Source organism: Microbacterium sp. CCNWLW41, from assembly GCF_037083505.1.
Genome location: NZ_JBAOJP010000006.1, coordinates 1 through 56634, shown reverse-complemented (window position 1 = coordinate 56634; position 56634 = coordinate 1). Strand labels below are relative to the sequence as shown.

Annotated in this window: 51 protein-coding genes and 2 tRNA genes (1 of these 53 only partly in view); 24 read left to right on the top strand and 29 right to left on the bottom strand. The window is 72.3% G+C overall.

The annotated features are described in order from the left end of the window. A protein-coding gene (locus tag V6R91_RS20740; RefSeq protein WP_336396821.1) for a response regulator transcription factor crosses the window boundary here: on the top strand, positions 1–349 show its 3' portion. The gene continues 257 nt to the left of window position 1, outside the view; the window shows 349 of its 606 coding nt (coding positions 258–606); its start codon lies beyond the left edge, outside the window; it ends in the stop codon at positions 347–349. 18 nt (positions 350–367) lie between these two features. Here V6R91_RS20740 and V6R91_RS20735 read toward each other — a convergent pair whose 3' ends face one another. From V6R91_RS20735 to V6R91_RS20705, 7 genes are read right to left on the bottom strand one after another with little or no spacing between them, the layout of a single operon-like run. After that, positions 368–820 (bottom strand): pilus assembly protein TadG-related protein, encoded by a 453-nt coding sequence (locus V6R91_RS20735; RefSeq protein ID WP_336396820.1) that lies wholly within the window; start codon positions 818–820, stop codon positions 368–370. Next, entirely contained in the window at positions 817–1272 is a 456-nt protein-coding gene (locus V6R91_RS20730) for a TadE family protein (protein ID WP_336396819.1), read from the bottom strand. The genes V6R91_RS20735 and V6R91_RS20730 overlap by 4 nt, the downstream gene beginning before the upstream one ends. Continuing rightward, positions 1247–1681 carry a TadE/TadG family type IV pilus assembly protein gene (locus V6R91_RS20725; protein ID WP_336396818.1) on the bottom strand — a complete coding sequence of 145 codons (435 nt, stop codon included), beginning with the start codon at positions 1679–1681 and terminating at the stop codon, positions 1247–1249. Before V6R91_RS20725 ends, V6R91_RS20730 begins: the two co-directional genes overlap by 26 nt. A gap of 4 nt (positions 1682–1685) precedes the next feature. Further along, positions 1686–1874: a hypothetical protein gene (locus V6R91_RS20720; RefSeq protein ID WP_336397125.1), complete on the bottom strand. Its 189-nt coding sequence runs from the start codon at positions 1872–1874 to the stop codon at positions 1686–1688. Between the two features lie 30 nt (positions 1875–1904). Continuing rightward, complete coding sequence (locus V6R91_RS20715; protein WP_336396817.1) at positions 1905–2831, bottom strand: type II secretion system F family protein; 927 nt, start codon at positions 2829–2831, stop codon at positions 1905–1907. Beyond that, entirely contained in the window at positions 2828–3688 is an 861-nt protein-coding gene (locus V6R91_RS20710; RefSeq protein WP_336396816.1) for a type II secretion system F family protein, read from the bottom strand. The genes V6R91_RS20715 and V6R91_RS20710 overlap by 4 nt, the downstream gene beginning before the upstream one ends. After that, positions 3685–4833, bottom strand: coding sequence for a CpaF family protein (locus tag V6R91_RS20705; protein WP_336396815.1), 1149 nt, complete (start codon positions 4831–4833; stop codon positions 3685–3687). The genes V6R91_RS20710 and V6R91_RS20705 overlap by 4 nt, the downstream gene beginning before the upstream one ends. Before the next feature lie 113 nt (positions 4834–4946). Here V6R91_RS20705 and V6R91_RS20700 point away from each other — a divergent pair, with 113 nt between their 5' ends. From V6R91_RS20700 to V6R91_RS20690, 3 genes are all read left to right on the top strand, one after another. Then, positions 4947–5150, top strand: coding sequence for a PLDc N-terminal domain-containing protein (locus V6R91_RS20700; RefSeq protein WP_336396814.1), 204 nt, complete (start codon positions 4947–4949; stop codon positions 5148–5150). A 68-nt stretch (positions 5151–5218) separates the two neighbouring features. After that, a tRNA-Leu gene (locus V6R91_RS20695) sits at positions 5219–5300 on the top strand. A 47-nt stretch (positions 5301–5347) separates the two neighbouring features. After that, entirely contained in the window at positions 5348–6127 is a 780-nt protein-coding gene (locus V6R91_RS20690) for a DedA family protein (RefSeq protein ID WP_336396813.1), read from the top strand. Positions 6128–6130: 3 nt separating this feature from the next. Here V6R91_RS20690 and ku read toward each other — a convergent pair whose 3' ends face one another. Then, on the bottom strand, positions 6131–7054 hold the full coding sequence (gene ku / locus V6R91_RS20685) for a non-homologous end joining protein Ku (RefSeq protein ID WP_336396812.1): 924 nt from the start codon (positions 7052–7054) through the stop codon (positions 6131–6133). Between the two features lie 77 nt (positions 7055–7131). On the opposite strand from ku, the gene V6R91_RS20680 reads away from it, so the two are divergent. Beyond that, positions 7132–9588, top strand: a complete 2457-nt coding sequence (locus tag V6R91_RS20680) for an ATP-dependent DNA ligase (protein WP_336396811.1) — start codon at positions 7132–7134, stop codon at positions 9586–9588. Positions 9589–9594: 6 nt separating this feature from the next. On the opposite strand, the gene V6R91_RS20675 is transcribed toward V6R91_RS20680, so the two are convergent. The 4 genes from V6R91_RS20675 to murI all read right to left on the bottom strand — a co-directional run bounded on the left by V6R91_RS20675 (position 9595) and on the right by murI (position 12869). Beyond that, positions 9595–10506 carry a cation diffusion facilitator family transporter gene (locus V6R91_RS20675; RefSeq protein ID WP_336396810.1) on the bottom strand — a complete coding sequence of 304 codons (912 nt, stop codon included), beginning with the start codon at positions 10504–10506 and terminating at the stop codon, positions 9595–9597. Positions 10507–10592: 86 nt separating this feature from the next. Further along, the gene (gene rdgB, locus V6R91_RS20670) at positions 10593–11249 is read right to left on the bottom strand and encodes an RdgB/HAM1 family non-canonical purine NTP pyrophosphatase (RefSeq protein ID WP_336397124.1); all 657 of its coding nucleotides are present in this window, start codon (positions 11247–11249) and stop codon (positions 10593–10595) included. Positions 11250–11266: 17 nt separating this feature from the next. Next, positions 11267–12013, bottom strand: a complete 747-nt coding sequence (rph, locus tag V6R91_RS20665) for a ribonuclease PH (RefSeq protein ID WP_336396809.1) — start codon at positions 12011–12013, stop codon at positions 11267–11269. Between the two features lie 28 nt (positions 12014–12041). After that, on the bottom strand, positions 12042–12869 hold the full coding sequence (gene murI, locus V6R91_RS20660) for a glutamate racemase (protein WP_336396808.1): 828 nt from the start codon (positions 12867–12869) through the stop codon (positions 12042–12044). 41 nt (positions 12870–12910) lie between these two features. Here murI and V6R91_RS20655 point away from each other — a divergent pair, with 41 nt between their 5' ends. Then, positions 12911–14236, top strand: coding sequence for a nicotinate phosphoribosyltransferase (locus V6R91_RS20655; protein ID WP_336396806.1), 1326 nt, complete (start codon positions 12911–12913; stop codon positions 14234–14236). Between the two features lie 29 nt (positions 14237–14265). Here V6R91_RS20655 and V6R91_RS20650 read toward each other — a convergent pair whose 3' ends face one another. Genes V6R91_RS20650 through V6R91_RS20640 form a run of 3 tightly spaced genes read right to left on the bottom strand, consistent with a single transcriptional unit; the run spans position 14266 to position 17227 of the window. After that, positions 14266–14532 carry a DUF3039 domain-containing protein gene (locus V6R91_RS20650; protein ID WP_109210754.1) on the bottom strand — a complete coding sequence of 89 codons (267 nt, stop codon included), beginning with the start codon at positions 14530–14532 and terminating at the stop codon, positions 14266–14268. A 50-nt stretch (positions 14533–14582) separates the two neighbouring features. Then, positions 14583–16148 (bottom strand): hypothetical protein, encoded by a 1566-nt coding sequence (locus tag V6R91_RS20645; protein WP_336396805.1) that lies wholly within the window; start codon positions 16146–16148, stop codon positions 14583–14585. Continuing rightward, positions 16124–17227 (bottom strand): ABC transporter ATP-binding protein, encoded by a 1104-nt coding sequence (locus V6R91_RS20640; RefSeq protein ID WP_336396804.1) that lies wholly within the window; start codon positions 17225–17227, stop codon positions 16124–16126. The genes V6R91_RS20645 and V6R91_RS20640 overlap by 25 nt, the downstream gene beginning before the upstream one ends. Positions 17228–17421: 194 nt before the next feature. Here V6R91_RS20640 and V6R91_RS20635 point away from each other — a divergent pair, with 194 nt between their 5' ends. The 3 genes from V6R91_RS20635 (at position 17422) to V6R91_RS20625 (ending at position 20585) form a co-directional block, all read left to right on the top strand. Next, complete coding sequence (locus tag V6R91_RS20635; RefSeq protein ID WP_336396803.1) at positions 17422–18114, top strand: phosphocholine cytidylyltransferase family protein; 693 nt, start codon at positions 17422–17424, stop codon at positions 18112–18114. Between the two features lie 64 nt (positions 18115–18178). Beyond that, positions 18179–19090 carry a hypothetical protein gene (locus tag V6R91_RS20630; RefSeq protein ID WP_336396802.1) on the top strand — a complete coding sequence of 304 codons (912 nt, stop codon included), beginning with the start codon at positions 18179–18181 and terminating at the stop codon, positions 19088–19090. Positions 19091–19181: 91 nt separating this feature from the next. Next, positions 19182–20585, top strand: coding sequence for a maltokinase N-terminal cap-like domain-containing protein (locus V6R91_RS20625; protein WP_336396801.1), 1404 nt, complete (start codon positions 19182–19184; stop codon positions 20583–20585). Positions 20586–20596: 11 nt separating this feature from the next. Here V6R91_RS20625 and V6R91_RS20620 read toward each other — a convergent pair whose 3' ends face one another. After that, entirely contained in the window at positions 20597–21874 is a 1278-nt protein-coding gene (locus V6R91_RS20620) for a CDP-glycerol glycerophosphotransferase family protein (protein ID WP_336396800.1), read from the bottom strand. A gap of 109 nt (positions 21875–21983) precedes the next feature. Between V6R91_RS20620 and V6R91_RS20615 the strand changes: the two genes are divergently transcribed. Beyond that, complete coding sequence (locus V6R91_RS20615; RefSeq protein WP_336397123.1) at positions 21984–23009, top strand: glycosyltransferase family 2 protein; 1026 nt, start codon at positions 21984–21986, stop codon at positions 23007–23009. Between the two features lie 7 nt (positions 23010–23016). Here the strand turns inward: V6R91_RS20615 and V6R91_RS20610 are convergent, their stop codons facing one another. Genes V6R91_RS20610 through V6R91_RS20600 form a run of 3 tightly spaced genes read right to left on the bottom strand, consistent with a single transcriptional unit; the run spans position 23017 to position 27361 of the window. Then, a complete protein-coding gene (locus V6R91_RS20610; RefSeq protein ID WP_336396799.1) occupies positions 23017–24468 on the bottom strand; it encodes a CDP-glycerol glycerophosphotransferase family protein in 1452 nt (483 codons plus the stop codon). Next, the gene (locus V6R91_RS20605; RefSeq protein ID WP_336396798.1) at positions 24465–25742 is read right to left on the bottom strand and encodes a CDP-glycerol glycerophosphotransferase family protein; all 1278 of its coding nucleotides are present in this window, start codon (positions 25740–25742) and stop codon (positions 24465–24467) included. Before V6R91_RS20605 ends, V6R91_RS20610 begins: the two co-directional genes overlap by 4 nt. 47 nt (positions 25743–25789) lie before the next feature. Continuing rightward, positions 25790–27361 carry a S1C family serine protease gene (locus tag V6R91_RS20600; protein ID WP_336396797.1) on the bottom strand — a complete coding sequence of 524 codons (1572 nt, stop codon included), beginning with the start codon at positions 27359–27361 and terminating at the stop codon, positions 25790–25792. A 115-nt stretch (positions 27362–27476) separates the two neighbouring features. Here V6R91_RS20600 and V6R91_RS20595 point away from each other — a divergent pair, with 115 nt between their 5' ends. After that, the gene (locus V6R91_RS20595; protein WP_336396796.1) at positions 27477–28697 is read left to right on the top strand and encodes an aminotransferase class I/II-fold pyridoxal phosphate-dependent enzyme; all 1221 of its coding nucleotides are present in this window, start codon (positions 27477–27479) and stop codon (positions 28695–28697) included. Here the strand turns inward: V6R91_RS20595 and V6R91_RS20590 are convergent. Together V6R91_RS20590 and V6R91_RS20585 are read right to left on the bottom strand one after the other, a co-directional pair. Continuing rightward, positions 28684–29487 (bottom strand): carbon-nitrogen hydrolase family protein, encoded by an 804-nt coding sequence (locus V6R91_RS20590; protein WP_336396795.1) that lies wholly within the window; start codon positions 29485–29487, stop codon positions 28684–28686. The genes V6R91_RS20595 and V6R91_RS20590 overlap by 14 nt on opposite strands. Then, positions 29484–30002 (bottom strand): DUF6328 family protein, encoded by a 519-nt coding sequence (locus tag V6R91_RS20585; protein WP_336396794.1) that lies wholly within the window; start codon positions 30000–30002, stop codon positions 29484–29486. Before V6R91_RS20585 ends, V6R91_RS20590 begins: the two co-directional genes overlap by 4 nt. Positions 30003–30094: 92 nt before the next feature. Between V6R91_RS20585 and V6R91_RS20580 the strand changes: the two genes are divergently transcribed. Further along, a tRNA-Met gene (locus V6R91_RS20580) sits at positions 30095–30168 on the top strand. Between the two features lie 41 nt (positions 30169–30209). Here the strand turns inward: V6R91_RS20580 and V6R91_RS20575 are convergent. After that, positions 30210–30629 (bottom strand): MarR family winged helix-turn-helix transcriptional regulator, encoded by a 420-nt coding sequence (locus V6R91_RS20575; protein WP_336396792.1) that lies wholly within the window; start codon positions 30627–30629, stop codon positions 30210–30212. A gap of 152 nt (positions 30630–30781) precedes the next feature. Between V6R91_RS20575 and idi the strand changes: the two genes are divergently transcribed. The 7 genes from idi to V6R91_RS20540 are packed head-to-tail and all read left to right on the top strand — an operon-like array spanning position 30782 to position 36391. Further along, on the top strand, positions 30782–31333 hold the full coding sequence (gene idi, locus V6R91_RS20570) for an isopentenyl-diphosphate Delta-isomerase (protein WP_336396791.1): 552 nt from the start codon (positions 30782–30784) through the stop codon (positions 31331–31333). Further along, complete coding sequence (locus tag V6R91_RS20565; RefSeq protein WP_336396790.1) at positions 31330–32385, top strand: polyprenyl synthetase family protein; 1056 nt, start codon at positions 31330–31332, stop codon at positions 32383–32385. The genes idi and V6R91_RS20565 overlap by 4 nt, the downstream gene beginning before the upstream one ends. Next, complete coding sequence (locus V6R91_RS20560; protein WP_336396789.1) at positions 32382–33263, top strand: phytoene/squalene synthase family protein; 882 nt, start codon at positions 32382–32384, stop codon at positions 33261–33263. The genes V6R91_RS20565 and V6R91_RS20560 overlap by 4 nt, the downstream gene beginning before the upstream one ends. After that, positions 33260–34825, top strand: a complete 1566-nt coding sequence (gene crtI / locus V6R91_RS20555; protein ID WP_336396788.1) for a phytoene desaturase family protein — start codon at positions 33260–33262, stop codon at positions 34823–34825. The genes V6R91_RS20560 and crtI overlap by 4 nt, the downstream gene beginning before the upstream one ends. A 2-nt stretch (positions 34826–34827) precedes the next feature. Further along, positions 34828–35181: a lycopene cyclase domain-containing protein gene (locus V6R91_RS20550; protein ID WP_336396787.1), complete on the top strand. Its 354-nt coding sequence runs from the start codon at positions 34828–34830 to the stop codon at positions 35179–35181. Continuing rightward, positions 35178–35501 (top strand): lycopene cyclase domain-containing protein, encoded by a 324-nt coding sequence (locus tag V6R91_RS20545; protein ID WP_336396786.1) that lies wholly within the window; start codon positions 35178–35180, stop codon positions 35499–35501. The genes V6R91_RS20550 and V6R91_RS20545 overlap by 4 nt, the downstream gene beginning before the upstream one ends. After that, positions 35498–36391, top strand: coding sequence for a prenyltransferase (locus V6R91_RS20540; protein ID WP_336396785.1), 894 nt, complete (start codon positions 35498–35500; stop codon positions 36389–36391). Before V6R91_RS20545 ends, V6R91_RS20540 begins: the two co-directional genes overlap by 4 nt. 42 nt (positions 36392–36433) lie before the next feature. Here the strand turns inward: V6R91_RS20540 and V6R91_RS20535 are convergent, their stop codons facing one another. Both V6R91_RS20535 and V6R91_RS20530 read right to left on the bottom strand, forming a co-directional pair. Beyond that, positions 36434–39352, bottom strand: a complete 2919-nt coding sequence (locus V6R91_RS20535) for a UPF0182 family membrane protein (protein WP_336396784.1) — start codon at positions 39350–39352, stop codon at positions 36434–36436. A gap of 95 nt (positions 39353–39447) precedes the next feature. Next, a complete protein-coding gene (locus V6R91_RS20530) occupies positions 39448–40572 on the bottom strand; it encodes a YlbL family protein (protein ID WP_336396783.1) in 1125 nt (374 codons plus the stop codon). A 144-nt stretch (positions 40573–40716) separates the two neighbouring features. Between V6R91_RS20530 and V6R91_RS20525 the strand changes: the two genes are divergently transcribed. Next, complete coding sequence (locus tag V6R91_RS20525) at positions 40717–42117, top strand: zinc-dependent metalloprotease (protein ID WP_336396782.1); 1401 nt, start codon at positions 40717–40719, stop codon at positions 42115–42117. Between the two features lie 769 nt (positions 42118–42886). On the opposite strand, the gene V6R91_RS20520 is transcribed toward V6R91_RS20525, so the two are convergent. Together V6R91_RS20520 and nudC are read right to left on the bottom strand one after the other, a co-directional pair. Continuing rightward, on the bottom strand, positions 42887–44665 hold the full coding sequence (locus tag V6R91_RS20520) for an ATP-dependent helicase (RefSeq protein WP_336396781.1): 1779 nt from the start codon (positions 44663–44665) through the stop codon (positions 42887–42889). Continuing rightward, positions 44662–45576, bottom strand: a complete 915-nt coding sequence (gene nudC, locus V6R91_RS20515; RefSeq protein WP_336396780.1) for an NAD(+) diphosphatase — start codon at positions 45574–45576, stop codon at positions 44662–44664. Before nudC ends, V6R91_RS20520 begins: the two co-directional genes overlap by 4 nt. Before the next feature lie 77 nt (positions 45577–45653). On the opposite strand from nudC, the gene V6R91_RS20510 reads away from it, so the two are divergent. Beyond that, positions 45654–46907, top strand: coding sequence for a phosphotransferase (locus tag V6R91_RS20510; protein WP_336396779.1), 1254 nt, complete (start codon positions 45654–45656; stop codon positions 46905–46907). 33 nt (positions 46908–46940) lie between these two features. Here V6R91_RS20510 and V6R91_RS20505 read toward each other — a convergent pair whose 3' ends face one another. Together V6R91_RS20505 and V6R91_RS20500 are read right to left on the bottom strand one after the other, a co-directional pair. After that, positions 46941–50297: a UvrD-helicase domain-containing protein gene (locus V6R91_RS20505; protein WP_442928168.1), complete on the bottom strand. Its 3357-nt coding sequence runs from the start codon at positions 50295–50297 to the stop codon at positions 46941–46943. 2 nt (positions 50298–50299) lie between these two features. Then, complete coding sequence (locus tag V6R91_RS20500) at positions 50300–53488, bottom strand: ATP-dependent helicase (RefSeq protein WP_336396778.1); 3189 nt, start codon at positions 53486–53488, stop codon at positions 50300–50302. Between the two features lie 157 nt (positions 53489–53645). Here V6R91_RS20500 and V6R91_RS20495 point away from each other — a divergent pair, with 157 nt between their 5' ends. Both V6R91_RS20495 and V6R91_RS20490 read left to right on the top strand, forming a co-directional pair. Beyond that, positions 53646–53870 (top strand): DUF3107 domain-containing protein, encoded by a 225-nt coding sequence (locus tag V6R91_RS20495; RefSeq protein WP_045296833.1) that lies wholly within the window; start codon positions 53646–53648, stop codon positions 53868–53870. Between the two features lie 13 nt (positions 53871–53883). Then, a complete protein-coding gene (locus V6R91_RS20490) occupies positions 53884–54174 on the top strand; it encodes a hypothetical protein (RefSeq protein WP_336396777.1) in 291 nt (96 codons plus the stop codon). 26 nt (positions 54175–54200) lie between these two features. Here V6R91_RS20490 and V6R91_RS20485 read toward each other — a convergent pair whose 3' ends face one another. Beyond that, positions 54201–54914, bottom strand: coding sequence for a ferritin-like fold-containing protein (locus tag V6R91_RS20485; protein WP_336396776.1), 714 nt, complete (start codon positions 54912–54914; stop codon positions 54201–54203). 218 nt (positions 54915–55132) lie between these two features. On the opposite strand from V6R91_RS20485, the gene V6R91_RS20480 reads away from it, so the two are divergent. Then, positions 55133–56634 (top strand): DEAD/DEAH box helicase (locus V6R91_RS20480; protein WP_336396775.1); only part of this gene is annotated, 1502 nt, incomplete at its 3' end.

Genomic DNA, 56634 nt, shown 5'->3' with positions numbered 1-56634 from the left:
GCCGGCCGACGTCGTGGCAGGGCTCCTGGTCGGCGCCGACGACTACGCCGCGGAGTCGATGGACGCCGAGGAGTTTCTGGCGCGCGTCCGCCGGCTGATCGAGCGCACGAAACCCGCGCGCAACGCCACCGCCGACCTCCGCCGTCTGTCGGCTCTGAGCCGTCGAGAGCGCGAAGTGCTCACCCTCACCACCGAAGGATTGAGTCAGAAGCAGGTCGCTGCCGCGATGGGCATCAGCATCAAGACCGTCGGCGCGCACATGCAGAACCTCCTGGCCAAGCTGGGGGTCCACTCCCGAGTGGAGGCCGTCGCGCTGGCCGCGCGTGCCGGCGCGACCGCCGACGAGTGAGGCCCCGGGGTCGCCGCGTCAGCGGAGCGCCGTGCGGCTGGTCGCCGTGGCCTCCAGCCCGAGGCCGTCCGGCACGAACGGGGCGATGAGGGGCGGATGCCACACCCCGGCCACGGTGACCCGCGCGGACACGCCGTCCGGGGTCGACGCCGACACCAGCCGCGCACTCCCGCCGATCTGATCCACCGTCAGCTGGGCCTCGCGACGCACGCCGTCGTCGTCGAGCAGCGCGACGGGTTCACCATCGACCACCGACAGCTCGAAGCCGTCCGCAGCGGCGAGGACCGCGGCATCCGCCACCGCATCCAGCTGCTTCTGCGCGAGATACAGGCTGGTGGCGGCCGTGCACACGAGGATCACCGCGATGGCGAGCACGCCGTAGCCCAGCGTCAGCAGGAGCACGCTGCCCTCGTCGTCGGGGTCGCCGACCCGACGGCGTATCGCGAGGGCCGCCCGCCACCGGCCGGTCATCCTCCGCTCCAGAAACGCGAGACCTTGTGGGCGGCCGACGCCTCGACGGGAACCGCGGCGATGCGATCCAGGCCGAGCACCGGCGGCACCAGAGGGAGTGAGACGGTGGTGCGGACCGTCACACGCAGCATCGCCCCGGCACGGGGACAGGATGCGCCCTCCGGCGCGCACGCGATCGCGAGATCGACCTCGGCGAGGTCGTACTCGTCCGAGACCGCGGCGACGACGGCATCCGCCCGCTGCCGGGCGTCGGCGGCATCCGCCGCCGTCGACACCGCCCGCGCCACGTGCCGCGCGGCCGCCTCGGCACCGAGGCTCTGACCCTGGATCATCCCCAGCGCGACCACGAGGTAGACGAGCGGAACGAGCATGAGCAGGCCGACGAGGATGAACTCGAGCGCGGCCGACCCGCGCTCCCCGTCGTCATCAGTCGAAGGATTCGACCGGCGCATGCGCCGTCACCTCCAGGGCACGCGGGGCTCCGAGCAGGCCGAGGAGCGGCAGCGTCGCAGCGACCCGGACCTCGACGGCGTCATGGCCGAGATCGGCGGTCTCTCGCACGGCGACGTCGCTCGCGTACCCGGTGCCGACCGTGCGGGAGACGATCTCCCGGGTGCGCTCCGCGCCGTCCTCGAGCGTCGTGTCGGCGAGTGCCGCATGGTACGCACCCTCCACCGCAGCATCGTGGATGACGTTACGCACGTACACCGCCAGGCCGAACTGCAGCACACCGAGGGTGAGCACGGTCAGCAGCGTCCCCACCAGCACGAACTCGACCGGGCTGGCACCGGCGTCGTCGCGGAGTTCCGCGGCCAGCCGGGCACGCAGGCCCGCCGTCGCGCGGGCGGCCACGAGACGCACCGGCTCACAGACCGGAGACGCGGCTGATCGCCTGCTCGAAGAGATCGGCGAGCGCGGGACCGGCCATCGCCCAGATCACCACCACCAGGCCCGCTGTCATAAGCGTGATCAGGACCCACCCGGGGACGTCACCGCGGTCGTCGACGGCGAGGTCGTGCATCGCCGCGCGCACCCGCGTGGTCAGCCGCTGCATCCGTGCTTTCATCATTTCTCCTTCCGGCGGTCAGCCGAGTCCGAGTCGAAGCATGAAGATCCCCGGGAACACCGCGAACAGGACGCTCAGGGGAAGGATCAGGAACACGAGCGGGAAGAGCATGTAGATCTCCTTCCGCCCCGCGCGCTCGATGAGGGCCCGCTTGGCGTCCTCACGCGCATCGATCGCCTGCGCCTGCAGGACGTTCGCGAGCGGGGCACCACGCTCGAGGGCTGCGACGAGCTGGTCGACGGCGCGGGCGAGCGCCGGGATCTCGAGCCCGCCGGCCAGGCGCGACAGCGACTCGGACAGCGGCGACCCGGTGCCCACGGCGACCACGACGCCGCGGAGCTCCGCGGTGAGCTCGCCGGCCCCGACCTCGCTCACCCTCCGCAGCGAGTCGAGGATGCCCTCGCCCGCCGAGAGGCACAGTGCCAGGAACTCGAGCACCGTGGGAAGCTCCTCCTCGATGCGCGCGGCGCGCGAGCGCGCCGCGCGGCCCAGCCACGCGTCGTATCCGAGTGCGGCGGCGACCGCGGCCACCGGCGGAAGCAGCCCGAGAGCCGGCGATCCGCGCCCCAGCAACACGAGCACAACGACGAGCGCGCCGCCCCCGCCGAGGCCGACGACCGCCCACGCGAGCTGACGCCCACGGAACGTCGCCGGGTCGATCGTCCACCCGGCGCGATGCAGCCGGCGTGCCAGGACGGCGTCGCCGCCGGCGAGACGCGCGAGCCGGCGCTGCGCGAACGCGGAGCATGCGAAAGCGGACCCGCCGCCGGGAGACACGTCGAGGCCGCGCGCATCGGTGACGTCGCGGACGTACGGGGCGATCCGACGCGCGAGACTCGGCGCACCCCAGCGGGGCGCCAGCGAGAAGAGCAGGCACGCACCCACGCCCAGCGCGGTGCCCAGCACCACGGCGTACGCCATGTCGCTCAGCACGAGACCGCTCACCCGAACCACCGCCGGGGCTCCGGCAGGCGACCCAGCCGCAGCATGAGCCGGTACGCGACGACCGACACGGCGGCGCCCGTCACGATGAGCGCGATGCCCGTCGGGCTGCTGTAGGCGCCGGCGCCCTCGGGTCGCATCGCGAGGAGCGCGAGGATGACCCAGGGTGCGACCACGCCCAGCACGGCCGCGCCGCGGATCCACGACTGACGCGACTCGACCTCCGCCCGCAGGGCGGCGTCCGCGCGCACCGAGGCGGCGAGCGCGCGCAGCACCGGCGTCAGTTCCGTTCCGCCCACCTGGCGCGCCATCCGCAGCGTCTCGACGATGCGATCGGCCACCGGATCGGCCAGAGCCGTCTTCAGTCGCTGGATGCTCGACTCGAAGTGGCCCGAGGCCGAGATGTCTCGGGCGAAACCCGCGAAGGCGGGACGGAGTTCGGCCGGCGCCGAATCGGCGAGACCGGCCACGGCGTCGGGCAGCGACATGCCGGCACGCACCGAGGCGATGAGGAGATCGCAGACGTCCGGCCACAGGCCCCGGCGCGCACGCAGGAGCTTCGAGCGCCGCGCTCGCAGCCACGCGAACGGCGCGGCCGCCCCGGCCGCCGCCGCGACGAGCGCGAGCGCGGCCACGGGCGCGATCAGCCATGCGACCGCGGCGGCCACGACGGCGCAGACTCCGGCGACCACGACCGTCGCCGCAGCCGATACCCGCGGCATGCCGGCGTCCTCGAGCAGGCGCGACAGGCGTCCGCGCCGCGGGGTATCCGGCCTCGGCCGGGTGCCTGCCGGCCACACCCACGGGGACAGCATCAGCAGCAGACCGGCCGCCAGCACGGCACCCCAGACGAACGTCATGAAGGACCCGCCCGGTAGAGCGTGCGCGCCGTGATGACACCGTCCTCCACGCCGGTGGGCTCGACGATCTCCACCACCCGTCGCCCGCCGGTCGATTCGCGCTCGCAGTGCGCCACCAGCTGGACGGACGACGCCACGGCCGGCAGCACGAAGCCCGAGTCGATGTTCCGCCCGGCCAGCAGAGGCAGCGCGGCGAGCTTGCTCAGCGCCTCGCGCGCCGAGTTGGCGTGGATCGTCGCCATGCCCGGCACACCGGTGTTCAGTGCCAGGAGCAGGTCGAGCGCCTCGGCGTCGCGGACCTCGCCCACCACGAGCCGGTCGGGCCGCATGCGCAGCGCCTCTTTGACCAGGCGGCGCAGCGTCACCTCGCCGGTCCCCTCGAGGCTCGGCTGGCGGCCCTGGAGTGCGACGAGGTCGGGGGCGGCGACCGCCAGCTCGAACGTCTCCTCCACCGTGACGATCCGGTGGTCCACAGGGCAGGCGGCGATGAGCGCGCCGAGCAGCGTCGTCTTGCCCGCGTGGGTCGCCCCCGACACGAGGACCGACCGCCCCGCGACGACCGCGTCGCGCAGCATCGTGGCCGCCTCCGGCGCGAGGGATCCTGCGGCCACCAGTCGCCCGAGATCGCGGTAGGCCGGCAGGAACTTCCGGATGTTGACGGCCCAGTGCCGACGCGTGATGTCGGGGATGACGACGTGCAGGCGGCTGCCGTCGGGAAGCGATGCGTCGACGAACGGCTGGCTCAGGTCGACGCGACGGCCGCTGGACTGCAGCATCCGCTCGACGAGGTCCCGCACCGCGGTGTCGGTGAGCATGAGCGGGGTGCGCTCGGGCACACCGCCGCGCGCGACGAAGATCCGGTCCGGCGCGTTGATCCACACCTCCTCGACGGTCGGATCGTCGAGATACGCCTGCAACGGCCCGAACCCGGCGACGGCCGCGAGCACCTCCCGCACGCACGCCGTCTCGTCGTCGACCGGTGCGAGGCCACGCGCCAGCGCGAAGTCGTTGTGCCGGCGGACCTCGGCCCGCGCGATCTGCGCGGCGAACTCGGGATCGCGGGTGGGATCCGACCGCTCCGCGCGCAGCCTCTCGCGGACCCGCTCGGCCACGAGGGTCGCGACGGGAGCGGCGGGAGAAGTCACCCCAGCATCCTGGCAATTCGGCACCGAGCCAGCCGAAAGTTATCCACAGATGCGGCGGACGCCCGAGCGGGGCAGGATGGGAGTCGGCGACGAAAGGGACGACGATGACCACGATGAAGAGAGAACTGACGCCGGGGGCGAAGGCCGGGCTCGGCGTCCTGGGCCTCCTGCAGGCCGCCTTCGCATTCCTCGCCTTCTGGGATCTCGCTCACCGCCGAGCCGAAGAGGTGCGCGGACCCAAGCCGGTGTGGATCCCGGCGATCCTCGTCAACTGGATCGGCCCGGCGAGCTACTTCCTGTTCGGCATTCGCCGCTGAACCCGCCCGCGATCCGGGGGTCAGCCCGACAGCCGATCGGCGGTCCCGTCAGTAGACTGATCCCACTCGCGGGAGTGGTGGAATTGGCAGACACGCAGGATTTAGGTTCCTGTGCCTTCGGGCGTGTGGGTTCAAGTCCCACCTTCCGCACGCGAGCGCTCGCATCCTCCGCCGACTGACGACGGGAAACCCTCATCGTGCATGCTGTTCCCACCGCCCTGATCCCGTGGCTCGACCCGGCCGCCATCATCGGATGGGCGGGCCCCTGGGCGCTCGTCGTCGTCTGCTTCATCGTGTTCGCCGAGACCGGCCTGCTGGTCGGCTTCCTGCTGCCGGGCGACACGCTGCTGGTGATCGCCGGGCTCCTGTCCCACCCCCAGCCGTACGCGCCGCACGGAGTCTTCGGGCTGAGCGTGTGGTGGGTCGCCCTCCTCATCGGACTGTCGGCGTTCATCGGCGGTGAAGTCGGTTACTACATCGGCCACAAGGGGGGTCCGGCGGTCTTCGAGAAGAAGGAGTCCGGCCTCTTCAGCGTCAAGAACGTCCAGCGCACCAACGCGTTCTTCGAGCGCTTCGGCGGGCTCACGATCATCCTCGCCCGCTTCGTGCCGATCGTCCGCACGTTCGCACCCGTCGCCGCCGGCGTGGGCCATATGAACAAGTGGAAGTACACGCTCTACAACTTCATCGGCGCGGTGATCTGGGGCTTCGGCCTGACGATGTTCGGCTACCTCATCGGCTTCATCCCGCCGGTGGCGGACTTCGTCGAGAACTACATCGACCTCATCCTGCTCGCCGCCGTCGGCGGCACCGCGGTCGTGACGCTGTGGCACTACCTCCGCGAGCGCAGCAAGGCCAAGAAGGCGGCCGCGGCGGGCGAGGACGTCGTCACCGACCACGACGAGGCCGAGGCGCTCGTGCTCGACCAGGACGTCTTCGACCGCGGCCCCGAGCACGACGAGGCGCCCAAGGGCTGATCCTCAGGAGGCCTTCTTCTTCGCCGCGGGCTTCTTGGCCGTCGTCTTCGTCGAGGATTTCTTCGCGGATGCCTTGGCCGCCGGCTTCTCGTCGGCGTCGGCGTCGGCGCCCTTGCCCGCCCCCTTCGAGCCGCCCTCGCGCGCCGCCCGGGACTTCTCCACGCTCGCACGCAGCGCCGCCATCAGGTCGATGACCTCGCCGCCGGTCTCCTCCTCCTGCTCGCCGAAGGTCTCGGTGGTGTCCAGCGCGTCGCCCTTCTCGAGCTTCGCCTCGATGAGGGTCCGCAGCTCCTGCTGGTACTCGTCGGTGAACTCCTCCGGGTCGAAGTCGCTCGCGAAGCTCTCGACGAGGGATGCCGACAGCTCCAGCTCCTTCGCCGAGATCCGCACCGGCTCGTCCAGTGCGGGGAAGGCCGCCTCGCGCACCTCGTCGGCCCATAGCAGCGTCTGCAGCACCAGAACGTCGCCGCGCACCCGCAGCGCCGCCAGGCGCGTCTTCTGGCGCAGCGAGAAGCGCACGATGGCCGTGCGATCGGTCTGCTCGAGCGTCTTACGCAGCAGCACGTATGCCTTCGGCGACGCCGAATCCGGCTCGAGGTAGTAGGCGCGGTCGAGCGTGAGCAGGTCGATCTGCTCGCTGGGCACGAACTCGACGACGTCGATCTCACGGCTGCGCTCGGCCGGCAGCGCGTCGAGATCGTCCTTGGTCAGCACGACGGTCCGCTCGCCGTCGTCGTACGCCTTGTCGATGTCCTGGTACGCGACGACCTCGCCGCACACCTCGCACTTGCGTTGATAGCGGATGCGACCGCCGTCCTTGTTGTGCACCTGGTGCAGCGACACGTCGTGATCCTCGGTCGCGGCATAGACCTTGACCGGGACGTTCACGAGCCCGAACGTCAGCGCACCCTTCCAGATCGCCCTCACCACACCAGTAGACACCCGTCACACCGCCCGCGGCTAGCCCTGCGCACCGGGCTTGCACGACAGGGCAGGATGGGCCTATGGCGGGCGACGAGCAGCTGGTGCGCATCGGCGGCCGTCGTCTGCGCATCACCAACCTCGCCAAGGTGCTGTATCCCGAGACCGGCACCACCAAGGGCGAGGTCATCGACTACTACTCGCGCGTCGCAGAGGTCCTCATCCCTCACGTGATCGGGCGCCCGGTGACCCGCAAGCGCTGGCCCGACGGCGTCGGCACCGAGGACGACCCGGGCATGGTGTTCTTCGCGAAGGACCTCGAGCGGGGTGCGCCCTCGTGGGTGAGACGGATGCCGATCCCCCACTCGTCGGGAACCAAGGACTATCCGCTGGTGGGCGACGTGCCGACCCTCGTCTACCTCGCGCAGGTCGCCAGCCTCGAGCTGCACGTGCCGCAGTGGCGGTTCACGCCGGCCGGCGAACGCGGCCCCGCCGACCGTCTCGTGCTCGACCTCGACCCCGGTCCGGGCGTGGGGCTGGCCGAATGCGCGGTGGTCGCCGGCTGGGCGCGCACCATCCTCGTCGACATGGGACTCGAGCCGTACCCGGTCACGAGCGGAAGCAAAGGCATCCATCTCTATACGGCCCTGCCGCCCGGCCAGACGACCGAGCGGGCGTCGGCGCTCGCGAACGAGCTCGCCCGGGCGATCGAGGCCGACCATCGCGACCTGGTCGTCAGCAGCATGAAGAAGTCCGAGCGGCACGGGAAGGTGCTCATCGACTGGAGCCAGAACAACGGCTCGAAGACGACCATCGCCCCGTACTCGCTGCGCGGCCGCGCGCATCCGACGGTCGCCGCACCGCGCACCTGGAGCGAGCTCGACGAGCCGGGTCTCGGTCATCTCGATTTCACCGAGGTGCTCGAGCGGATCGAGACCATCGGGGATCCGATGGCGGCGCTGGGCTTCCAGGCGGGCGGACGGGAGGCGGAGGCAGGACCGCTGTCGACGTACATCTCCAAGCGCAGCGCCGACCGCACGCCCGAGCCGGTGCCCGCCAACCCGCTCGGCACCACCCCGAGCGGCGAGCGCCCGCGCTTCGTGATCCAGGAGCATCACGCCACCGCGCTGCACTGGGACTTCCGGCTCGAGCACGACGGCGTGCTGGTCAGCTGGGCGGTGCCGCGCGGCGTCCCGCACTCGTACAAGCGCAACAACCTCGCGATCATGACCGAGGACCACCCGATGGAGTACGCGACGTTCGAGGGCACCATCCCCGCCGGCGAGTACGGCGGGGGCACCGTGACCATCTGGGACGACGGACGCTACGACCTGGAGAAGTGGCGCGACGACGAGATCATCGCGACGCTCGAGGGGCGGCCGGGCGGCCCGCTGGGGCGCGTCCGCCTGGCGCTCATCCGCACGCAGGGCGAGGGCGAGAAGTCGAGCTGGCTCCTGCATCGGATGAAGACGGATGCCGACGGCCGGCCGCAGCCGGAAGGCATCGTCGTCGAGCCCACACCGCAGGCGGACGAGCCCTCGTCCGCGGGGACCGCCGATCTGCGCCCGATGCTCGCCTCGAGTGCGACGCCCGTCCAGGCGCGGACGGCGGCCCGGGGATGGGCGCAGCGGGACGGGGGCGACACCGCGTGGGTCGAGATGAAGTGGGACGGCATCCGCGCCGTGGGCGCGTGGGATGGCCGGCGCCTCCGGCTGTTCGCGCGGAGCGGCAACGAGGTGACCCACCGCTACCCCGAGCTGACGGCTCTCGACGCGGGCTTGGGCGGGGCGCCCTGCGTCGTCGACGGCGAGCTCGTCGCCCTCGAGCCGGACGGGCGGCCCAGCTTCCCGCTCCTGCAGACGCGGATGAACCTCGAGCGCGCGGGCGACATCGCCCGCGAGGCGCGCCGTACCCCGGTGCGCTACTACCTCTTCGATGTGCTCGCCCACGACGGCGACGACCTCGCCGACCTCCCGCTGCGTGAGCGCCGCGACGTGCTGGAAGCGGTGGCTGCGGCATCCGTCGATCCCATCGCCGTCCCGCCGGTGTTCGACGACGTGGACGCGGCGCTCCAGACCAGCGAGCAGCTGCGCTTGGAGGGGATCGTGGTGAAGGATCCCGCCTCGCGATATCTGCGTGGCAGACGATCGGATGCCTGGCTCAAGGTGAAGCTCACGCGCACGCAGGAGGTTGTGATCGCGGGCATCCGACCGGGGAAGGGCGGCCGCAGCACGACGTTCGGCTCGCTGCTGCTCGGCATTCCCGACGAGGATGGCCTGCGGTATGCGGGCCGCGTGGGCTCGGGCTTCAGCGACTCCACCCTGAAGGCGCTGATGACGACGCTCCTGCCGCTGCGCACCGACGACAACCCGCTCGTGGGCGTGCCGCCGCTCGACGCGCGCGACGCGCTGTGGGTGCGGCCGGAGCTGGTCGGCGAGGTGGAGTACGGGGAGTTCACGCCCGGCGGCATCCTCCGCCACCCGCGGTGGCGCGGCCTGCGGCCCGACAAGCTCCCCGCCGAGGTGCGCCGGGAGGAGTGAGCGCCGTCAGGCGTGGGCCTCGTGCTCCACGTGCCCGGCAGGCTCGAGCTGGAAGGTCGAGTGCTCGACGTCGAAATGCTCGGCGAGGCAGGTCTGCAGCCTGCTCAGGATGCGGCTCGACCGGCCGTCGGCGAAGGCCGCGTCGTCCACGACGACGTGCGCCGTGAACACCGGCGCCCCGCGGGTGAGCTGCCAGACGTGGACGTCATGGACGTCGACCACTCCGGGGGTCGAGAGGATGTGCTCGCGGATCTCCTTCACGTGCGTGCCCTGCGGCGCCGACTCCGTGAGCACCGACACGACCTCGCGCAGCAGGCCGACCGCGCGCGGCACGATCATGGCCGCGATGAGCAGCGAGGCGATGGCATCCGCCTGCAGCCAGCCCGTGGTGACGATGACGACGGCCGCGAGGATCACCGCGGCGGATCCGATGAGGTCGCCCAGCACCTCGAGGTAGGCGCCGCGGACGTTGATGCTGTGCCGCTGCGCGGCACTCAGCAGCCACAGCGCCACCGCGTTCGCCACGAGCCCGACGATCGCGACGACCAGCATCAGCCCGCCCGCGAGCTCCGTCTCGCCGGGGTGCATCAGTCGCGTGACGCCCTCGACCGCCACCCACACCGACAGCACGATCAGGATGACGGCATTGATCAGGGCGCCGAAGACCTCCGCACGCTGGTAGCCGAAGGTCCGGCGGTCGTTCGCCGGTCGCGCGGCGACGACGCTGGCGATGAGGGCGATCACGAGGGCTGCGGCATCCGTGAACATGTGCACCGCGTCGGCGAACAGCGCGAGCGAGCCCGACAGCACCGCGCCGACGACCTGCACGACCATCACCGTCGCCGTGATGGCGAGCGAGATCGCGAGGAGCCGGCGGTTGCCGGTCCCCCGGATGCCCGAGGGCGCGTGGTCGTGCATGAGCCCAGGCTAAGCCCGGGCGCGCCGCCCGACGACGCGTGCGGCGCAGTCGGGAACGATGCTGATTCTCAGTCGCGGCCGGCGCGTCACAGCTCGGCGAGGAGGGGCGCCAGCGCCTCGAAGGCACGGGCACGGTGCGACGACGCGTTCTTCTGCAGCGACGTCCACTCGCCGACGGTGCGCTCCTCGCCTTCCGGCTGCCCGTCGGGGATGAACACGGGGTCGTAGCCGAACCCCCCGTCGCCCGCCGGCGCGGTCGCGAGGCGGCCCGGCCACACTCCCTCGACGACGCCCTCACGCGACCCGTCGCCCGGCACCACCAGGGCGATCGTCGAGACGAACTGCGCGGTGCGGTGGGGGTCGCGGATGTCCGAGAGCTGGTCCAGCAGCAGGCTCAGGTTCGCCGCGGCGTCCTTCGCGTGGCCGGCCCAGTACGCCGAGAAGACGCCGGGGGCGCCGCCCAGCACGTCCACGCAGATGCCCGAGTCGTCGGCGAGCGCGGGAAGACCGGTGTGCTCTGCCGCCGCGCGCGCCTTGATCAGCGCGTTCTCGGCGAACGTGACGCCGTCCTCCACGGGCTCCGGGCCGTCGTAGGCCACGACCAGCAGATCGGGCCGCGTCGCCGCGACGATGGCCTGGAACTCCTCGACCTTGTGCGGATTGTGCGTCGCGAGCACGATCTTGCTCAGCGCCTCCTCGCCACCGGCCGTTTCGGCCAGGGCCTGGGCAATGACCTCGGCCATGTGGTCGGGCTGCGCGGTCACCCGGCACTCCCGCCGCCGAGCGCGGCCAGCTGGTGCTCGCGGAGCTCGGCGCAGCCGTTGACGCCGAGTTCGAGCAGCGCGTCGAGCTCCCGCTTGTCGAACGGGGCGCCCTCGGCCGTGCCCTGCACCTCCACGAACAGCCCCCGACCGGTGACGACGACGTTCATGTCGGTCTCGGCGCGCACGTCCTCGACGTAGGCGAGGTCGAGCATCGGCTCACCGTCGATGATGCCGACCGACACGGCCGACACCGAGTCGAACAGCACGTTCGCCTTCTGCCCGACGAACTTCCTGCCGCGGCCCCACTCGATGGCGTCGGCGAGCGCGACATAGGCACCGGTGATCGCCGCCGTGCGCGTGCCGCCGTCGGCCTGCAGCACGTCGCAGTCGATGACGATGGTGTTCTCGCCGAGGGCCTTCGTGTCGACGACCGCGCGCAGCGCGCGTCCGATGAGGCGCGAGATCTCGTGCGTGCGTCCCCCGACCCTCCCCTTCACGCTCTCACGGTCGTTGCGCTCGTTGGTGGCGCGCGGCAGCATGGCGTACTCCGCGGTGACCCAGCCCCTGCCCTTGCCGGTCAGCCAGCGCGGCACGCCATTGGTGAACGAGGCCGTGCACAGCACCTTGGTGCCGCCGAACGAGATGAGGGCCGACCCCTCGGCCTGGCTCGACCAGCCCCGCTCGATCGTGATGGGGCGAAGCTGGTCGACGGTGCGCCCGTCGGCGCGGGTGATGTCGGTCATGTGTCTCCTCCGGGAGGGTGCGGATGCCTCAGCCGAGGCGATGCGGAAGGTCGATGGCGCCGGTCTGCACGAGGCGCACCGCGCTGACTTCGCGGCCCATCAGGCGATGGGCCAGTCGCAGGAACTCGTCCGCGGACGCACCGGTGGCCTCGTAGACGTGGCGGGGCTCGGCATCCGGTCCCGCGAGCAGGTCGCGCGAGACCAGCTGGCGGTAGACGTCCTTCGCCGTTTCGGTGTCGCTGGACACCAGACTCACGTCGGGGCCCATCACGTAGCTGATCGCACCCTCGAGGAACGGGTAGTGCGTGCACCCGAGCACGAGCGTGTCGACCTCCGCGTGGCGCAGGGGTGCCAGATACTCCTCGGCGACCGACAGCACCTCGGGCGAGTCGGTGACGCCGGCCTCGACGAACTCGACGAAGCGCGGGCAGGCCTGCGCGAAGACCGTGAGCCGCTCGTTGACGCCCAGCATGTCCTGGTACGCGCCCGAGCTGATCGTGCCGGCGGTGCCGATCACGCCGACGCGCCCGTTGCGGGTCGTCGACATGGCGGTGCGCACCGCCGGGTTGATGACCTCCACCACCGGGACGTCGTACCGTTCGCGCGCGTCGCGCAGCATCGCGGCAGAGGCCGTGTTGCATGCGATCACGAGCATCTTCACGCCCTGCGCGACGAGATCGTCGAGCACCTCGAGGGCGTAGCGACGCACGTCGGCGATCGGCTTGGGACCGTAGGGCGAGCGGGCGGTGTCTCCGATGTAGAGGATCGACTCGCGCGGGAGCTGCGCCGACACGGCGCGGGCGACGGTGAGTCCGCCGACACCGGAGTCGAAGATTCCGATCGGCGCGTCATTCACGATGCCCCAGCCTACGCCAGGCGCTGGCTAGGCTGACCCGCATGAGTCCCTCGACCGCCCTGCTGACGGACCGCTACGAGCTCACGATGATCGACGCCGCCCTGCGCGACGGCACGGGCGAGCGCCGGTGCGTGTTCGAGCTGTTCGGCCGGCGCCTGCCCGGCGCGCGGCGCTTCGGCGTCGTCGCGGGCACCGGGCGGCTGCTCTCGCTCATCCGCGACTTCCGGTTCGGCGACGACGAACTGCGGTGGCTCCGCGACGAGAAGGTGGTGGATGCCGCCACCCTGGACTTCCTCGAGGGCTACCGGTTCACGGGCTCGGTGACCGGGTATCGCGAGGGCGAGCTGTACTTCCCCGGCTCCCCCATCCTCACGATCGAGGGCACGTTCGCCGAGGCCGTCGTGCTCGAGACGCTGGCGCTCAGCGTCCTCAACCACGACTCCGCGGTCGCCACGGCGGCGGCGCGCATGAGCATCGCCGCCGGGGACCGCCCGCTCGCGGAGATGGGCTCCCGGCGGGCAGCGGAGCAGTCCGCCGTCGCTGCGGCCCGCGCGGCGTACATCGCCGGGTTCGGAGCGACCTCGAACCTCGAGGCGGGCCGACAGTGGGGCATCCCGACGATGGGCACCGCCGCGCACTCGTGGACGCTGCTGCATGACACGGAGGAGGACGCGTTCCGCGCGCAGGTAGAGGCGCTCGGCGTCTCCACGACGCTCCTCATCGACACCTACGACATCCGCACCGGGGTCGAGACGGCGATCCGGATCGCGGGGACGGATCTCGGCGGGGTGCGCATCGACTCCGGCGACCTGCCCACCGTCGCCGCGGAGGTGCGCGCGCAGCTCGACGAACTGGGGGCGACCGGCACGCGGATCACCGTGACGAGCGACCTGGACGAGTACGCGATCGCCGCACTCGCGGCATCCCCCGTCGACGCTTACGGCGTGGGCACCTCGGTCGTCACCGGGTCGGGCACGCCGACGGCGGGCATGGTCTACAAGCTCGTCGCCCGCCAGGATGCCGAGGGCGGCTGGGTGGCGGTCGCGAAGGCGTCGACCGACAAGGGCTCCAAGGGCGGCCGCAAGGCGGCGTTCCGCACGCTGGACGAAGGCACGGCGACCAGTGAGCTGATCGTCGTGTCGGACGGCTTCGAGGAGCTCCAGACGGCGGCCGCGCACCCGGATGCCCGCCCGCTCCAGGTGGAGCTGGTCGTCGACGGCGAGCCGGACGCCTCCTTCGAGGGTCCGGCGGGCGTCGAGGCGGCGCGCGCCCACCATGCGCGTGTGCGCGAGGAGCTTCCGGTGCGCGGGCTCGCGCTCAGTCGCTCCGACCCGGCGCTCCCGACCGTCTACACCGACGCCGACTGACGGCCGGCCCGCTGCCGGGATGCCTGGCGTCAGCCCTGGAGGGACTCGTAGATCTCCTTGCAGGTGGGGCAGACCGGGAACTTCTCGGGGTCGCGACCGGGAGTCCACTTCTTGCCGCACAGCGCGCGCACCGGCTTGCCGGTGAGCGCGGACTCGAGGATCTTGTCCTTCTTCACGTAGTGCGAGAAGCGCTCATGGTCACCCGGCTCGATGTTCTCTTCTTTGAGGAGCTCTTCGAGCTCGCGATCGAGGGTCGCGATACCGCCCTGGTCGGGGCTGTCCAGCGGGGTGCTCATGGTCTGTCAGTGTACCCGCGGGGACCGCGCTCGGCTCGGTCCTCGTGGCGTCATGTCGACTCCGCGAACTCCATGAGACGTCCGCCGCGACGCTCGAACGCCAGCGAGCCGACGGTGACGCCCACGACGAGGACGCCGAGGCCGATCGCGAGACCGCCCCACAGCGCGGTCGTCGCGGCGACCGCGTCTCCCTGCAGCGCGAGCCAGGCGCACCACACGACCGGCGCCGAGAGGACGAGCGAGCCGACCATCACGACAGCCTGCGCGATCCCGCCCCGCGCGCTCGTGCGCTGCGGCTGCTGGAACGGACTCTCGCCCGGACGCGACACCGCATACGGCGAGACGACCGAAGAGATGCTGGACAGGCCCAGGCCGCACAGGAACAGCGAGGCGCAGACGCCGGCGAGGGCGGGCAGCATCGCCCAGCGCCCGTGGAGGGAGATCGCGACCGGCACCGCGACGGCGAGCAGCGGCACGCCGACGAGCAGCACCGGGACGAGGCGGCCGACCCGGTCCGAGACACCCCGCACGCCGCTGGCGATGTGCATCCACACGGCCGTCGAGTCGTAGGCGAGGTCGTCGTGCGGCAGCCAGCCGAGGAGCAGGGCGGCGAACGGAACCGGCACGAGCGCGACGAGTTCGGGCGGCACGCCGGCGACCAGCAGCGGCACCGCGGTCACGAGGGCGGCGAAGGGGATGATGATCCCGTTCACGACGTAGCGTCGATCGCCGAACCAGTACACGAGGCTCCGCGCCGCGATGGCGCCGCCCGGCGTGCCCGGTGCCACGCCGAACCAGCCGAGCCCGCCCCGCACCCGGCCGGCGGCCGGCCGCTCGGTCGTAGTCAGCACACGCCGGACGATCCACATCCACAGGACAGCCAGCAGCGCCACGGTGCCGGCGGCCACCAGGGCCGACGGCCACGGGTCGCCACCGGACTCCACGATCCCCGGCAGCGCCCACGCGGCGCCCAACGGCGTGAGCGCGAGGGCGCGCACCGCTTGGAGAAGCTGCGGCGGCACGGCGCCCTGCCACTCCAGCGAGGCGAGGAAGACGCCCACCGGGACGACCACCACGAGCACGACGAGCACGAAGACGCCGGAGAGCTCGCGTGACCGCCGCTCGCGGAGGTGCAGCGAGGCCAGCGCCATGCAGACGCGGGCCAGGAGAAGGCAGGTCAGCACCCCGAGCACGACGCTGGAGACCGTCACGGGCGTGCCCACCCAGTGCTCCTCCCACACGACCGCCGCGCTGACGGCGACCCCGACGAGCACCATGATCGGCACGCTGATGAGGCCCGCCACCGCGAGCACGACGGCGAGCCGGCCGGGCGGCAGCCCGAACAGCGTGAACCGGCGCGGGTCGAGGGGATCGTCGACGGCTGCGAACAGAGGCGCGAGCGCGAATCCGAGCGTCACCGCGGAGCCGCCGAGCACCGTGACGACCAGCACCTCGTCGGCGGGCGCGTCGCGCAGGGTCAGGATCCCCCAGCACACCGCGATGGTGGCGGCCACGAGCAGCACGAGTCCGCTGACGACGCGCACGACGTGGCGGGTGTCGCCGCGCAGCGCGCCGAAGAGCAGCGCGACCCTCAGTCGGAGAATGTATGCAGCCACTCGAGGCCCTCCACGTCGCTGAGGCCCCCGGCCAGCTCGACGAAGCGCTGCTCGAGCGTCAGCTCGCCGCGGACCTCCTCGACGGAGCCCTCGGCGAGCACCTGCCCCGCCACGATCACAGCGACCCGCGAGCACACGCGCTCCACGAGTTCCATGCCGTGGCTGGAGAGGACGACCGTGCCGCCGTGCGCGACATAGGTGGAGAGGATGTCGAGGATGATCGCGCTCGAGACCGGGTCGACGGCCTCGAACGGCTCGTCGAGCACCAGCAGGCGCGGCGAGTGGATGAGCGCGCCCGCGAGCATCACCTTCTTGAGCATGCCGGCGGAATAGTCCGACACGCTTCGGCCGAGCGCGTCCTCGAGGTCGAACGCCCGCGCGAGATCGGCGGTCCGGCTCTCGACGACGGCAGGCGGCAGCTTGCGCAGCACGCCGTAGTAGTAGAGCAGCTGGCGCCCGGTGAGCCGGTCGAACGTGCGAAGGCGGTCGGGCAGCACGCCCATCAGACGCTTCGCGGCGAGCGGCTCGGCGGCGGCGTCGATCCCCCCGACGCGGATCGTCCCGCGATCCGGCACCAGCAGTCCCGCGATGATCGACAGCGTGGTCGTCTTGCCCGCGCCGTTGGGACCGACGAGGCCGTAGAAGGTGCCGGCCGGCACCGTCAGGTCGATCCCGTCCACGGCGTGCGTGGCGCCGAAGCTCTTGGTGACGCCCCGGAGCTCGAGGGCGCTGACATCGGAGACCGGCCGACGATCGGGATCGGCGATGACGGATGCCGCCTCCTGCGTCACGGTCGCTGCCGGCGCCTCTGCCTCCGACGCGGGCAGCGGCGGACGCGGCGGCACGACGATGCCCGCCGCGGCGCTCGCGGCCCGCGCGAGATCGCTCGGCAGCGGGGGCGGTCCCGGCTCGGCGGCGCTGCTCGCCGGGGAGCCGCCGCCCTTGCGCGGCTTTCCGGGCTTGCGAGGCTTCTCGGACGCCGGTTTCGCGGTGTCGGGGAGCCGCACGACACGCGCGTCGGTGTGACGGTCCGGCTCTTCCGGATCGATGTCATTCGGCACCGGGAGGGAGGCTGTCACCGGACCACGGTACCAAGCGGTGCTGATCGAAGGGCGGTTCGTTCCGGCGCGTGGCGGCTTACAGCGAAAGTCACGAAACGGCAACGGGCAGGCGGCATTCTGCACCTTCCCAGTCCCTCTCGCTACCATGGTGCAGGCACGAAGGGGTGTCGGGCCGGTGAACCGGCAGTGAATCACGCACTCAGGAGCAGACTTTGACCCTTCAGACCGTCATCCTCGCAGCCGGAATGGGCTCGCGTCTCGGCCGCAGCCTGCCCAAGCCCCTCACGGAGCTCGGCGACGGCCGCAGCATCATGCAGCAGCAGCACGACAACATCCGCGCCGCCTTCGGCCGCGAGGCCCGGATCACGACCGTCGTCGGCTACCGCGCCGAGACGATCGTCGAGGCCTTCCCCGACGTGGACTACGTCTACAACGACCGGTACGACCAGACGAACACCTCCAAGAGCCTCCTCCGCGCCCTGGCCAAGACCGGCAAGGGCGGCGTGCTCTGGATGAACGGCGACGTCGTCTTCGACCCGCGTGTGCTGGGCCGCGCCATCGAGCTCATCGAACGCGACCAGTCGTTCGTCACGGTCAACACCTCCAAGGTCAGCGACGAAGAGGTCAAGTACACCGTCACACCGGAGGGCTTCATCAACGAGCTCTCGAAGACCGTGAAGGGCGGCATCGGCGAGGCCGTCGGGATCAACTACATCTCGAGCACCGACAAGAAGTCCTTCATGCGCCACCTCACGCGCGTCGACGACCAGGACTACTTCGAGCGCGGCCTCGAGCTCGCGATCGCCGAGGACGGCGTTCGGCTCCTGCCGCTGGACATCTCGGACCTCTACGCCGTCGAGGTCGACTTCGCCGAAGACCTCGAGCGCGCGAACCTGTTCGTCTGAGTCGCCGGGCGCGACCTGTCAACCCCACGTCGGCGGTCCGGATCGGGCGCATAGACTCGGCGCGATGACCGACAAGGTTCACCGCATCCACTCGCTTCCCGGCGACGCGCCGTGGCAGGGAGGTCTGCCGCCCACGGGGTCGGACGAGCACCCTCTCACGATCCGCGCGCTCGACCGCGTGCTGGCGATCCAGCGCCCCGTGGTGCTGGCGCATCTGCGCAGCATCCGCCTGCGGCATCCGGACGCCTCCCCCGCCGAGATCGTCCGCATCCTGGAGCGCCGGTACCTCGCCGCCGTCACGACGGGCGGCGCCGCGGTCGGAGCGACGGCCGTCGTGCCCGGCATCGGCACCGGGGTGACGCTGGCGCTGAGCGGCGTCGAGACCGTCGGCTTCCTCGAGGCGACGACGCTCTTCGCCCAATCGGTGACCGAGGTGCACGGCATCCCGGTCGCCGATCCCGACCGCGCACGCGCGCTGGTGCTGACGCTCATGCTGGGCAAGGAGGGCGTCGACCTCGTGTCCCAGCTCGCCGGGCAGGCAGCCGGCCGCGGACCCACCCGGGACCGCTACTGGGGCGAGCTCGTGACCAAGACGATCCCCCGCGCCGCGGTGGGGCCCCTCGTCGACCGCCTCAAGAACTCGTTCATCCACCAGTTCGCGGTGCGCGGCGGGGCGTCGTGGATCGGCAAGGCGCTGCCGTTCGGCATCGGCGCCGCGATCGGCGGCGCCGGCAACCACATCCTCGGCCGACGGGTGCTCGTCGGCGCCCGTCGCGCCTTCGGCGCACCGCCGTGGCAGTTCCCCGTCGAGCTGGAGCCGCGGCCCGGCGCCGACCGCGTCGAGCGACTGGCCTCGCGCGGCATCCGCCGTGCGGGGGCGGCCGTCGCGGGCGGAGTCTCGCGCGGCACCTCGGCGGTGGGCAGGATCGTGCGCCGCGGGAAGCCCGCGCTGGAAGCACCGCCCGACGAGGATTGAGCGCGCACCCCGTCCCGATCGTCAGCGGATGCTGAAAGCGCTTGCATGCGGTTCCTCGACACGCCACCTGCGCGGGCATACGCTCGCAGGTATGGACAGCACTCTGGCGTGCCTGGCGGCGTGGATGCCGCGCCAGCGGTGGTACGCCGCGAAGGGGCGGCCACCCAGCCTGCGGCTGGTGGCCTGGTGGGATCTCGCCCCGGGCTCGGACGATCCCGAGGACGATCTGTCCCCCGCTGACGGCGGCGTGCGCGTGCGCACGTTCCTCGTGGCCGACGAGGGAGCGCTTCCGGCGGTGCTTTACCAGATCCCCATCGTCGAGCGGGCGACCGAGACCGTCGACGCCGATCCGGATCACATCGTGGGCAGTCCGACGCCGGGCGCGACGTTCATCGACGGGCCGCACGATCCGGCCTACGCCCAAGCGCTCCTGCGACTCATCGCGGAGGGCGGCACCGCACGAGGGCCGCAGACCCTCGCGCTCGGACGCCCCTCCGCGTCGGGCGGGCACCCCGGTGCGAGGTCGGCCCGGGTGATGAGCGGCGAGCAGTCCAACACCTCCCTCGTGTACGAGGGCGACGGCATGCCGATCATCTGCAAGGTGTACCGCCAATTGCACGCCGGCCTCAACCCCGACATCGAGCTGCAGGAGGCGCTGGCGGCATCGGGCTCGGCGCACGTCGCGCTGCCCGTGGGATCCATCGAGGGCACGTGGCCGGACCTCACGACGGCGCACGGCTCGGTGCGCGGCTCCCTGGCGTTCGCCCAGGAGTTCCTCCCCGACGTCGAGGACGCCTGGCGGGTCGCACTGCGGGCCGCCGCGCGCGGCGACGACTTCCGCGACAGCGCGAATGCTCTGGGCGCGGCCACGGCCGGGGTGCATCTGGCGCTGGCCAGGTGCTTTCCCACACGGGCAGCCACGGCGGCCGACCGCGCGGCCACCGCGGCGACATGGGAGCGCCGCTTCTCGATCGCCATGGCCGAAGTGCCCGAGATCGCCGAGCAGCGGGAGGCCGCGGGGGCCGTGTACCGGCGGGCGCTGGAGGTGCCGTGGCCGGCGCTGCAGCGCATCCACGGCGATTACCACCTGGGGCAGGTGCTGCACTCTCCGGAGCGCGGATGGATCGTCGTCGACTTCGAGGGCGAGCCGCTGCGACCCATGACCGAGCGCACGCAGCCGGATCTCGCACTCCGCGACGTCGCGGGCATGCTGCGCTCCTTCGACTATGTCGCCGGCTCGCTGCGGCGGGACGATCCCTCGCGGTCGACCGAGGCCGTGCGCGGATGGGCGCGCGAAGCGCGTCAGGCGTTCGTGGACGGATACGCCGCCGCCTCGGGGGGCGAGCTGGACCCCCGGCATCCGCTGCTGGCCGCGCTCGAACTGGACAAGGCCGTGTACGAGGCGATCTACGAGTCGCGCAACCGCCCCACGTGGGTCACGATCCCGCTCGGCGCCGTCGCGCGGCTCGTCGGGCGTCCGGCCGCGGTCGCCTGACCGGCGTGGCCTCAGCCCTCGTCGTCGAGCTCGGCTTCGTCCTCGGGCTCGTCGTCGCGCTCGTCGACCGAGCGGGCGTACCACGCGTCCCACTCGTCCATCAGCCGCTGCACGGCGGCGTGGAACCGCGCGGTCGCGGCGCCCGGCGTCGTGTCGCCGAAGTAGCGCGAGACCCACTGCTCGAGGCGGGCCACCGCGTCGGGGTCGTCCAGCACCCGCTCGGTCTGCGCGACGATGTCGGGGGCGTCCGCGGCGGTCAGCCACTCGCACGCCGACAGGTAGCCGTGGGTGTCGATGGCGGCCGCGGGGTCGGCCGGACGCGTGATCAGCAGCGGCCTGTCGGCCGCCAGCCGGTCGTAGACCATCGCCGAGATGTCGACGACCGCGACGTCGGCGGCCGACAGCTGCCAGCCGAGGTCCGGGCCGTCGTCGAACACGTGCTGCGCCGCAGGATCGGCGGCGTTCGCTGCGGCGAGGGCGGCGATGATCCGCCGGTTCGCGGCGCCGTACTCGGCGTTCACGACCCCCGAACGAGGGTGGGGCCGGTAGATGACGCGATGGCGACCGGTGCGCAGCAGCGCCGCCACGAGCGCCTCGCCGTGCGTGACGATCGACCCGTAGTGGGCCGACGGCCGGTCGCCCTCCCACGTGGGCGCGTACAGCACCACGGTCCGGTCGTCGGGCGTGAACGGCAGCGCCCCGGAGTAGTGGTCGGCCTGCGGGCGGCCGATCGCGATCGCCCTGTGGTCGAGGTCGTAGTCCCAGAGCACCCGCGACAGCCGCTCCCGTGCGGCGTCGCCCGCGATCATGGCGTAGTCGTAGGCCTTGTACTGGTTCGTGGTCATGTACATCTTGTCGGACTCGCCGTGGTTGATGAACACGTGCCAGCGTCGGCCGTAGCGGAACATCTGGAAGTTGCGGGTGTTCTGATTCACGTAGAGCACCACGCGGATGTCCTGCGTGGAGATGAAGCGCTCCAGATCGCGCACCGTCGGCACGAACGCGACCGGCAGGGCGTCGTCTGCCAGCAGCGCCTGCGCGCCCGTCGCGGACCGGCTCAGCACGACGACCGGCCACGTCTTGGCCAGCCCGGCGAGCGGCTTGTACCACTGCCGCATCTGGTACATGTTGACCGCGCCGTCGGCGAAGTACACCGCCACCCGGTAGTGGAACGGCGGATGCTGCGGCCCGGCCGACTGCGTGCGCCTGACGTCGATGACGGCGGAGCGGTTGCGCACCGCCTTCCGTACGAGCGCGATCGCCTTCCTGCCGTCCGAGACCAGTGCCACCCGTCCAGCCTACCCAGGGCACCCGTGACATGATCGACGCGTGCATGTCGAGCAACACGGGCGCAGGGACGCTCCGATCGTCCCGCCGGACGCCGGTGTGAGCTTCGTGATGCCGGTGCTCAACGAGCGGGGCTACCTGCGCCGGGCGGTGGAGACCGTCCTCGCGCAGGACGTGCCGGGACCCACCGAGCTCGTCCTTGCGCTCGGCCCCTCGACGGACGGCACGACGGAGCTCGCGCGGGAATTGGCCCGGGAGGACGAGCGGATCATCCTCGTCGACAACCCGGCGGCCGACATCCCGATCGGGCTGAACCTCGCCATCCGGGCCGGCCGCTACCCCACCGTCGTGCGCGTCGACGCGCACTCCGAGCTCGACCCGAGCTACGCCCGCAGGGCCCTGGCGTCGCTCGACCGCGTGCGCGCGGCCAACGTGGGCGGGGTGATGCGCGCCGACGGCCGCACCCCGTTCCAGCGAGCCGTCGCCCGCGCGTACAACTCCCCCATCGGCCTGGGCGGCGGCGCGTACCACGGCGGCACGCAGGAGGGCGAGGCGGAGTCCGCCTACCTCGGCGTCATGCGGCGCGCCGTGCTCGACGAGGTCGGGCTCTTCGACGAGAGCATCCGCCGCGGCGAGGACTGGGAGCTCAACCTGCGCATCCGTCGCGCGGGCTACCGGGTGTGGTTCGATCCGGCGCTCGCGGTCACGTACTGGCCGCGAGAGAGCTGGACGAGGCTCGTGCGGCAGTTCGCGGCGACCGGCCGGTGGCGCGGCGAGCTGGTGCGGCGCTTCGGTCGAGGCAACTCGCTGCGCTTCTTCGCTCCGCCGCTCCTGGTGCTGACGATCCTGCTCGCCGTGGTGGTGGCGGCCCTGCAGCTGACGGGCGTGCTCCAGGGGTGGTGGTCGGTGGCGGCATCCGTCGTCTATGTGCCGCTGGTCGTGTACGCCGCGCTCGTCATCGGCGTGGCGCTCGGCCCGGGCGGGGGGCGCGGCTGGCGCGACAAGCTCTGGACGGCGGCGGTTCTGCCCACGATGCACCTCGCGTGGGGCTGGGGATTCGTCGTGGGGATCATCCGCGGCGCCCACGACACCGTCGACACCTCGCGGCTCGGCAGTCGCAACACGCCGCTGCCCTGACGGGGTCTCAGGGCTCGATGAGCCCCTGATCCAGGATGCGGGCGACCACGCGCTCGGCGGCATGGCCGTCGTCGCGGGCGTTGAACTTCGCCCGCCAGAGCTCGTACCTCTCCGCGTAGCGCTCGCGGTCGTCATCGGCGAGGGCGGCGGCGAGCTCGTCCTGCGTGCGAACCATGGGGCCCGGCGCGTGCTCGGCGAGGTCGAAGTAGAAGCCGCGCAGCTCGCCGCGGTAGTGCTCCATATCGGGCACGAGGAAGTACATCGGCTTGCCTGTCACCGAGAAGTCGAACATCACCGACGAGTAGTCGGTGATGAGCGCATCGGCGACGAGCAGCAGCTGCGACGTGTCGGGGAATCCGGTGACGTCGATGACGCGCGGTCCCTCGGCGTCGCGACCCGGCAGGAGCGTGCGGGAGTGCCCGCGCACCAGCACGACGGAGTCCGTCGCCGCGGCGAGCGCGACCGGGTCGACGAAGTCGACGATCTGCTCGCGGTCGTCCCGCCACGTCGGCGCGTACAGCAGCACGCGCTCACCGGGCCGGATCCCGAGCGCGCCGCGCGTCGCGGACCCGTCGCCGCTCGCGAGCACGTCATTGCGCGGATACCCCTCCACCCAGATCGGCCGGCTGAGGAACGCGTACGCCTTGCCGAGGATGCGGGCGGCATACGGGTTCTGCGCGAGCAGGATGTTCCAGCGCCGCGACTCGCGCACCACCGCGGCCATGCGCCGCGGGTCGAAGCCGGGGCGGTGCAGGGCGAGCCGCTTGAGGGGCGTGCCGTGCCAGGTCTGCAGCACGACCTGCCCCTTGCGCCGGGAGAATCGCCGGCGGAGCCAGTCGTTCACGACGAGCAGACGCGCGGCGCCCCGCGCCCGCCACCACTCCGGGGTGCCTTCGACGACGGCGATCGCGCCCTCGGGAACTGCCACCGAGAGATCCACGACGCTCCAGTAGCGCGTCACGCCCGGCGCGCGGCGCGTGAGCTCCCGATCGATCGCGAGCGGATTGCAGCTGGCGTTGCGCCCGTAGAAGCTCTCGAAGAACACCGCGTTCTCGAACCCGGACGCCGGACGGGTGGCGTAGCGGCGCTCGAGCGCATCCTGTCCCTCGCCGGAGTCGTAGGCGGGGTCCATCGGCGGTCCCACGCGCAGCGTCCACTGCTCGAGCTCGGCACGCAGCGTTCCGAGCTGGGTGAGCGGGAGCGCGTCGGGAGCAGGGATGCCCCGGTCCGCTGCATCCGTCACCCGGACCTCGTACGTCCCGGTCGGCAGCGGCAGCTCGGGCCCGCCCCATCGCGCGGCGCGGAGGGGCAGCGTCGCCCGCCACGTCTTGCCGCGGCCGCTCAGACGTGCGACGACCCGGGCGCGCGCGCCCACGAGCTCGACGGTCGCCGGCCGCTCGCCCTCGCCCGAGAGCACGAGCGCAGGTCCGCCGTCCGTCGTGAAGCGCGCGTCGGTCATCCGTTTCCTTCCCTCGGGCGGGCGTGGGCGGCCGCACCGGCCAGAATCGCACGGTACACCCTCTCGGCGTTGCGGCCGTCCCGGTGCGCGTGGACACGCGCGCTGAGCGCCATGGCGTGCTCGACGCGCCGCTCGCGCTCCGACTCGTCGCCGAAGAGCGCGTCCAGCTGCGCGGCCGCCTGGCTCCAGTCGACGGCCCACTCGTCGCCCGCGACATCCCGGTATGCGCCGTAGAACCCGCGGCGCTTCGCGTAGTCGACGACGTCGGGAGCGAGGAACAGCGTCGGGAGCGGCACGAGGGCTGCGTCGAACGCGAGGGAGGAGTAGTCGGTGACGAGGGCGTCGAGCCCGGGCAGCAGCGGGGTCACGTCGGCCACCAGATCGCTCCCGAGCGACTGCACCAGATCCGTCGTGACGGGCGGGACGTAGTCGCCGGCGCCGAGCGGATGGGAGCGTATGAGGAGCGTCGCTCCGTGGCGGCGGAGGACGCCGAGGATCCGCGCCCACTCCGCGGCGGTCGGGATCGCCGGGTCGGGCGCGCCGTCGCGCCACGTCGGCGCGTACAGCACGAGTCGCCCGGACCCTTCGGCCCGCGGCACGGCCCGCGCGATCGCCGCGCGGGCCTGCACGCGCCGGTCTTCCGCGGTGCCGCGGGACAGCACGTCGACGCGAGGCTCGCCGGTGACGGGAACGGCGTCGTCGGGGAGCGCGAACGCGGACTCCAGCCGGCCCCGCACGAGGTGCGACGCGGCGGGGAGCAGGCGGATCCGGCGCGCGGCGCCGCGGTACATCGCCCGCAGCATCGCATGCGCCGGCCGCGCCGCCGGCGTCCGCGCGATGGCGCGCGGCAGCCGCAGGGTCTCGGGCGAGTCCAGGCCGATCCGCTTCAGTGGGATCCCATGCCACAGCTGCACCACGAAGGCGCCCGAGACGGCGTAGCGGTTCACGTCGCCGAAGCCGTGCGTGACGACGACCACCCGCGCCCGCGCCGTGCGCCACAGTCCCCGCAGCGACCGCTTGGCGACGCTCGGGATGCCGCGGGCTGCGGCATCCCGCGCCTCTCGCGCGCTGCCGACCAGCCACACGGCGCGCCGGCCGTCGGCGGCGGCGGCGTCCCAGAGGGCGAGCGCGCCGTCGGCGATGCCGACGGCGCAGCCGAAGACCCACTCGTCGCGCGAGCGCGGTACGACGAGGGTGAGGATGCGTCCTGCGGCATACAGCGGGATCGTCGCGAGCTTCCGCGCATTCCCCGCGCCGAACGAGAAGGACGCCATCACGCGAGCCTATCCTGCTCGCGTGATGGCGCCCCGGCGCGTGCCGCCTACTGCTCGAGCGCGCCCAGCGTGACGGTCACCGTCTGCGTCTCCCCGTCGCGGACGAAGGTGACCTCCGCCTCGCTTCCGGCGGCAGCGCCGCGCACCTGCGCGGTCAGGTCGGTGGAGTCGGTGACGGGAACGCCGTTGAAGCCGGTCACGACGTCGCCCGCGGCGAGGCCCGCCGACGCCGCCGCGCCGCCGTCTGTGACCTCGTTGATGTACGCCCCGGTGATGGTCGATCCTTCGACGGATGCCGCGGGCCGCACGGTCGCGCCGAGGAGGCCGTGCGTGGCCTCGCCGTTCTCGATGAGCTCGTCGGTGATGCGCTCGACGATGTCGGACGGGATCGCGAATCCGACGCCGATCGAGCCGGAGCCGTCGGCGGACGCACCGCCCGCGGTCGCGATCGCGACGTTGATGCCGATGAGCCTGCCCTCGGAGTCCACGAGCGCGCCGCCGGAGTTGCCCGGGTTGATCGCGGCATCGGTCTGGATCACCGCGATGGAGATGCTCTCGGTCGCCGTCGACTGCTGGTCGCCCTGGCCGAAGTCGAAGCGGAACGGGCCTTCCTGCCCGTTCTCCTCCGGCTGGTCCTGGTTCTCGTCCCCGGTGTCCGGCGCGGCGGAGGACGCGATCTGGATGCTGCGGTTGAGGGCGCTCACGATGCCCTCGGTGACGGAGTTCGCCAGTCCCAGCGGCGCCCCCACCGCCACGGTGGTGTCGCCGACATTCAGGTCGCTCGAGTCGGCGAAGTCGATCGGGGTCAGACCCTCGGCGTCCTGGAGCTTGATGACCGCGAGGTCGTACGTCGGGTCGGTGCCGACGATCTCGGCGTCGTACACGCGGCCATCGGCCGTCGTGACGCGCACCTGCGCGTCGCCGGTCGCCCCGTCGAGGGTCACCACGTGCGTGTTCGTCACGACGTAGCCGTCCTCGGAGAGGACGACGCCGGAGCCGGTTCCGGCTCCCGCCGAGCCCGTCGCGGAGATGGTCACCACGCTCGGCACGACCTTCGCCGCGATGCCGGTGGTCTCGTTGACCGAATCGGAGTCGTTCACCGTGACGGTGCTCGGGCCGGCGGCGGGCGACGTCGCCGCGGACGTGAACCAGTTCACGCCGGCGTACGAGCCGCCGAGGCCGGCCGCGCCTCCCACGATGGCCGCGGCGACGAGCAGGCCGACCACCTTGCCGGCGCCGGAGGATTTCTTGGGAGCCTGCGCCGTGGCCGTGCCGCGGTCGCCGCCGTCGATGGGCAGCGTGGGCATGGTGTCGGCCGACGCGACGCCGAAGGCGGCACCGGGACCGGATGCGCCGCCCTGCCCCGCGTAGGAGTGGGGGTGCGGCGCGGGCTGTCCGGCATACCCCTGCGGACGTGCGTACGCGTGGCCGCCGGCCGGATACCCCGCCGGGGGAACCGGCTGGGTCGGCGCGCGGTGCTGGGCGGCGGCCTCGGCCGCCGGCTGGGCGGGCACGGCGGGCTGTGCAGGGGTGACGCTCGGCGCTGTGGTGTCATCGGGCGTGGCCGACGCGTCGGCGGGGACGTGGTCTTCCGGGCGGTCGCCCTGGATGTCGCTCATGATTGCTCCTTCTGCCAAGCACTCACAACTGTGCCCACCGATGCTGTGCGTTTCTTATGTCGGGAATGGGACTCGCCTATGCAACGGGGATGAGCCCGCCCGGTACGGTGAAGCGATGCGACAGATCCCCGGAGCGTGGCACCGCACGGCGGCCGGTGCCGGACTCGTCGGCTCGGACGGGTCGATCCACCCCACCATCTTCGCCGAGATGTCTGCCCTCGCGGCCCGCACCGGCGCGATCAACCTCGGACAGGGGTTCCCCGACGAGGACGGCCCGGCCGAGGTGCTCGAGGTCGCCCGCGCCGCGATCGCCCACGGCGTGAACCAGTACCCGCCGGGTCGCGGCATCCCGGATCTCCTCGACGCGGTCGCCGAGCACCAGCTGCGCTTCTACGGCCTGCACATCGACCCGGCCCGCGACGCACTCGTCACTGCCGGCGCGACCGAGGCGCTCGCCGCAGCGCTGCTGGCGCTGCTGGACGGGCCCGATGACGAGGTGGTCGTCTTCGAGCCGTACTACGACTCGTACGCGGCCGTCGTCGCGCTCGCGGGCGCGAAGCTCGTCACGGTGCCGCTGCGGTGGCCGGACTTCCAGCCCGATCTCGACGAGCTCCGCGCCGCGGTCGGCGACCGCACGCGCCTCATCCTCGTCAACGACCCGCACAATCCCACCGGAGCCGTCTTCGGCTCCGAGGTGCGCGACGAGATCGTGCGGCTCGCCCATCACCACGATGCCCTCATCGTCACCGACGAGGTCTACGAGCATCTCGTCTTCGACGAGCCGCACGTGCCGATCGCCACCCTCCCCGGCGCCTGGGACCGGACCCTGACCATCTCGTCCGGTGGCAAGACGTTCTCCACCACCGGATGGAAGATCGGCTGGGTCACCGGGCCCGCCCCGCTCGTCGACGCCGTGCTCGCGGTCAAGCAGTACCTCACGTACGTCAACGGCAGCCCGTTCCAGCCGGCCATCGCGACCGGACTCCGGCTGCCGGACTCCTTCTTCCGCGGCATCGCCGACACGCTGCGGGCCAAGCGCGACCTGCTCGGCGCCGGGCTGCGGGCCGCCGGCTTCGAAGTGTCCACGCCTGCCGGCTCCTACTTCACGGTGGCCGATGCGGCGCCGCTCGGCGCGACCGATGCCGCGGACTTCTGCCGCGGGCTTCCCGAGCGGGCAGGCGTGGTGGCGATCCCCCTCACGGCGTTCGCGACAGCCGAACGCCGAGCCGACTACGCCACGCTCGTGCGCTTCGCGGCCTGCAAACGCGTGGACGTGCTCGAGGACGCGGCATCCCGCCTCGCCTCGGCGGCCGGATCCGGGGTCACCGGGGGCTGACCGCGAATCGCCGAAGCCGCAGCGCCGGGTTGACCCGGCGGACACGCTCGATGGCGCCGACGTCTAGATGTGCGACCGCGACATCGGTCGACGTACCGACCGCGGCGAGCTCGACGCCCTGCGGATCGACGATCAGCGAGTGACCGACCCCGAGCGGCGGCGGGTGATCGGCCGCTGCCACGAACACCGTGTTCTCGATGGCGCGGGCATGCAGGAGCGTGCGCCAGTGGTGCTCCTTGAGCGGGCCGCGCACCCACTCGGCGGGGACCGCGAACACCTCGGCGCCGGCGTCCACGAGCAGCCGTCCGACCTCGGGGAAGCGCAGGTCGTAGCAGGTCATGAGTCCGAACGTCAGACCTCCGCAGGCGAAGGTCTGCGGCGGCGCCGGCTCCCCCGCCTCGACCCAGTCCGACTCGCGCTGCCCGAACGCGTCGTACAGGTGCATCTTCCGGTAGTGCGCCTGCAGGCCCGCCCCGTCGACGGCGACCACCGTGTTGCGCACGCGCGCCTCGTCGCTCGCCCGCTCGAGCAGGCCCGCCACGACGACGACGTCATGTGCGGCCGCGATCCGTGCGAGCTCCTGCACGAAGGGGCCGTCGAGCTCCTCGGCGTTGGCGGCGAGCGATTCGTCGAAGGGGTCGACGAAGTAGCTCGAGTACTCGGGGAAGACGACGACACGGGCCCCGCGGGCGGACGCGGTGGCCGTGAGCTGGTCGATGGCGTCCAGGTTCGCCGCGGTGTCGGCGGTCGGCGCGAACTGCGCGACGCCCACTCCCAGGGTGTCCGTCATCGGGCGCCGCCCCTCTCTCTCGCGCGGACGCGGATCAGTGCCGGGACCAGCACCCACAGCGCGACGATGACCGCGGCGAGGAGGATGAGCGCCCACCAGAAGGCCGATCCGCCGACGACGACGTCGAAGACGAACGCCACCACCCCGACCATGAGCACGGAGACCGTGAGCAGAGCGGTGATGAGGGCGACGTGGCCGTAGCGGACGACCGCCGGCTTCGCACCCTGCTGGAACACCACGCGGTGCAGGGCGACGGGGGCCAGCGCGATGATCGAGCTGAGGGCTGCCAGCACCACCAGCGTGAGGTACACGGCTCGCTGCCCGGCGCTCAGCTCGGCGAAGGTGGGCTGGAAGGCCAGGGCGAGCAGGAAGCCGGTGAGGATCTGCGTGCCCGTCTGCAGCACGCGCAGCTCTTGGAGCACCTCGTTCCAGTTGCGGTCGGCGCGCTCCTCGCGGGTCTCGTCGCGACCCTCGGCGCGGTCCGCCACGGAGTCTGCTTCGGGGCGATCGGACATGCGCTCATCCTTTCGCGCGGCTCGCGTCGCGGCAACCCGAGGCGGCCTGTGGCACGACCCACTCGAAACCCGTGTTAGGCTATTTCCTGTGCCGCGGGGTGGAGCAGCTCGGTAGCTCGCTGGGCTCATAACCCAGAGGTCGCAGGTTCAAATCCTGTCCCCGCAACAGAAAGAAGAAGGGCGTCCCCGACGAGGGGGCGCCCTTCTTCATGTCTCCCGCTTCTCTGTGGCTGCGGGATCCATGGCCTCGCCGAGATCGTCGAGGAATCGGGCGATCACGTCGAGATCATGCCCGTCGTACCTCATGGCGACCTCGCGCATCGCGCGCAAGCGTGCGCCGAACACGGTGAAGAACGCTGCCCGTGCGGAATCCGTCAGCACGACCACGCGCCCCCGCCGATCGCTCGGGTGCGGCCGGCGCTCGACGTGGCCCGACTCGACCAGCCGGTCCAGCAGCTTGGTGGTGGACGCAGTGCTGATGCGCAGGTGCTGGGCGATGTCGCGCGGACTCACCGGACGCCCGGTGCGCTCCCGGATGACCAGCAGCCGCAGTGCGGCGACGTCCGAGGCGTTCATCGCCATGTCGCCCTTCATCCCGCTGTGCATGCGCTCCATGGCGTCGCTCATGCTACGAATGGACGTGAGCACACGCAGCACGGCGTGGTCGTGCTCCGTCTGTGGCAACCAGCGCTCTGACATCGTGGACGTCACCTCCATCCCGTTGTAGCATCGCACTCAATAATTCGCTAGCTAAGCTAGCGATTGAGAGGAGCTTTCCGATGACGGACACCGACCACGTGGTGCTGCTCGACGACGAGGGCCGGGCCATCGGAACCGCCCCGAAGTCTAGCGTTCACGGGCCCGACACCGCCCTTCACCTGGCCTTCTCGTGCCACGTGCTCAACAGCGAGGGCAAGGTGCTCATCACGCGCCGTGCGCTGTCCAAGCGCACGTGGCCCGGCGTCTGGACGAACTCCTTCTGCGGCCACCCGCGGCCCGCCGAGCAGGTCATCTCGGCCGTCCGCCGGCACGCCGACTTCGAGCTGGGCCTCGCCCTCAGCGATCTCCGCGTCGCACTCCCCCTGTTCCGCTACCGCGCCACGGACGCGAACGGCATCGTCGAGCACGAGGTCTGCCCCGTCTACATCGCCCACACCGACGACGAGCCGGTGCTCAACCCCCTCGAGGCGCTCGACGCACGCTGGGTCGAGCCCCGGGACCTCGCGACATCCCTCGAGGCCACGCCGTGGGCGTTCAGCCCGTGGCTCGTGCTGCAGGCCCAGCAGCTGCATCTCTTCGACTCGCCGGCACGTCAGCGAAGGGCGTCATGATCATCGGACCTGAGGATCCCGGCGTCGGCATCGCGATCGACGGGTCACTGACGCGCATCCGGGAGCGCGCGGCAGAGCTCGGACCAGGCTTCGGCGCCCTGGCCGACGCCATCACGCGCGCCACCCAGGGCGGGAAGCGCCTGCGCCCCGCGCTGGTGACCGCGTCGTTCGACGCGTTCCGCTCCGGCGACGCCAACGCCTCGGCCGCGCTCTCGGTCGCCGCCGCGTTCGAGCTGCTGCACACCGCGTTCGTGGTGCACGACGACGTGATCGACCACGACATCGAGCGACGCGGCGTCCCCAACGTCGGCGGGGAGTTCCGTCAGCGCGGGCGCACCCACGGCGCCGGCGCCGACGGCGCGGCCCTGCTCGGGGACGCCGCCGCCATCCTGGCCGGCGACATCCTCCTCCATGAGGCGTTCCGTCTCGTGGCGATGGCGCACACCGACGACGCCACGAAGGATCGGCTGCTCACGCTCCTCGACGACGCCGTCCTGGTGTCGGCGGCCGGTGAGCTCGCCGATGTCGAGAACAGCGTCACGTCCGCCTTCCCCTCGCGCTCCGAGACCCTCGACACGGCCTTCAACAAGACGGCGGTGTACTCCTTCCGCGCCCCGCTGCAGGCCGGTGCGCTCCTCGGCGGAGCCGACGCCGACGCACTGCGTGTGCTCGGCGACGCCGGCGGACGCCTCGGACTGGCCTTCCAGCTGGTCGATGACCTCATCGGGGCCTTCGGCACGTCTGCGCAGACCGGACGCGACTGCGGACCCGACCTGCGCGAGACCAAGCGCACGCCGCTGGTCGCCCTGGCGCGCGAGACGGATGCCGCGCCCGGCGTCGACCACGCGCTCGCACTCGCGCGAACCGGCCCCGTCGCGGTGCGCGAGGCGCAGATCGTGCTCGAGGCGAGCGGCGCGCGGGACCGCCTCGTCGCGCTCATCTCCGACACCCTGGACGACGTCCGCGAGGTCTCGGCCGATCCGGCATTGCCGGAGCGGGCGGGGGCGCTGCTGCGCACCCTCGCCGACCGGGTCGAAGGAAGGATCCCGTGAAGGCCTCCCGAAGGCCCGCGGCGACCGGACTCTCGCTCTACGACCGGACGGCCCAGGACGCGGCGGCCGCGGTCATCGCCCGGTACTCGACGTCGTTCGGACTCGCGTGCCGCATGCTGGGTCCGCGTCCGCGCCCGCACGTGCGGAACGTCTACGCGCTGGCGCGCGTGGCCGACGAGGTCGTCGACGGGCCCGCACAGGAGGCCGGCCTCTCGCCCGAGGCGACGGCCGCGGTGCTCGACCAGCTCGAGCAGGAGTGCTTCGCGGCGATCGACCGCGGGTTCAGCACGAACCTGGTCCTGCACGCGTTCGCCCGCACGGCTCGCGAGTGCGGCATCGGCGCCGATCTCATCACCCCGTTCTTCGCCTCGATGCGGGCCGACCTCCAGGTCTCGCGCCACGACGCGGCATCGCACGACGAGTACGTGTACGGCTCGGCCGAGGTGATCGGGCTGATGTGCCTGCAGGTGTTCGTGAACGCCGGGTCGCCGCATCCGGTCACTCCCCCGCCGCGGCTCGTCGACGGCGCCCGACGGCTCGGGGCCGCCTTCCAGGACGTCAACTTCCTGCGGGACCTCGACGACGACAGCACGCGGCTCGGTCGCGACTACCTCGGACTGTCGACGCCCGCGGGCGACCGCGCGGCGGTCCTCGACCGCATCGACGCCGACCTCGCGACGGCGGCCGGCGTGATCCCCGAGCTCCCGGCCGACTGCCGGCGCGCCGTCACGGCCGCCCACGATCTCTTCGCCGAGCTCGCACGCCGCCTGCGGGCGGCGCACGGCGGCGAGGGGCGCGTCCGCGTCCCCGACGCCGTCAAGGCCCGCCTGGCCGCCCGGGCCCTGCTCGGATTCGCTCCCAAGGAGGCGCGCGCATGACTTCGAGCGACGGGTCGCGGACCGCGATCGTGATCGGCGGCGGCATCGGCGGCCTCGCCGCGGCGGCACTGCTCGCCTCGGACGGCTGGGGCGTCCGCCTGCTCGAGGCGCGTGACGAGCTGGGCGGACGCGCGGGCTCGTGGGAGCAGGACGGCTTCCGCTTCGACACCGGGCCGAGCTGGTACCTCATGCCGGAGGTCTTCGATCACTTCTTCCGGCTGCTCGGCACCACGGCCGCCGACGAACTGGACCTCGTGCCGCTGGATCCCGCGTACCGCGTGTACTCCGATCCCGCGACCGGGCTCGGACCTCTGGACGTCCACTCGGGACGCGAGGCGGCCACCGCCCTGTTCGAGAGCGTCGAGCCCGGTGCGGGCGCGCGCCTGGACGCGTACCTGGACTCCGCCGCCGACGCGTACGACCTCGCCGTGACGCGGTTCCTCTACGACACGTACGAGACGACCGCGGGGCTGCGCGACCCCGCCCTGCTGCGACGGATGCCACGCCTCGCGCCGCTGCTCACGAGGACGCTCGCACGCCATGTCGACAGCAGGTTCACCGACCCGCGGCTGCGTCAGATCCTCGAGTACCCCGCGGTGTTCCTCGGCGGATCGCCGTACGGGGTGCCGAGCCTGTACCACCTGATGAGCCACCTCGACCTCGACGAGCACGTGCTGTACCCGCGAGGCGGGTTCACCGAGATCATCCGCGCGGTGACGCGCCTGGCGGAGGCCGCCGGCGTCGGGATCGAGACCGGCGCGCGGGTCGCCGCCATCACGACGGAGGGGCGCCGCGCCACGGGCGTGGAGCTGGCGGACGGCCGTCGCCTCACGGCTGACCTCGTGGTGTCGGGCGCCGACCTCCACCACACCGAGACCGGGCTGCTCCCTCCCGAGAAGCAGACGTATCCCGAGAAGTGGTGGGGCTCGCGCACGCCCAGCCCGGGCGCGCTGCTGGTGATGCTCGGCGTGGCGGGATCCCTCCCCCAGCTCGCGCACCACACGCTGCTGTTCACGCGCGACTGGAAGGCCAACTTCGACGACATCTTCGGCGCGCACCCACGGATCCCCGACCCCGCCTCGGTGTACGTATGCCGACCGAGCGCGACCGACGACACGGTCGCACCCGAGGGACACGAGAACCTCTTCGTGCTCGTCCCGGTGCCGGCCGACCCGTCGCTCGGGCACGGCGGCGTCGACGGCGACGGCGACGCGCGCATCGAGGCGGCCGCCGACAGCGTCGTCGACCAGATCGCGACGTGGTGCGGCATCCCCGACCTCGCGAGCCGCGTCGTCGTGCGCCGCACGGTCGCTCCCGGCGACTTCGCGGACGAGTTCGGGGCCTGGCGCGGCAACGCCCTGGGCCTTGCGCACACGCTCGGACAGAGCGCGGTGTTCCGGCCGCGGAACGCCTCCCGAATCGTGGACGGTCTCGCGTACGTCGGGGCATCGACGCTCCCCGGCATCGGCCTGCCGATGTGCCTGATCTCGGCGGAGCTCGTGGTCAAGCGCCTCCGCGGCGACCGATCCCCCGGTCCGATCGCCGAACCTGCGAGAGTATGAGGGTGCCCGGCATCTATCTCGCCGCCATCCTCGCCTCCGCAGCGGGCATCCTGCTGATCGACCGCCGCTGGCGCCTTGCGGCATGGCGACATCCCGGCCGGACGGCCGCGGCGGTGCTCCTCGGCACGGCGTTCTTCCTGGCGTGGGATGCGGTCGGGATCGCCGCCGGCGTGTTCGTCAAGGGCGACAGCCCGCTGCTGCTGGGCATCGATCTCGCGCCCCATCTGCCGCTCGAAGAGCCCGTCTTCCTCGCCTTCCTGTGCTACCTCGCGCTCGTCGCGTGGGCGGGCGCCGAGCGCCTGATCGAGCGGCGGAGAGCGGATGCCGTCGCCTCCGGCAGGGAGGGCATGCCGTGACGTACCTGCTGCTGAACCTCCCGTTCCTGGTGTTGACCGCCGTCGTCGTGCTGCTGACGGCAACGCGGCCCGGGTTCGGCCGCCGGATGACGGCATCCGCCATCGCCGCCGCCGTCCTCATCGCGCTGACCGCCGTCTTCGACAACGTGATGATCGCCGCGGGGCTCTTCACGTACCCCGAGGGCCTCGTCTCCGGCGTGCGGATCGGCCTCGCGCCGATCGAGGACTTCGCGTACCCGCTGTGCGCGGCCTTCCTCGTGCCGGCCGTCTTCGTGCTCCTGTCGCACCCGCGGCGAGCGGCTCAGGAGGAGCGCCCGTGACGGCGGCGGCGCCGCTGCGGGCCTCGGGCGTGGCCCGGCAGCTGTTCGTCTCGTCGCGGCCGGTGAGCTGGATCAACACCGCCTACCCGTTCGCCGCGGCGTATCTGCTGACGACGCGCCAGGTCGACCTGCCCCTCATCGTCGGCACGCTCTTCTTCCTCGTGCCGTACAACCTCGCGATGTACGGCATCAACGACGTCTTCGACTACGAGTCCGACCTGCGCAACCCCCGCAAGGGCGGCGCGCACGGCGCCGTGCTGGATCGTCGGCTGCACCGGATCACCCTCTGGGCGGCAGGCCTGTCGTGTCTGCCGTTCGTGGTGTACCTCGTCGCGATCGGCGACCCGGCGTCCTGGGCGGTGCTGGCGGCGAGCCTGTTCTTCGTGGTCTTCTACAGCGCGCCGCCGCTGCGGCTGAAGGAGCGGCCGTTCCTGGACTCGGCGACCAGCAGCATCCACTTCTTCTCCCCCGCGGTCTACGGGCTGGTCCTGGCCGGCGCCGTCTGGACACCGGGCCTCGTCGCCCTCATCGTCGCGTTCGCGCTGTGGGGCGTCGCCTCGCACGCCTTCGGCGCCGTGCAGGACGTCGTGGCCGACCGCGAGGCCGGCATCGCCTCGATCGCGACGGCGCGGGGTGCCCGCTGGACGGTGCGGTTCGCGCTCGCCTGCTACGCGGCAGCCGGCCTGGTCATGTTCGCGACCGACTGGCCGGGTCCCCTCGCCGCCGTGGTGGCCGTGCCCTACCTCGTCACCGTGTGGCCGTACCGCTCGATCGCCGACGCCGACGCCGGGGCCGCGACAGCCGGCTGGCGCCGGTTCCTGTGGCTCAACCAGCTGTCGGGGTTCCTCGTGACGCTGCTGCTCATCTGGTACGCCGTCCTCACGGCCTGACCTGCGGGCCCGCGCCGCGGCAGCGTGGCAGCAAGATGGCGGTTACGGCGTGCCGAGCTCGATCAGCCTGTCCACCGCGGCGGTGAGGCGCTCGTCGGCCGCGCCGTACGCGGCCCAGTCACCGGCCTCGAGCGCCGCCTGCCGGTCGAGCATCGCCTGCTGCGCCTCCTGGAGCGCGGCCTGGTACTCGTCGGTCGGCTCGGCCGGGTCCGTGGGCTCCGTCGGCGCCGGTGTCGGCGCGGGCGTCGCTCCCGGCGTCGCTCCCGGCGTCGGCTGCACGTCGGTGTCACCGGCATCCGCTCCCGAGTCGCCTCCGAAGAGCGTGTCCAGCGCCTCGTTCAGGGTGTCCTCGAACGCGATGTCGTCACCGAACGAGACGAGCACCTTCTGGAGCTTCGGCAGCTTCGTCCCCGCCGAGGACTGCACGAACACCGGCTGCACGTAGAGCAGACCGCCGCCCACCGGAAGCGTCAGCAGGTTGCCGTTGAGCACCTCGGACTGCCCCTGCTTGAGCAGGTTGATCTGCGACGACACCAGCGGGTCGGAGTTGAAGGTGTTCTGCACCTGTCCGGGTCCGGGGACGGTGGTGTCGGCGTCGATCACGAGCATGCGGAGCTTGCCGTAGTCCTCGCTCTTGACCCCGGCCTCGGTGCCCGCGTTGGAGTCCACGGCGAGATAGCCCATCAGGACGTTGCGCGCGTTGCCGGCTGTGGCCGCCGGGATGAACGACGTGAACATCGAGTACGTCGGCTCGTCCTGGTCGGGCATCTGCATCGTGAGGTAGTACGGCGGCTGGAGCTGCGTCTCCTCCTGCGGGTCGGCGGGCGTCTGCCAGCGGTTGTCGCTCTGGTAGAACGAGCGCGCGTCGTCGACGTGGTAGACGCCGAGGATGGTGCGCTGCACCTTGAACAGGTCGGTCGGGTAGCGCACGTGGCTGATCAGCTCGGCCGACATGTCCTCGATCGGCTTGATCGTGGAGGGGTAGACCTTCTGCCACGACTGCAGCACCGGGTCCTCCTCGTCCCACGCGTACAGCGTGACCGAGCCGTCGTACGCGTCGACGGTCGCCTTGACGGAGTTGCGGATGTAGTTGATGTCGTCCAGCGCGAAGCGCGGCGCCGGGTTGGACGAGTCCGAGATCGCCGAGGTGAGGCTGACCGTCGAGGAGTACGGGTAGTTCGAGCTCAGCGTGTAGCCGTCCACGATCCACACGATGCGGCCGTCCACGACGCTCGGGTACGCGTCGTTGTCGAGCGTCAGATACGGCGCGACCTTCTGCACCCGATCGCGGGGATTGCGGTCATAGAGGATCTGCGACTCCTCGTTGACGTAGTCCGAGAAGAGGATCTGCTCGGCCTGGAACTTCAGCGCGTAGATGAGCCGGTTGAAGACGCTGCCGAGACTCGGTCCGCCCTCGCCGTCGAACGTCGTCTTCGTCTCACCCGAGCCGTCCTCGCCCGAGGGGTAGTCGAGCTCGACGGGATCAGCGCCCTCGGGGGCGCCCACGATCGAATACGGCGGCGAGTACTCGCCGAAGTAGACGCGGGGCTGGAAGTTCTCGCGGTCCGAGAGGAAGCCGGCGGCGGGGATGCCGCGCTCGAGGAAGACCGGGTCTCCTTCGCCGGTGCGGTCGTTGCCCTTCGCGGCGACGAGCCCGTAGCCGTGCGTGTAGACGACGGCGGAGTTCTGCCAGTCCGCCGCGTTGCCGAGCTGGTCGAGGTTCAGCTCGCGCACCGACACGATCGTGTCCTGGGAGACGCCGTCGATCGCGTAGCGGTCGACGTCGAGCGGATCGGCGAACTGGTAGTACGAGCGGTACTGCTCGAGCTGACGGATGTTCGGCGAGATGATCGCCGGGTCCATGATCCGCACCTGCGCGGTCGTGGCCGCGTCGTCGCGGAGCTGCCCGGCCGCGACGTCGGTCACCGCGGTGAAGTCCTGCTGCTCGAGACCGGCGACCCCATAAGCCTCGTGGGTCATGTCGACGTTGCGCTGGTAGTACTCCTCTTCCAGCGTGAACCGGTTCGGCTGCACCTGGAACGTGTTGACCACCCACGGGTAGCCGACGCCGACGACGATCGCCGAGACGACCAGCAGCGCCGTCGCGATGAGCGGGTAGCGCCAGCGGCCGATGATGGCCGTCACGAAGAACAGGATCGCGACGATGACGGCCGCGAACGCGAGGATCGTCTGCCCGGGGATGATGGCGTTGACGCCGGTGTAGCCGGGGCCGGTGATGCGCCCGTCGGCACCGGACTCGACGAGGGTCTTGAACCGGTCGAGCCACAGGCTCACCCCCTGCACGAGGAGGTAGAGGCCGGCGATCACGGCGAGCTGGATGCGCGCCGACTTCGAGATGCGCAGCTCGCGCTGGCCGATGCGCACCGAGCCGTACAGGTACGACACGAGGGCGGTGACGAGGAGGCACACCAGGAGCACGGCCGAGGCGAAGCCCACCAGCGCGGTCCAGAACGGCATCGCGAACATGTAGAAGCCGGTGTCCAGCCCGAACTCCGGGTCGGTGGTCTCGGTGGCGACGCCGTTGAACCACAGCCAGGTGGTCTCCCACTGCGCCGACGCGGCGAAGCCGGCGAAGAAGCCGAAGAAGACGGGGATGCCCCACATCGCCAGGCGTCGCAGCGGCTCGACGACCTCCTGGTACCGGTCCAGCTGCGAGCTCAGCCGCGCGTACACGGGACGCAGGCGGTAGGCGAGCTGGATGGCGAGCCACACCGGCACCGCCATGCCGAGAAAGCCCACCGCGAACATGATCACGCGCGCGATCCACTGCGTCAGCAGCACCTCCGAGAACCCCAGCTGGTCGTACCAGAGCCAGTCGGCGTAGAGGCTTGCGAAGACGAAGAACGCCACCACGAGTCCGGCGATGACCGCGAGGGTGATGGCGATGACGCGTCTGGTGCGGGAAGGTGTGGCCGGAGTCGGCGACGAGGTCGTGGTCACGATCCCATCCTAGGCGGCGGATTCCCAGGCCCTGCCTTGTCCTGCCTGGGCGAACTCTCCGAAACGCGCAACGTTTCGGGAACGATCGCCGCGCGTCAGCGTGCGGTGCAGGTGGGCAGCGCGTCCAGGTCGCCGTCCTCGCGAACGGCGTCGAGCACCGCCATAGCGTCGTCGAGATCCTCGACCGCGAACACGCGCAGATCACCCGGGATGTGCCCGACGACCTCGTCGCAGTTCGCCTCCGGGGACAGGAACCACTCCGCCCCGGCATCCACCGCGCCCCACATCTTCTGCCGGACGCCGCCGATGGGTCCGACGGTGCCGTCCGCCGAGATGGTGCCGGTGCCGGCGACCTGCTGCCCGCCGTTGAGCTCGCCGGGGGTGAGGGTGTCGATGATCCCCAGCGCGAACATCATGCCGGCGCTCGGACCGCCGACGTTGTTGAGCTGGATCGTCACGTCGATGGGGAACTCGTAGTCGGTGGTGAGGTTCACGCCGATGAGCCACGTCTCCTCGCCGTCGAGCACGGTCTCCTCGGGCGTCACCTCCACGGTCTCCTCCTGGCCCGCCCGATCGACGAGGAGCTCGACGGCGGCGCCCTCGCCGTCGTTGATGACACGGCGCAGGGTGGCGGCATCCGTCACCTCCTCGCCGTCGGCGGCGAGGATGATGTCGCCCTGCTCGAGCAGCCCCTCCGCGGCGGCGCCGTCGATCACGGAGTAGACGGCGAGCTGGCCGCCGACGTCGTACCCCAGCTCGGTGAGCGCGGCCGCGGTCGCCTCGTGCTGCGAGTCGATCATCATGGCGGCGCTCTCCTGGTTGCGCTGCTCGGTCGTCTGATCCTCGGGGAAGATCGAGTCGATCGGGAGCACCGCCCTGGTCGGGTCGAACCATGCCAGCGCCAGCTCGAACCACGACGGGGTCTGCTCGCGGTTGCCCTGCACCTGCACCGTGAGGAGGTCGAGGGAGCCGTCCGTCGGGAAGGTCTCGGCGCCCTCGACGGAGATCAGCGGGACCTCTTCGCCGTCGGAGTTCTCGGCGGTGCCCAGGGTGTTGTACACCGGTCCCGGCTGCTGGATCACGTACGACGTGGGCAGGAAGGTGATGACCAGCAGCGCCACCATCGCCACCGCGAGGGCCCACACACCGGCGACCGTCCGCCGCGACATGCGCTGCCGCGGGGCGGGCTCGATGGTGGAGTTCTCGTCGAACAGGGCCACGCGGGACCTCTCTTCCGTGCCTTGGGTGGATTCGCTGGTCGTTCGCGACCGGCGTAAGGCGTACGGGGTCCCTGCCGGGGAGTGCGACGGATGCTGCGACTAGCGTAGAGCGCGTGGGTCCCGACCGGCTGAAAGGCGACTGAAGTGGCAGACGACGACCGCAGTCCCGAGGACGACTTCCAGGAGCTCATGCGCCAGCTGTTCGGCGGCGCCGCGGGCGACTTCGACGCCGAGCAGCTGTCGCGGCTGTCGGGGATGAACATCGACCCCGCCATGATGCAGGCCGTCATGAGCCAGCTGCAGGGAGCGTTCGCGGGCGCCGACGAGGGCATCTCGTGGGACCTCGCCAAGCGCCAGGCGCTGCACATCGCCAACCAGGAGGGACTGGGCGTCACCGCGGGCCAGCGCACCGACCTCGATCAGGCGTTCTCGCTGGCGACGCTGTGGCTCAGCGAGGCGACGACGATCTCGGAGCTTCCCGCGCCCCCGGCGACGATCACCCGCGGCGGGTGGGTCGAGGCCACGCTCCCGGTGTGGCAGGAGCTCGCGGAGCCCGTCGCGACGAGCATCGCCGACGCTCTGACGACGGCGCTCAGCGAGCAGGCGCCCGAGGACATGCAGGCGATGGTGCAGGGCGCCGGACGGCTCATGCGCACCGTCGGGGGCTCGCTGTTCGCCTCGCAGCTCGGGCAGGTCGTCGGCAGTCTCTCGAAGGAGGTCGTGAGCGGCGGTGACGTGGGCATCCCGCTCATGCCCGACGGCGAGGCCGCCATCCTGCCGCAGAACTTCGCAGACTTCGGCCGCGACCTGGAGGTGCCGGAAGACCAGCTGGCCCTGTACGTCGCGACGCGGGAGCTCGCGCACGCACGACTGTTCCGCCACGCCCGCTGGCTGCGGCTGCACGTCATCTCGCAGGTCACCGACTTCGCGCGCGGCGTGCACGTCGACACCGACGCGCTCGAAGACCTCGCGTCGCGCTTCGACCCGTCCGATCCCGACGAGCTGCGCAGCGCCATCGAGAGCGGCGCGCTGCTGCCCGCGCGCTCCGAAGCGCAGGACGCGGCGCTGGCCCGCCTCGAGAATCTCCTCGCCACCATCGAGGGGTGGGTCGAGGTCGTGACCGAGACCGCCACCTCGCGCCTTCCTGCCGCGCAGCGGATCGCCGAGGCGGTGCGCCGGCGTCGTGCCGTAGGCGGTCCGGCGGAGCGCGCGCTGGGCTCGCTGGTGGGCCTCGAGATCCGGCCGCGCCGCATGCGCGAGGCCGCCGCGATGTGGCGCGCGGTGACGGATGCCGTCGGCGCGAGCGCCCGGGACGCGCTGTGGGACTACCCCGACCTCATGCCGAGCGCCGCCGACATCGACGATCCGGCTGCGCTCGTGGCACGGCTGGAGGCCCGCGCCCGCGGCGAGGAGCCGGCGAGGGATGAACTGGATGACGCCCTCGCGCGGCTGCTGGCGGGCGAGGTGCCCGAGGCCGACGGACTCGACGAACAGGGTCGCGGCGATGACGAGGGCAGCGCCCCGGACGATCACCGCCCGGTCTGAGCCGGGCTGCACCGCCTCCTCCCCAGGCTCGCGGCCGGGGGCGGTTCGCCGCCCGCGCCTGTGGACAGGCATCCGGGCGCCGCGTCGCTCGGGCAGGATCAGGGCATGCTGCGCCTCGACCCCTCGCACCCGCCGGTGTGGCGGACAGACACCGTCCTCCAGTTCGGCGCGGAGCCGGTCGCCGTGCTTCCCGACCCCGAGCCGTGGATGCTGCGGCTGGTGAGCGAGCTGGAGCGCGGCATCCCGGATTCCGCCTTCACGCCCCTCGCGCAGGCGATGGGCGCACCCGACGCCGCCGCCGCGAGCCGCCTGCTCGCACAGCTGCGAGGCAGCCTGGCCGACGATCCCCCGCCGCGCCCGCGGATCACCGTGCGGTGCGAGGATCACGTTCCCGACGAGCAGCGCGATGCGATCGCCGCGGGCGTCTCGGCGTCGGGGGCCGACGTGGCGGTCGCCCACCGCTTCGACGCGGTGACGGATTCTCCCCCGGGATCGGCGGTGCTGCTGGTCGTCCACCGCGTCGTTCCGCCTGGCTCCGCGGCGGCGCTCATGGCCGCCGACCGCGTCCATGTCCCCGTCGCGCTCACCGGCACGGGCGCCGAGATCGGCCCTTTCGTCGTGCCCGGCCGCACCGCCTGCCTCGCGTGCGTGGCGGCCGCCCGTCGAGACGAGGACCCGTCGTGGCCGGTCGTCGCCGCTCAGCTGCTGGGAAGACCGGTCGAGGTCGCACCCGCGGTGCTGTGGGAGGCGGGCATCGTCGCGGGGCGACTCATCGCGGAGCGCGCGCAGAGCCCCGCGCCGCCCCGGACGCGGTCGGTGGCGCTGCGCGGCGACTCGCTGCACCGGACCGTGCGCTCGCACCGCCCGCACGCAGACTGCCGCTGCCGATCTCTCGGAGAAAGCGCGACGGCTGCCGCTCCCGCACCCCTCGAGACCAGGTCAGCGACAGCGTTCGCCCGGCCCGCGTGATCCCGACATAGGCCAGGCGGCGCTCCTCGTCGACCTGCTCGAACGTGGTCGCGTACGAGATCGGAAGCAGCCCTTCGGCCACTCCGACGAGATGCACGTGATCCCACTCCAGGCCTTTGGCCGCATGGAGCGTCGCGAGGGTGACCGTCCGCATAGCCGGCTCGTCGTGGACCTTCGCGCGAGCGGTGAGCTCGTCGGTGAACGCGCGCAGGGTGGTGCCCGCGGGCGCTTCCTGCGCCAGGCGCAGGAGCGCCGCGCGCGCCTCCCAGGCGTCGCGGAGCGCACCGCCCGCGGCAGGAGGCTCGTCGGTGAGGCCCCGCGAGCGAAGGATGTCGCGCACCGTGTCGACGAAGCCGCTCTCGATGGGAGCGATCGACGCCGCCCGCAGCTCCATCACCGCCTGCCGGACCTCGGGCATGTCGAAGAACCGGCGGCCGCCGAGCACCGTCGTCGCGATGCCGGCGTCCGACAGCGCGGCGACGAGCTCCGCCGACTGGGCATGGGAGCGGTAGAGCACGGCGATGTGGCCAGGGTCCGCGCCCCCGGCGATCTGCTCCGCGATCCGCGCGGCCACGGCACGTGCCTCGGCGCGGTCGTCCTCGAACGCGGTCACCGTCGGGATGACGTCGGACGCGGTCGCGTCGCCGCGAGGGGACGCCGCCTCCAGGTGGAGGGCACCGGGCCGCCCGCGCATGAGCTCGTTGGCGACCGCGAGGATCGCGGCATCCGATCGGTAGTTCGTCTCCAGGCGCACCATTCGCGCGCCCTCGTACCGGGACGGGAACTCCAGGAGGAAGCGCGCGTCCGCCCCGGCGAAGGAGTAGATCGTCTGGCTCGCGTCGCCGACGACGCAGAGGTCCCGCCGGTCGCCGAGCCAGAGCTCGAGCAGGCGGTTCTGCAGCGGCGAGACGTCCTGGAACTCGTCGACGGTGAAGTGGCGGTACTGCTCGCGCACGGCCTTGGCGACCTGGGGCTCGGCCTCGAGCATGCCGGCGCAGGCGAGCAGCACGTCCTCGAAGTCGAGCTGCCGGCGCTCGTCCTTGAGCTTCTCGTACGCGCGCTGCAGGGCGACCACCCGGTCGACGGAGAGGCGCCCCACCCCGCCCGGACGGGCGGCGGCGTAGTCGTCGATGCCCATCATCGAGACCTTGCGCCACTCGATCTCGGAGGCGACGTCGCGGAGCGTGGCCACGTCGGGATCGAGGCCGATGCCGTCGGCCGCATGGGCGAGCAGACGCACCTTGTTGTCGACGATCGCCGGCGCGGTGTCGCGCGCCAGCGTCGGCCAGAAGTAGTTCAGCTGCGCGAGCGCCGCCGCGTGGAAGGTGCGTGCGGCGACGCCGTTGACACCCATCGCCCGCAGTCGCCCGCGCATCTCGCCGGCGGCCTTGTTCGTGAAGGTGACCGCCATCACCCGCTGTGGGGAGTATGCGCCGGTGTCGACGCCGTGCGCGATGCGGTGGGTGATGACGCGCGTCTTGCCCGTGCCGGCACCGGCCAGCACGACGACCGGCCCGCGGAGCGCCGTCGCAGCCTCGAGCTGACGGTCGTCGAGCCCGGCGAGGGCACCGGTGCTCATACCCGCTCCGCGTGCCAGTCCGAGATGAGCCGGTGCGCGATCGACGCCCGTCCCGGAAGGACCACCTCGCCCTCGCCGGCCAGCGCGCGCCCGATCTCGTCGCGCGTGAACCACCGGACGGCGGCGATCTCCTCGCCGTCCGCGCGCGCCGAAGCGTCGTCGCGCGCCGTGGCGAGGAAGCCGACCATGAGCGACCGCGGGTACGGCCAGGCCTGGGAGCCGCGGTAGGTCACCGCGCCGACGGCGATCCCCGACTCCTCGAACACCTCGCGCCGCACCGCGGCCTCGAGCGACTCCCCCGCCTCGACGAACCCGGCGAAGCACGAGAACCGCTCGGGACCCCACAGCGCGTTCGAGCCGAGCAGCAGGGCGTCGGGGTGCTCGGCGCTCGTGATGGCGACGATCACCGCGGGGTCGGTGCGGGGGAAGTGCTGGCGACCGCAGCTCGGGCACCGCCGCGACCAGCCGGCGTCGCCGAGGTCGGTGCGGGCGCCGCACGCCGGGCAGAAGGGCGCGTCGAGGAGCCATCGGCCGAGGCTCAGCGCCTCGACGAAGGCGCTCGCGTCGCGGGACGACAGCGCGCCGCCCACGGCGCGGAGCGCGGCCCAGCCGGACGCCGTGGCGAACAGCTCGTCCTCCTGCGCCGGGAACACCGCTGCCAGCAGGGCGGCGCCGTCGGCGTCACGGCCGAGGAAGGCCCATTCGGCGCCGGCCGGCACCTCGGACGGTGCCACCCACCGCAGCGCGTCGGGCGTGGCCAGCGGCGCGGTGTCGCCCGCGATCGCGAGGACCTGCGTCGCGGCATCCGCCCGGAGCTCGTCGACCAGCCCCGGTGCGAGCCGCTCTTCGGCCGCGCGGTCGAACCCTGGACCGGCCGGCGGCGGAAGTGTGGTGCTGTCGGGCGCCGTCATCGGACATGCTCCGCTTCGTCGATCTGGGCCGGGCGTGGCGCGGGGACGGACGAGCGCGACCGACCTACCCTGGGCACATGGCACGCTCACCCCTCACTCTAGCCGCGTCCGTCACGTCGGCTCTGCCGCGGGTCGGGGTCGTGGGAGTCGGTGCGCTCACCGAGGGAGCGACCGGTCGCTACGACACCGCGGTGGCGGACCTCGACGACGGCCGGCGCGTCGTCGTGCGGGTTCCCGCTGCCGCGTCGGCCGCCGAGGAGCTGGCCGCGGAGGCGCGGGCGCTGCGAGCCCTCACGCCGGGCGTGCGCGGCCTCCTCCCGTTCCGCGCTCCGGAGCTGCTCGGCGAGACGGGCCTCGGCGGCAGCCGCGTCGTCGTCGTCGACTTCCTGCCCGGGTACCGGGTCGATGCGGTGCACCTCCCTCCCGGCCGCGGAGCGGCGACGTCGCTCGGCGCCGCGCTGGCGGCCCTGCACGCGCTTCCGCATTCCGTCGTGAAGACCGAGGGTCTGCCCGCGCGGACACCGCAGCAGGTGCGGGCCGACGCCGGGCGCCTCATCGACCGGGCGACGGCGACGCGGCGGCTGCCCATGAGCCTCGCAGCGCGGTGGCATCGCGCCGTCGACTCCGACGACCTGTGGCGCTTCGAATCGGCCGTCGTGCTCGGCGGCGCGGGGGCTGCGTCCTTCCTGTTCGAGGATCTCGACGGCGTGCCGACCGTGACCGGCCTGCTGGAGTGGCACGGCCTGTCGATCGGCGACCCCGCGACGGACCTGCAGTGGCTGGCCTCGGCGCCTGAGGCGGCTGAGGACGTCTACGCCTCGTACGTCGCCGCGAGCGGCCGGGCACCGGACTCCCGCGCCCGCGAGCGCGCCCGCCTGTACGCCGAGCTGGAGTTCGCCAAGTGGCTCGTGCACGGCCACGATGAGGGCCGCGAGGACATCGTCGCCGATGCGGTGGATCTGCTCGAGTCGCTCGCCGGAGGCGTCTCGACCGACGACATCGTCCCCCGCGAGGGCCTCGGCGTCGACGACGCGATCGCACTGCTCGAGCGCATGCCCGAGGCCTCCGCGCCGACCGTCGACACCTCGATGCACACCGACGCCTACGATCCCGAAGAGCTCGCGCAGTGGGTGACGGACGACGTCGACCTGCCCGACACCGACGCGGACGCCGGTCCCGACGACCTGTCGACGGCACCCATCCAGCTCCCGGTGCCGGCGGCAGCGGGCGCGCGCGCCGAGCCGGGGGCGGGGTCGGCCGACGGCCTGGATGCCGCAGCGGAGGCGGAGCGCGCGTCCGAGGCGGCGCTGCGTCGCTGGCTCGCCGACTGACGTCGGTCCGGACCCGGCACTCGCCCGTAGCTCTCAGCCGCGCAGGATGACATCCTCGGCGACGTAGTAGAGCGCGACGTCGATGTCCTCGAGCGAGACGCCGTGCTTGGCGTGGTACGCCTGCCGGTAGAGCTCGAGCTGCAGCATCCGCTCGTCCTTCTCGGCCGCCGTGCGCGGTGCCACGCCCGTCTTCCAATCCACGATCTCGATGCGACCGCCGCGATCGGGCCGCCGGTAGACGGCGTCGAGCTTGCAGATGACGATGTGCGGCAGCCCGTCGGGCCCGGTGGTCGCGAAATCGATCTCGGTCTCGACCTCGATCGGCTGCAGCGGCGCCCACTCGGAGGCCAGGAACCGCTCGCGCAGGCGGTCGAGGGCCGCGGCGTCCTCGACGGAGGCCTCCGTGTCGGGCGCCTCGTCGTCCGTCTCCCAGAGCGCGTCGTCGATGGACCCGCCGAGCCCCACACGACCGGACCGCTGTTCGACCCACGCGTGGAAGAGCGTCCCCAGGCGCGTCTGGCGGAACGGGCGCTCGGGCATCGGGCGGGCGATGCTCGCCAGCGTGCCCTCCAGGTCGGCGACGTACTCCTTGTAGCGTGACGCGGCGATGCGTGTGGGGGCGGTGTGCACCGGGCGGGCGCGGCGGGCGTCCCGCTCGGCCAGCAGCAGCGCCGCCTGCGGATCGAGCGCCGCGCGAGGCCCGGCGGCGGCGTCGTCGACCGCCGAGGCCGCCTGTACGACGGCGGCGCGCCGCGCCCCGAGCGGGTCGATCGGCCACTGGAGCACCCGGCGCTCGCCCTGGTATGGATCATCGCCCGGCTCGTCGTCGGAGAGGGTCACGCCCAGTGCCGCGGCGATCTCGGTGAAGAACGTGCTGCGGGCACGGGGGCGCTTGGTGCCCGACCACGTGGCGCCCGTGAGGAGCAGATGCTCGCGCGCCCGGGTGACGGCGACGTACGCCAGGCGACGATCCTCCTCGAGCTGGCGCGCGCGGTTCGCCTCGATGAACGCCTCCATCGCCGCCTTCAGGTCCTGCTGCGTCTGCGCCGACCGCCACCCGAGCTCGGGGAGCCATGCGGAGTCTCCGCGGAACGTGAACGGCAGCACGCCGAAGCCCAGCCAGGCCTTCGTGTCGCGCGGCGCGCTGGGCAGCTCGTCCTTGACCATGCGCACCACGGCGACGGCATCCCACTCGAGGCCCTTGGATCCGTGGATCGTCAGCAGCTGCACCACGTCGTCCTCGGGCGGCTCGGTGCGCGGGGCGAACTCGTCCAGCTGCTCGGCGTGGTCGAGCCACGCGAGCAGGCTCGACAGGGACCCCGTCTCATCGGCCGCCAGGAAGGCGTGCACCTCGTCGACGAACGCGCGCAGCTGCGCCGAAGCCACGCGGGCAGGACCTCGCGACTCGTTCGCCGCGAGCTCGATGTCGAGCCTCAGCTCGAGCTCGATCAGCCGCACCAGCTCGGGAATGGGCATCGCGGTCGCCTGGCGGAGGCCCGCGAACACCGACGCCGCATCGCGCAGCCGCTCCCTCGCGTCGGGCGTGAACCCCGACAGCCAGCCGTGGTCGGGCTTGTGACGCAGCACGAAGTCCAGCGCGTCCACGAGCGAGCCGTCGTCATCTACGGCGCTGCCGCGGATGCGTTCGACCACCTCGGGCGCGAGCGGCTGCAAGGACGCATCGTGGCGGGCCAGGCGACGGGCGAGCGCCGCGAGCTCGCGCAGATCCGGCAGCCCGATCGACCACCGCGGTCCGCTGAGCAGCCGGATGAGGGCGGAGCCGGCCGAGGGGTCGCTGATCACCCGCAGCGCGCAGACGACGTCGACCACCTCCGGGGTGGAGAGCAGTCCCCCGAGCCCCAGGATGCGGTGCGGGATCCCGCGGCGCCCCAGCGCGTCGCCGAACCGCACCATGTGCCTCTTGCTGCGGAACAGGATCGCCCCGGTGGTGGCGAGGCCTGCCTGCGCTCGCTCGGCGCGGACGCGGGCGAACCACTCCGCGACCCGGTCGGCCTCGGTGTCGAGGTCGGCGTCGAAACCGAGCTCGACCAGCCCGCCCGGCGCGCCGGGACGCGCGCGGAGCTCCTGCACGGGCACCGACGCCGATGCCGCGAGCGGCGCAAGCACGGCGTTGGCCGCGGCCAGCACCGACGCGCTGTTGCGCCAGCTCGTCAGCAGCGAGTACCGGGCGCACGGGGCATCCGGCGAGAACGCCGCGGGAAAGCCGCCGAGGTTGCCGGCGCTCGCACCCCGCCACCCGTAGATGGCCTGGTGCGGGTCGCCGACGGCCATGACGCCCGTGCCCGCGAAGAGAGCGGCCAGGAGGTCGGTCTGCACGACCGAGGTGTCCTGATACTCGTCCAGCAGCACGACACGATAGCGTTCGCGCAGCTCGTCGGCGACGGCGCGGTGACTGGCCACCACCTCGAGCGCGCCCGCCACCTGGTCTGAGAAGTCGATGACGCCGAGACGCCGCTTCTCTGCGGCGTACTCGCGGGCGAGGTCGGACAGCAGCGAGAGCGCGCCGACCTTCTCGACGGCCTCGGCGACGTCGGCGTACACCGTCGTGCGCTTGTTCGTCGACGGCAGATCGCGCACGGCCTGGAAAAGCGCCGGGAAGGCGGCCAGTTCGTCGAAGTCGACGAGGTTGTCGACGCCGTCGCGCGCGATGCGCAGCGCCGCATCGACGATCGTGCGCACGGCCTCCGCCCGCACCTCGAGGCGAGGGTCGTCGGAGGCGAAGACGACCCGCCGCATGAGGAGCCACGCCGCGGACTCCGAGAGGACGGCGGCCTCGGCATCCCGTCCGATCCGCAGCGCATGCTCGCGCACGATCTGATCCGCGAAGCTGTTGTAGGTGGCGACGGTGGGGCGGTGCAGGAGCGCGTCCTCGGCCGACGACTGGGCCTGGGCGCCAACCGAACTCGCGAGCGCATCCAGCAGACGGTGCCGCTCGGCGGTGGCGCGGGCGCCCTCGACGCCCGATCGCTCGAGCTCGCCGAAGACGTCGAGGCGCCCGGCCTCGGCGAGCGCCGGAAGAGCCGGAAGCAGGCCGCGGCGCTCGAACTCGGCCAGGCGCGCGAGGCGCTTCTGGATCCGCTCGGCGAGCTCGCTCGCCGCCTTGCGCGTGAAGGTGAGGCCGAGGACCTCGTCGCGCCGCACGATGCCGTTGGCGACCAGCCAGACCACGCGGGCCGCCATGGTCTCGGTCTTGCCGCTGCCCGCGCCCGCGACGACGAGCGCCGGAGCCAGCGGCGCCTCGATCACCGCGGTCTGCTCATCCGTGGGCGGGAACTGGCCGAGCGCCGCGGCGATGACCCGTGCGGGGAGGCGAGGCGTGGTGGTGGTCCCGGCGGGCGCCGTCGCCGCGGCGGTGGGCGGGTCGATGATCGTCACGACGCGCTCACCGCACCGATGGTGTGGATGCGGCAGAGGCCGTACGCGTGCTCGTCGCGGCAGTGCTCCTCGTACGGCGCGGTGAACGACTCGCCGCGCATGACCGAGACCGCCGCGCGGATGCGACCGAGGAACGCGTCGCGCCGTTCGTCGTCGAACGGCGGCTGCCAGGGCGTGGCGTAGTCGGCCTTGGTGGCCGTGGGCCGCAGGACCAGCAGCTTCGCGCCCCCCGGGGCATGGCCGCTCGCCGCGGGGATCGCCCCCGCCTCGAAGGCGAGCTGATAGGCCGCCAGCTGCGGGTTGTCGAGCACCTTGGCATCGGTCTGCGGCTCGCGCTTGCCGGTCTTCAGGTCGAGGATGACGACGCTGCCCTCGGGGGTCAGCTCGACGCGGTCGATGTACCCCGACAGCACGACGCGGTGCGGGTCGCCGCCGACGGGGTGGGCGTCGTCGTCGAGGGGGATGTCGACCTCGAAGTGCGGCTCGGCGCCGATGAGGGCGCCGCCGGAGTCCTCGAAGCGGCGCAGGTACAGGTGCAGCCTTCGCACGAGGTCGCGGGCGCGGGTCTGCTCGGCGCGGTCCTGCCACGCCGCCTCGAAGGCCAGCTCCCCCCAGCGCGCCTCGACCTCGGCCCAGAGCGATGTCTCATCGCTGCCGGTCGCGTGCTCGAGCGCCGCGTGGATGATCGTGCCGAGACCGGCCGTCGTGCTGCCCGGGTCGCCGCCCAGATCGCCGATGACCCAGTTGAGCTCGCATTCCTCCAGCGCGTGCAGCCGCGACGGCGACACCCGCACGTCCTCGCGCTCCAGGTCGCGCAGCGCGCCCGTCGAGGTGGGCGCGGCGATGCCGTACCACTCGCGTGGCGCCGCGCCGGGGACGCCGGCATCGGCCAGCAGCGCGAGCTGCTCGGCCGCCCGCGCCACCGACCCGACGCTCTGAGCGGGCACCGGCTGCGCCGGGACGAGACCGCGCATGCCGGCCGTGGTGAGCGTGCGGCGGTGGCGTGCGACCAGGCCTCGCAGCGAGACCGGGTGATCGAGGTCGAGCGGCTCGGGATCCGGCAGCAGCTCGAAGAAGACGCTCGGACCGGTGTCGTCGTCGTCGACGGCCGTGACGATCGTCAGGGCGGTGGCGCGCGACAGGGCCCGCGCCAGGAGGCGCAGCTCGTCGTGCATCGCGGCCCGGCGCCGGTCGAATGTGCCGATCGCCTCGCCGTCGGCGCGGCTGGCCGCATCGGCGAGGCGCCAGGTGTCGAGCAGGCTGCCCCGCAGGCGGGTGTTGGGCCACACCGCGTCCTGGACGCCGGCGATGACGACTGTGTCGAACTCGAGGCCCAGCGCACCGGCGGGTGTCATCACGCGGACGCTGTCGGCGCGCGTCGGAGCCTCGAGGCGGTCCTCGGCGACGCCGCTGTCGAGGATCGACCGGACGAAGACCCGCGGATCGGCGTCCAGCGATCGCTCGACGAAGCGCTTGGCCGCCTGGAAGAGGGCGACGAGCGCGTCGAGGTCGCGGTTCGCCTGCTCGGCGAGCGGTCCGTTCCCGCGGGCGAGCTCGGACCAGGCGCGCTCGAGACCGCTCCTGTCCCACGCGGTCCACAGCAGCTCGTGGGCGGTCGCACCGCGCTCGAGGTCGTCGCGCAGCACGGCGAGGGTGCGCGCGAGGGAGGCCGCGCGGCGCGCCTCCCGCGTGTCAAGCACGTCGAACTCGATCGGCCGGCGCATGGCGGAGAGGATCAGGTCCCGCCCGGAGCGCTCGGGTTGCGCGGAATCGTGCGCCGGATCGACCGCCAGCCGCAGCTCCGCGTGACGGAGCACCGAGCGCAGCCGCCGCAGCTCGATGACGTCCAGCCGGCCGTAGGTGCCGACGAGCGCGGCGGACACGTCCTCGAACACCCATTCGTCCTGGGCCGCCAGCTCGATCAGGCGAAGCAGATCGGCGACCGGCCGGACGCTGCCGAGCGCGCGCCCGGGACCGCCGGCCCGCGCCGGCACCTCGCGCGCGGACAGCTCGGCCTCCAGGGCGGAGACCTGCCGGGTGTCGTGCGCGATCACGGCGCACGCGTGCCACGGCACGCCGTCGTGGACGTGCCGCTCCCGCAGCAGCCGGGCGATCGCGTCGTACTCCTCGGCCGGGGAGCGCAGCGTCAGGGCGCGCACCGATCCGTCGGGCTCGCCGTCGGCTCCCGTGCGCCGGTGCGAGACCACGCCGACGGCTCCGATGCGCTCGGTCACCCGGTCGACGAGCACACGCTGCCACGGTGTTCCGCGGTGGCCCTCCGACAGCACGTGCACCTCGCCCAGCGAGCCCGCCAGGCGGGCGAAGTTCTCCGGCGTCGCGCCGCGGAACGACCCCGAGCCGACGTCGGGGTCGCCGAAGGCCAGCACGGCGGCGCCGCGTGCGCGCACCGCTTCGAGCAGCTCGACGCCCCCGAGCGTCAGCTCCTGCGCGTCGTCGACGAGCACCACCCGGACCCGGTCGACGGCCGGTGTGCCGGTGGGGGCGGTGCGCAGGAGCCCCACGGCCTCGCGGACGAGGCCGGCGGCATCGCGATGCGCACCGCGCATGCCGTCGCGCACCTGCAGGTACTCGGCGAAGAAGGAGGACAGCGCCACCCACGCCGGCAGCTCGTGGCGCTCGCCGAGGTCGCGCAGCCGATGCGGACCGATGCCGAGCGTCGTGCACTCGGCCAGGAACGTCCGCACCTCGGTGCGGAAGCCCGCCGTGCCGCGGATCGCCGGACCGAGCCAGTCGGGCCAGCGCGCCGCACCGGCGGCCTCGTCCTCTTCGTCGCCCTCGAGGAGGTCGCGGATGATCTGATCCTCGTCGCCGCCGGTGAGCAGCTGCGGCGGGTCGGCGTCGACCGCCACCGCGTGCGCCCGGACGATCTGGAACGCGTAGGAGGCGACCGACCGCGCCAGCGGTCCGCTCGTGGCCACCCGGACGGCCAGGCCGAGGCGGTCGCGCAGCGCCGTGGCGGTCTGCCGCGACGGCGTGAGCACCAGCAGCGAGTCGGGGTCGGCGCCGGCGTCGACGAGCGCCGCGACGCGGGCCACCAGGGTCGCCGTCTTGCCGGTGCCCGGTGCCCCGACGACGACACCCGAGGCGGTGGCGGGCAGCGCGATCACCGCGCGCTGCTGCGCGTCGAATGGGAGCGCCCCGCGCTCACCGCCTCCCGAGACCATGCCTCGACGGTAACGCGTGCGACCGACATCCGACCGTTCGCTCAGAGCGTTTCGGCGACGGCGGATGCCCCGCGCGCGTGTCGTAGAGTTGCCATGCGCCCGGGGAGCCCTGAGCCTTTCAGCGAGCAACCGTCGCCCCGCGCAGGAGGTCAGTCACGTGGAGATCCGCATCGGCATCGCGAACACCGGCCGCGAGCTCAACTTCGAGACGAACGAGCCGGCGGCCGACGTGAAGAAGTCCGTCGCCGCAGCGCTCGACGCCGGCGCCACGCACGTCACGTTCGCCGATGCGAAGGGCAACTCGTACATCGTCCCCACCGCGGGGCTGGCGTACATCGAGCTCGGCTCCGAGGAGTCGCGGCGCGTCGGCTTCGTCGCCTGATCCGGAGCCCGGCGTGCAGATCCTCATCGCCTTCATCCTCGGCGCGGTCATCGGCACCGGCATCCACTTCCAGCTGCACCAGCGCCTGACACGCGGCGTCGCGCTCGCGCCGATGATCGGCGCGGTCTCCGCCGGCGCGGCGTGGGCGATCCTCACCTGGCTCGGTGTGGGCATCGACACCCCGTGGCCGTGGCTGGCGGCGCTGGTCGTCCCGATCGTCGTGACGTATCCCGCCATCATCGCGGTGTCGCGCGCCCGCGTGCAGCACGACGTCCGCGAGAAGGCCCGCCTCGGCATCGGCTGAGCCGCCCCTCGCCGCCGGCGCCGTCGTCAGGCAGCCAGGCCCATGGCGTCCATGCGCCGCGAGTGCGCGGCCATCAGCTCGGTGAAGACCGGCTCGACCTTCTCCTGTGCAGCGAGCCCGCGCGGGGTGGGCCGCAGCGCTGCGCGTGCGATCAGCAGCGTGTCCCCGACCAGACGGCGGCCCCACAGCGCCAGCAGCGAGCGCCACTCCGGGTCGCTGGAGATGGTCTCGGCGATCAGCTCGACGATCGCCTGACGATCGGAGTCCGCCAGCAGGATGCGCGCGACGCGGTCCCCGGTCTCGCCGTAGCTCGCCGACAGCGCGAGGTAGAAGTCGTCCAGCATGCCGGCGGTGATGTGCACGGACAGCAGGGTCTCTTGCGGCCGCACGCCGTGCGTCGCGGCGCGGAAGGCGTCCAGCGGCTCACGGAAGGGGCGCATGATCTCCGTCGGGTCGTCGCCCCGCTCCCTGATAAGCGCCACGAGCGCCTCGTGCTTGGTCAGGGCCGCGCCGGCGGCTCGCGAGACGGCCTCCTTCTCGGCGAGCTCGGGGATCGTCTGGATCTGCTCGGTCAGCGTCTCGAAGAAGCCGAGCTGCAGATACGCCGCCTGACCCAGGAACGTGTCGATGTCGGGCGCCAGCTCCTCGAAGTCGACGCGATTCGCGCCGCTGAGCTCGTCTCGCGAGCGGAGCTGGAGCTTGCGCCCCGTGTCGCGGCGCTCCCAGAACCACTTGACCATGCACGAAAGCCTACGAGGGCGCGCGCCCGAAAGCGTGCCTCGCGGGGCACCTCGGGTATCGTGGGTGTCGTCCCCGGCGTCGGATCGGGGCGCCCGCGCCTGTGGGAAAGAAGGGCGTGGACCGCACTTCCGCCCGCGCGGCGGCCTCGACGAGGCCGGTAACCGCGCCCGGGCGACACCAACCCAGGCAGCATCCCACTGCCGGACAGGCACACATCGTGACGACCTTCGCCGAACTCGGCGTCGATCAGGACATCGTCGACACCCTCACTGCGAAGGGCATCGTCGACGCGTTCCCCATCCAGGAGCAGACGATCCCCCTCGGCCTGCCCGGCCAGGACATCATCGGCCAGGCCAAGACCGGCACCGGCAAGACCTTCGGCTTCGGCATCCCCGTGGTGCAGCGCCTGGGCCCGGACCCGGCCCACGGCGTGAAGGCGCTCATCGTGGTGCCTACGCGCGAACTGGCCGTCCAGGTCTACGAGGACATGGACATGCTGACCTCGAACCGCTCGACGAGCGTCGTGGCCATCTACGGCGGCAAGGCGTACGAGGGCCAGATCGACCAGCTGAAGGCGGGCGCCCAGATCGTGGTGGGCACCCCCGGTCGCCTGATCGACCTCAACAATCAGCGCCTGCTGGACCTCTCGAACGCCACCGAGGTGGTCCTCGACGAGGCCGACAAGATGCTCGACCTCGGCTTCCTCCCCGACATCGAGAAGATCTTCTCGAAGGTCCCGGCGGTCCGTCACACGCAGCTCTTCTCCGCGACCATGCCCGGTCCGATCGTCGCGCTCGCGCGGCGGTTCATGTCCAACCCGATCCACATCCGTGCGACGGACCCCGACGAGGGCCTCACGCAGGCGAACATCCGCCACCTCGTGTACCGGGCGCACTCGCTCGACAAGGACGAGGTCATCGCCCGGATCCTGCAGGCCGACGGTCGGGGCAAGACCGTGATCTTCACGCGCACGAAGCGGGCCGCCCAGAAGCTCGTCGACGAGCTCAGCGACCGCGGCTTCAACGCCGGCGCGGTGCACGGCGACATGAGCCAGGAGGCGCGCGAGCGCTCGATGGCGGGCTTCAAGGCCGGCAAGAAGGACGTGCTCATCGCGACGGACGTCGCCGCGCGCGGCATCGACGTCGACGACGTCACCCACGTCATCAACCACACGATCCCCGACGACGAGAAGGCCTACCTGCACCGCGCGGGTCGCACCGGCCGTGCCGGCAAGACCGGCATCGCCGTGACGTTCGTGGACTGGGACGACCTGCACAAGTGGGCCCTCATCAACCGCGCGCTCGAGTTCGGTCAGCCCGAGCCCGTCGAGACCTACTCGTCGAGCCCGCATCTGTTCACCGATCTCGACATCCCGGCCGGCACGAAGGGGCGCATCGTGACCGCCCCGAAGACCCAGGCCGTCCGCGTCCAGCCCGAGAGGGCTGCGGATGCCGCCGCCGAGGTCGAGACGAACGGGCAGGCACCCGCGCGCCGGCGTCGCCGGCGTCGCTCGGGCGGCCAGGACGAGCGTGTCGGCTCGACGTTCGAGAGCGACGGGGACGGCGCCAAGACGTCGCGGGACCACGCCGCGCAGAGCGGCGACGCCGATCGCTCGTCGGAGGGCGGCGGGACGCACGACGGCGGCGGCAAGGAGCATCACGACGGCAAGCCCGCCCCGGCGCGGCGCCGGCGCCGGCGCCGCGGCGGCGCCGCGCCCGC

Excerpts from the sequence above, each read along its gene's own strand:
- V6R91_RS20730 (WP_336396819.1), bottom strand. The coding sequence starts at position 1,272 with ATGCGCCGGTCGAATCCTTCGACTGATGACGACGGGGAGCGCGGGTCG.
- V6R91_RS20610 (WP_336396799.1), bottom strand. The coding sequence starts at position 24,468 with ATGACCGACGCGCGCTTCACGACGGACGGCGGACCTGCGCTCGTGCTC.
- rdgB (WP_336397124.1), bottom strand. The coding sequence starts at position 11,249 with ATGGCCGAGGTCATTGCCCAGGCCCTGGCCGAAACGGCCGGTGGCGAG.
- V6R91_RS20675 (WP_336396810.1), bottom strand. The coding sequence starts at position 10,506 with ATGCACGACCACGCGCCCTCGGGCATCCGGGGGACCGGCAACCGCCGG.
- V6R91_RS20720 (WP_336397125.1), bottom strand. The coding sequence starts at position 1,874 with ATGCAGCGGCTGACCACGCGGGTGCGCGCGGCGATGCACGACCTCGCC.
- V6R91_RS20590 (WP_336396795.1), bottom strand. The coding sequence starts at position 29,487 with ATGACGGACACCCTGGGAGTGGGCGTCGCGCAGTTCGCGCCGACCGCC.
- V6R91_RS20650 (WP_109210754.1), bottom strand. The coding sequence starts at position 14,532 with ATGAGCACCCCGCTGGACAGCCCCGACCAGGGCGGTATCGCGACCCTC.
- V6R91_RS20595 (WP_336396796.1), top strand. The coding sequence starts at position 27,477 with ATGCGACAGATCCCCGGAGCGTGGCACCGCACGGCGGCCGGTGCCGGA.
- crtI (WP_336396788.1), top strand. The coding sequence starts at position 33,260 with ATGACTTCGAGCGACGGGTCGCGGACCGCGATCGTGATCGGCGGCGGC.
- V6R91_RS20565 (WP_336396790.1), top strand. The coding sequence starts at position 31,330 with ATGATCATCGGACCTGAGGATCCCGGCGTCGGCATCGCGATCGACGGG.
- V6R91_RS20625 (WP_336396801.1), top strand. The coding sequence starts at position 19,182 with ATGGACAGCACTCTGGCGTGCCTGGCGGCGTGGATGCCGCGCCAGCGG.
- V6R91_RS20605 (WP_336396798.1), bottom strand. The coding sequence starts at position 25,742 with ATGGCGTCCTTCTCGTTCGGCGCGGGGAATGCGCGGAAGCTCGCGACG.
- V6R91_RS20510 (WP_336396779.1), top strand. The coding sequence starts at position 45,654 with ATGGCACGCTCACCCCTCACTCTAGCCGCGTCCGTCACGTCGGCTCTG.
- V6R91_RS20655 (WP_336396806.1), top strand. The coding sequence starts at position 12,911 with ATGAGTCCCTCGACCGCCCTGCTGACGGACCGCTACGAGCTCACGATG.
- V6R91_RS20630 (WP_336396802.1), top strand. The coding sequence starts at position 18,179 with ATGACCGACAAGGTTCACCGCATCCACTCGCTTCCCGGCGACGCGCCG.
- V6R91_RS20485 (WP_336396776.1), bottom strand. The coding sequence starts at position 54,914 with ATGGTCAAGTGGTTCTGGGAGCGCCGCGACACGGGGCGCAAGCTCCAG.
- V6R91_RS20585 (WP_336396794.1), bottom strand. The coding sequence starts at position 30,002 with ATGTCCGATCGCCCCGAAGCAGACTCCGTGGCGGACCGCGCCGAGGGT.
- V6R91_RS20520 (WP_336396781.1), bottom strand. The coding sequence starts at position 44,665 with ATGAGCACCGGTGCCCTCGCCGGGCTCGACGACCGTCAGCTCGAGGCT.
- V6R91_RS20680 (WP_336396811.1), top strand. The coding sequence starts at position 7,132 with ATGGCGGGCGACGAGCAGCTGGTGCGCATCGGCGGCCGTCGTCTGCGC.
- idi (WP_336396791.1), top strand. The coding sequence starts at position 30,782 with ATGACGGACACCGACCACGTGGTGCTGCTCGACGACGAGGGCCGGGCC.
- V6R91_RS20575 (WP_336396792.1), bottom strand. The coding sequence starts at position 30,629 with ATGAGCGACGCCATGGAGCGCATGCACAGCGGGATGAAGGGCGACATG.
- V6R91_RS20735 (WP_336396820.1), bottom strand. The coding sequence starts at position 820 with ATGACCGGCCGGTGGCGGGCGGCCCTCGCGATACGCCGTCGGGTCGGC.
- V6R91_RS20710 (WP_336396816.1), bottom strand. The coding sequence starts at position 3,688 with ATGACGTTCGTCTGGGGTGCCGTGCTGGCGGCCGGTCTGCTGCTGATG.
- nudC (WP_336396780.1), bottom strand. The coding sequence starts at position 45,576 with ATGACGGCGCCCGACAGCACCACACTTCCGCCGCCGGCCGGTCCAGGG.
- rph (WP_336396809.1), bottom strand. The coding sequence starts at position 12,013 with ATGACCGACATCACCCGCGCCGACGGGCGCACCGTCGACCAGCTTCGC.
- V6R91_RS20700 (WP_336396814.1), top strand. The coding sequence starts at position 4,947 with ATGAAGAGAGAACTGACGCCGGGGGCGAAGGCCGGGCTCGGCGTCCTG.
- V6R91_RS20615 (WP_336397123.1), top strand. The coding sequence starts at position 21,984 with ATGCCGGTGCTCAACGAGCGGGGCTACCTGCGCCGGGCGGTGGAGACC.
- V6R91_RS20500 (WP_336396778.1), bottom strand. The coding sequence starts at position 53,488 with ATGGTCTCGGGAGGCGGTGAGCGCGGGGCGCTCCCATTCGACGCGCAG.
- V6R91_RS20600 (WP_336396797.1), bottom strand. The coding sequence starts at position 27,361 with ATGAGCGACATCCAGGGCGACCGCCCGGAAGACCACGTCCCCGCCGAC.